Consider the following 55,397-nt stretch of genomic DNA (forward strand, 5'->3'; position numbering starts at 1 on the left):
CGGTGATGATGCCGGCCAGCCGGAGCTTACCGAGGTGCTGGCTGGCGGTGGCGATGCTGACGCCCGCGCGCTCCGCGAGCGTGCCGACGTCGTACTCGCCCTGAGCCGCCAGGGAGACCAGATGCAGCCGCACCGGGGCGGACAACATCGCGAAGGTGCCGGCGGCGGATTCCAGCTGGGCCTTCGTCGGTTCGGGGATCGGTGTCGTCATCGCGCAGTCATTGTGACCGCTGAACCGGCCAGGCGGCAGCACGCCAGGCCGGGGTGACGACGGTCTCACACTTTCGCAATTGCGAAAGTATTAAAACGATGGCAGCCTGGAGGCATGCTTCGAGCTCTCCGCCCGGTGCTGGTCCTGCTTGCGGTGGCGATCCCCGCGGTCGCCCTCCGCCTGACCGGCACCCACCCGCCGGCCCTGCTGTCGATGCTGATCTTCGGCCTCGCCGTGGTCGCCGCGTCCTTCGTGCTGGCCTGGGCGGCGGAAGCGGCGGAGGTGGACATCGCGGGCGGCCTGGCGATCGCGGTGCTGGCGGTGATCGCGGTCCTCCCGGAGTACGCGGTGGACCTGTACTTCGCGCACACGGCCGGCACCAATCCGGAGTACGTGCAGTACGCCGCCGCCAACATGACCGGGTCGAACCGGCTGCTCCTCGGCCTGGGCTGGTCCAGCGTCGTGCTGATCAGCCTGTACGTCGCCTCGCGCCGCAGCGGCCGGACGATCAAGGCGCTGGTGCTCGACTCGGGGTACCGTCGCGAACTCGGTTTCCTCGCCGTCGCCGCGGTGGTCGCGTTCGTCATCCCGGTGACCGGCCAGATCCACCTGGCGCTCGGCATCCTGCTGCTCGCGTTCTTCGCCTACTACCTCTACCGCGCGGCCGTCTCGGAGCACGACGACGAACCGGACCTGATCGGGCCCGCCGCGTCGATCGGCGCACTGCCGACGGTGCAGCGGCGGATCTCGGTGATCTCGATGTTCGTCCTGGCGGCCGGCGTGATCCTGGCATCGGCCGAGCCATTCGCGAACTCGCTGGTCGACGGCGGGCAGGCGCTCGGGATCGACCAGTTCCTGCTGGTGCAGTGGCTGGCTCCGCTGGCGTCGGAGGCACCGGAGTTCATCGTGGCGCTGCTGTTCGCCTGGCGGGGCAAGGGCGCGGCCGCACTGGGCCTGCTGATCTCGGCCAAGGTGAACCAGTGGACCCTGCTGATCGGCAGCCTGCCGGTCGCCTACCTGCTCGGCGACGGCCCGGCGGCGCTTCACCTGGACGCGCGGCAGGTCGAGGAGTTCCTGCTCACCGCCACCCAGACGCTGCTGGGTCTGGCCGTCCTGCTGAGCCTTCGGTTCCCGCGGTGGGCGGCCTGGACGTTGCTCGGCTTGTTCGCGGTCCAGTTCGCCGTACCCGGTCAGACCGGCCGGTACGTGTTGTGCGGGATCTACGCCGTGCTCGCGGTGGCCGCGATGGTCCACAACCGGCGGTATCTGGTGCCGACGATCACCTCGCCGTTCCGGCGCACGGAAAAGCTCGCCGACGCGGAGCGCGTCGACGAGCTCGTCGGAGTCTGAGTCTCAGCTGGCCTGCTGTTCCTCGACGATCGTGGCCGCCGGGCGGCGGCGCTCCTGCGGTCCCGGGCGGCCGCGCCGGCGGCCGTACAGGAACTTCTCGCCGGCCGCGGTGCCGGTGAACTTGGTCCGCCGGGCCCACTCGCGGCATTCCTCGAGCACCGGGCAGGACGTCAGGCACACGGCCTGCGCCCGGCGCTGCTCCCACTGGGTGGCGGTCTCGTCGTACGCCGGTGCCTGGCCGACACAGGCTGCCTTCGTCATCCAGCGGTCGGCGGGGTCGGCGATCACCGTCAAGGTCGGCCTCATGGGCACTCCTGCTCCTCATCGATCGGGCGGATCGAAACTTTCCTGCGGGTAGGAACAGACTGAGCCAGCCTCGTTGCCCTGGTGCGACGCCCGTGTTTCGGGCGTGAAACGGCACCCGGCACAGCAGTGCCGGTGACACCGTCAGCGGCGGACCATGCGGATCTCGGGCACGCCGAAGTAGGGTTCCTCGACCCGGGTACCGTCCTCGACGAAGCCGTGCCGCCGGTAGAACGCCCGCGCCCGCTCGTTGTCCTCCAGCACCCACAGGCTGGCCGGCTCCTTGCCGATGGCAACCTCCATCAGGCGGGTGCCGAGACCGGTGCTCCACCAGGCCTTCCGGGTGTAGATGGCGAAGAGCTCGAGCGGTGTCGGCGCGTCGTCGTCACGGGCCGGGCCGGCCGCCGAGAAGCCGATCACCCGGTCCCGGACACCGGCGTCCGGATCGGGGTTGATCGCCAGCCACCGGACCTCACCCTCGGCCAGCGCACTGATCCATCGCTCGATCCGGCGGTCGGAGTCGTCGGTCCGCTCGGCCAGTACGGCAGGTTCCACCAGGCCGTCGTACGCCTCCCGCCAGCACAGTAGGTGGCACCAGGCCGCGGCCTCGGCATCGTCGACCGTGGCGCGGCGAATCTCGGGTCGCACTCAGACAGTAAAGACGATCTTGCCGAAGACGTCGCCCTCGTTCATCTTGGCGAAGCCCTTGCGGGCGTCGGCCAGCGGCAGCACCGAGTCGATGTGCGGTGAGATGCCGGCATTCGCCATGAACCGGACGAGCTCGGCCAGCTCGGTCCGGGTGCCCATGGTGGAGCCCTGCACCCGCAACTGGAGGAAGAAGATCCGGTTCAGCTCGGCCGACTTCGGCGCCTGGCCGCTGGTCGCACCGGAGATCACCACGGTGCCGCCCGGCTTCAGCGACTTCAGCGAGTGCGACCAGGTCGCCTGGCCGACCGTCTCCATCACCGCGTCGACCCGCTCCGGCAGCCGGGCGCCGGACTCGAACACGTCGTGCGCGCCGATCTCCAGCGCCTTCGCCCGCTTTCCCTCGTCCCGGCTCGTCGCCCAGACCCGGATCCCGGCGGCCCGCGCCAGTGTGATCAACGCGGTCGCCACCCCACCGCCGGCGCCCTGCACCAGCACGGTGTCACCGGGCTTCAGACCCGACTGCGTGAACAGCATCCGGTACGCCGTCAGCCACGCGGTCGGCAGGCACGCCGCCTGCTCGAAACTCAGCCCGGCCGGTTTCGGTACGACGTTGTGCGCCGGTACGGCGACCTTCTCGGCCAGCGTGCCCTGGTAGCGCTCGCTCAGCAGCGACCGCTTCGGGTCGAGTGTCTCGTCACCCTTCCAGCCCGGGTCGGAGATCACCGCGTGCACGACGACCTCGTTGCCGTCGGCGTCGACACCGGCCGCGTCGCAGCCGAGGATCATCGGCAGGTTCTGCTCGGCCAGTCCGACGCCCTTCAGCGACCACAGGTCGTGGTGGTTGAGAGCGGTCGCCCGTACGTCGATCGTCACCCAGCCCTCGGGCACTGTCGGCTCGGGGCGCTCCCCCACCTCCAGTGCGGCGATCGGGTCGTCGGCGTCGAACTTGGCGGCATAGGCAGCAAGCATGCGTACCACCCTAGGCGGTGGTTCAGCGGCCGTCAGTTACCGAATTCACCATCGGTGTGGCCAGTACGCCGTCCAGCAGGGACCGGGACTCCTCGAGCGCCTTGATGGACGCGGTGATCCGGTCCCGTTCCTGCTGCAGTTGCTCGATCAGCACCGGGCAGGTCGGCTCCAGCTTCTCCGTCACACACGGCAGGACCTGGGCGATCGTCGACGTCGACAACCCGGCCGCCAGCAACGTCCGGATCCGCCTCACCAGGTCGACATCGCTCTCGGCGTACTCGCGATACCCACTCGGCAACCGCTCCGGCCGCAGCAGCCCCTGGTCCTCGTAGTAGCGCAGCAACCGCTCACTCACCCCGGTCCGGGCCACCATCTCCCGCATCCGCACCAAACCACCACCTCGGCGACTTGACTCTGACATCAATGTCGGAGTTTAGCCTCCGGCACATGACCACAGTTCTGCTCGCCCACGGTGCCAGCGGCGGTATCCAGGCCAACTACGCGGCGCTGATCGAGGACCTCTCCGTCGACCACACCGTCATCGGCCTGGACCTTCCCGGCACCGGCGGATCACCCCGGCGCCCCGAGCCGCTCACCCTCGACGGACTCGCCGACGAACTCGTCGCCGCCGCCGACGGCCACGACCGCTTCGCGATCGTCGGCTATTCGCTCGGTACGGCGTTGGCGATCCGGGCGGCGATCCGGCATTCCGACCGGGTCAGCGCTCTCGTCCTCACCGCACCGTTCGCCAGACCCAACCCGCGGCTCACCCTGCTCGTCAGGCTGTGGCGGGAACTCCTGGGCAGCCCGGATCAGCTGGCCGCCTTCGTCCACCTGATCGGCGTCGGTACGCCGGCCCTCGACCGCGTCGGCGAGACCGACCTGGCCGGCTCGCTCGCCGTCGCCGCACAGACGGTGCCACCCGGTACGCCGGACCACCTCGACCTCATCGAGACCGTCGACGTACGCCCGGACCTGGCGCGGATCGCCGTACCCACGCTGGTCATCTCGACCACGCAGGACAACCTCGTCACGCCGTACCACCACCGGGAGGTTGCCCAGGGCATCAAGCAGGCGCAGTACGCCGAGCTCAGCGCGGGACACCTCCCGTTCGTCGAGGCACCGCGGGAGTGGATCGGGTTGATCCGGACCTTCCTCGACGATCAGCAGCGTCTCGAGGATCAGGCGCGGGCGACGCCGTCGGCCTCGGCGGCCGCTGCGACCGCGGTGGCGACGGCGGGGGCGACGCGCGGGTCGAAGGGCGACGGGATGATGTAGTCCGGGCGCAGGTCGTCCTCGGTGATCAGGTCGGCCAGGGCCGCGGCGGCGGCCAGCTTCATGCCTTCGGTGATGCGGGACGCGTTCGCGTCGAAGGCGCCGCGGAAGATGCCGGGGAACGCGAGCACGTTGTTGATCTGGTTCGGGAAGTCGGACCGGCCGGTCGCGACCATGGCGGCGTGCCGGTGGGCGATGTCCGGGTGCACCTCCGGGTTCGGGTTCGCCAGCGCGAAGATCATCGACCCGCCGGCCATCCGGGCGATCGCCTCCTCGGGCACCGTGCCGCCGGACACCCCGAGGAACACGTCCGCGCCGTCCAGCGCGTCCACCAGCCGGCCGGACCGCCCGCCGGCGTTGGTGTCCCGGGCCAGCGACAGCTTCACCGGGTTCAGGTCGGCGCGGTCCTCGTGCAGCACACCCTTGCTGTCGACAACGGCCAGGTCGCCGACGCCTGCCTGCAAAAGGATCCGGGCACAGGCGACCCCGGCCGCACCGGCCCCGGAGATCACCACCCGGACGTCCTCGATGGACTTCCCGGTCACCCGCAGGGCGTTCCGCAGCGCGGCCAGGACGACGACCGCGGTGCCGTGCTGGTCGTCGTGGAACACCGGGATGTCCAGCCGCTCCTTCAGCCGCCGCTCGATCTCGAAGCACCGCGGCGCCGAGATGTCCTCGAGGTTGATGCCGCCGAACGTCGGAGCCAGCCGGACGACGGTCTCGACGAACTCGTCCACGTCGGTACAGTCGAGCGCGATCGGCACCGAGTCGACGCCGCCGAACTCCTTGAACAGCAGGGCTTTGCCCTCCATCACCGGCAGCGACGCGGCCGGGCCGATGTCACCCAGACCGAGGACGGCGGTCCCGTCGGTGACGACCGCGACCACGTTGGACTTCCAGGTGTAGCGCCGTACCAGGGACGGGTCCTCGGCGATCGCCGTACAGACCCGGGCCACCCCCGGCGTGTAGGCCTTGGACAGGTCGGCGGCGTCACGGACGTGGACCGAGGACGTCACCTCGATCTTGCCGCCGCGGTGCAGCTCGAAGACGGCGTCGCCGGCGTACCGATCGGACGCGGGGATGCCGGCGGAAACGGACGGATGGGGCTGGGCGACCATGCGAGGACCCTTCGGTGAAACAGCGAGCAGGCAGTCGGTTACAGTAAGTGGGCGGTTCGATCAGTGGGTGCGTCGAACCACGCGCGGCCAGGGGGTCACCCGTCGCACCGAGTAAACCACACACCGCACTGGTCTGGTCTGTGAGGGTCCCCACAGCGGCCCTGGGGCTGCGTCGGAGCCGCAACAGGGTGACGATGAGGTCTCGGCAGCAGTCAGCAGCCGATACGCGGCTGGTTGCTGTGTCAGGATGCAGCATCCGGCCCGGTAGCGTCCGGACCGGCGTACCAGTTCCAGTGTCGAGGAGTATCAGCGATGAACATCGTCTCCACCCTCCGCAAGAGTCGCGGCCAGCGCCGGACCCGGGTCACCGTCGTCGCGGCCGCAGTGCTCGCGCTCACCCTCGCAGCCTGCGGCAGCGAGGAGACGCCGGGCGCCGGCGGTGGAACCGAGGACAAGGCCGCGGCGGCCGGCATCACCCTGGTGAAGCCCGGCAACCTGATGGTCTGCACCCACCTGCCGTACAAGCCGTTCCAGTACAAGGAAGGCACCGAGGTGGTCGGTTTCGACGTTGATCTCCTCGACCTGCTCGCCAAGGACCTCGGCCTGAAGCAGGAGGTCGTCAACATCGAGTGGGCCCAGGTCACCTCCGGCGCCGCCTTCAAGGCGAAGAAGTGCGACATGGGCATGGGCGCGATGACGATCACGCCCGAGCGGCAGGCCGCGATCAGCATCACCGACCCGTACATGGACGCCACCCAGGTGCTGATGGTCAAGAAGGACTCCGGCATCAAGGGCCTGGCGGACCTGCGCGGCAAGAAGATCGGCGCCCAGGCCGACACCACCGGCAAGAAGTACGCCGACGACAACGCGAAGCAGTACGGCTACACGGTGATCCCGTTCAACGACCTGGCGATCCAGACGAACAACGTCAAGTCCGGCCGGGTGGATGCCGCGATCAACGACAACGGCGTGCTCTACGACTTCGTCAAGGCGAACCCGGACATGGCCGTGGTCGCCGAGTTCGACACCGGTGAGCAGTACGGCTTCGGCGCGCTCAAGGACGGCAGCGGACCGAAGCTGGTCGCCAAGTTCAACGAGGTGCTGACCAAGGCCAAGTCGGACGGCACCTACAACGAGATCTACAAGAAGTGGTTCGGGGTTGAGCCGAAGAAGTGAGCGCACCGACCGACACCGCCACCGTTGAGCGGAAAGGGCTGAGCCCGCGGCAGCGGGCTCAGCGCTCCCGCTGGATCCAGTACGCGATCCTCGTCGTCCTGCTCGTGGTCGCCGCGGTCAGCGCGGACTGGCGCCAGATCGGCAGCGTCTTCTTCGAGCCCGAGTTCATCCGGGCGGCGTTCCAGGACGGCCTGCTGCAGGCCTTGATCAAGACGATCGAGTACACCGCCGGCGCCTTCGTGATCGGCCTGGTCGGCGGCACCATCCTCGCGCTGATGCGGCTGAGCAGCGTAGGTCCGTACCGGTGGATCTCGACCGCGTACATCGAGTTCTTCCGCGGCCTGCCGGCGATCGTGGTGTTCATCGCGTTCAGCCTGCTGCCGCTGGCCTTCGAGGGCATGACGATCCCCTGGGACCCGTACGGCGTGGTGTGGCTGGCGCTGGGCATCGTCGCCTCGGCGTACATGGCCGAGGTGATCCGGGCCGGTATCCAGGCCGTCCCGAGGGGACAGGTCGAGGCGGCCCGTTCGCTCGGCATGCCGCCCGGCCTGGCCACCCGCAAGATCGTGCTGCCGCAGGCGTTCCGGATCGTGCTGCCGCCGCTGACGAACGACCTGATCCTGCTGGTCAAGGACTCCTCGCTGGTCTTCATCATCGGTGTCAGCGCGCAAGGGTACGAGCTGACCGGGTTCGGCCGGGACCTGGCCAACACCTACTCCAACCTGACCCCGCTGGTCACCGCGGGCTTCTGCTACCTGGTCATCACCTTGCCGCTGGGCATCCTGGTCCGCCGGCTCGAAGCGAGAGGGGCGAGGGGGCGCTGATGGCTCTGGTCGAGATCAAGAACCTGCACAAGTCCTTCGGCAGCAACCACGTCCTGCGCGGGATCGACTTCACCGTCGAACAGGGCGAAGTGGTCTGCGTGATCGGCCCGTCCGGCTCGGGCAAGTCGACGCTGCTGCGCTGCGTCAACCTGCTCGAGCGGCCGCAGCGAGGGCAGGTGATCGTCCGGGGCGAGGACATCACCGACCCGGACTGTCATCTGGACGCGGCCCGGCAGCAGATCGGGATGGTGTTCCAGCAGTTCAACCTGTTCCCGCACCTGACCGCGCTGGCCAACTGCACGATCGCCCAGCGCACCGTGCTGAAACGCAGTGCGGCCGAGGCCGAGCGGATCGCCCGGGCCAACCTGGAACGGGTCGGCCTGACCGAAAAGGTCACCGCGTATCCGGCCCAGCTGTCCGGCGGTCAGCAGCAACGTGTCGCGATCGCCCGTGCACTGTCGATGGACCCGGCGCTGATGCTCTTCGACGAACCGACCTCGGCGCTCGATCCGGAACTGGTCGGCGAGGTGCTCACGGTCATGCGCAAGCTCGCCCTGGACGGTATGACGATGCTCGTCGTCACCCACGAGATGGCCTTCGCCCGGGAGGTCGCCGACCGGGTCGTCTTCATGGACGGCGGCGTCATCGTCGAGCAGGGCGCGCCGTCCGACGTGATCGGGAACCCGACCGAGGAACGCACCCGGACTTTCCTCCGCCGGGTCCTCGACCCGACCCACGTGGAACCGGCCGGCTGAGGTTCGTGGCACGAAGGCCCGGTCTTGTCCACAGGACCGGGCCTTCGCCGTGCATTGCGGGCTTCCAGCGTGGAAGATGTACGGCGTGGTGGGCGATCACCCACCCGATACGAGGGAGGCAGTGTGGGCAGCAGGGGACGATCCGCCGAGGTCCGGCTGAGTATTCCGGCGGACAGTGCGTACATCGCCGTACCGCGGTCGGTGGTCGGTAACCTGGCGGCCCGCAACGACTTCACCGTGGACGCGATCGACGACCTGCGGATCGCCGTCGACGAGGCGTGCTCGCTGCTGCTGCCGCAGGCCTCGGACGGCGTGCTGGAGTGCGTGTTCGAGATCGACCCGCCGCAGCTGACCGTGCGGACCAGTGCCCTGGTGCCGAACGGTTGGCGGCCGGACACCTCCTCGTTCGGCTGGACCGTGCTGACCGCGCTGGTCGAGTCCGCGGCCGCGGAGACGATCGACGGCCGGCTCACCATCACCGTGACGGCAACCGCCACCGCCACGGAGAGCCTGTGAGCGAGCGTAGCGAGCGAACAATGGGTAGAGCACTGTTGCCGGTGACGCCGCAGCCGAGCGCCGGCGAGGCGAAGGCGTGACCGAGGACCGCGTCCTGGGCGAGTCCCAGGACTCCCCCGATCTGCGTACCCGGACGGCCGAGCTGTTCCGGGCGATGGCGGCCGCGGGCCAGGGCGACCCGGCGTACGTCGTTGCCCGGGACGGCCTGGTCGCGCTGCACATGCCGCTGGTGGAGCACCTGGCCCGCCGGTTCCGCAACCGTGGCGAGCCGTACGACGACCTCGTCCAGGTCGCGACCATCGGCCTGATCAAGGCGATCGACCGGTTCGACTCCGATCGCGGCGTCGAGTTCTCGACGTACGCGACCCCGACGATCCTGGGCGAGATCAAGCGGTACTTCCGGGACAAGGGCTGGGCGATCCGGGTGCCCCGGCGGCTGCAGGAGCTGCGGTTGTCGCTGACTTCGGCGACCGCCGAGCTGACCCAGGAGCTCGGTAGGGCGCCGACCGTCGCCGAGCTGTCCGAGCGGCTCGGGCTGTCGCCGGATCTGGTGATCGAGGGCCTGGAGTCCGCCAACGCCTACAACACGCTGTCCCTGGACGCGCCGGACCAGAACGAGGCGGACGCCACGACGGTCCTGGACGGCCTCGGCGGCGAGGACGAGGCGCTGGAGAGCGTGGAGTACCGGGAGTCCCTGAAACCGCTGCTGGCGCAGCTCGACACCCGGGAGAAGCGGATCCTGACGCTGCGGTTCTTCCGCGGGATGACCCAGTCCCAGATCGCGGAGGAGATCGGCATCTCCCAGATGCACGTCTCCCGCCTGCTGGCCCGCACCCTCACCGAACTGCGGGCCGGCCTGCTCAAGGAGTAGCTAAAGGACCGGGCGGTCCTTGGTCGGGTCGTCCGCGAGGGCCTCGGTGGACGCCCGCTGGAAGATGCCGATCAGTACGCCGGCGGCCGCCAGCGCGAGCGCGACCGCGACCGGCTTGGTGGAGCCACCCCAGAAGCTGTAGGCGACCAGGATCTGGATCAGCTGCGCGAACACGGCCGGCCCGCGGCTCCACGTCGACGCGCGGGACAGGCCGCGGGCGACGACCATCAGGCCCCCGCCGTACAGCAGGAAGAACACGGTGGTGGTCAGCCCGAGGACCAGCCGGGAGCCTTGGATCGTTAATGCTTCGGCAATTCCGAGAACGACGAGCACAAGGCCTTCCGCAGCCACCACGGCCGCGGCTAGCTTGAGCGGTCTCGGTACGGCGGCAACTGGGGAGTCGGTCGGCACTTCGCCAGCTTAATGCCCCATGCCGGGTGTACTTCGGGCGCACGGGAAGACGACCTGCTCTTCCTGCGAGCCCACTGGTCACGCCGAACCCCAGCCCCACAGGGATCGAGGTCGTGCGTAACCAAAAGGCGTTCCGATCGGTTACCTGCAGTGAACGGGTGATCGCGGGGACGAACCTTTGTCCGGTAAACGGACGAGGCGCTCCGCCGCGCACCGGTTCGTAGTGTTAAGGAAGTGTTGTGATCTGATCGACAACTCCAGAACCCTTGTTTCACTCCGCTGAGATTGGGAACATGGTGTCGTTCGTGAAAACGTTCACAACACCGCTCTTAGATGGGCAGCTCGCACCTCCAACCCCCGTGCGAGAAGCATCACGAGTACAGCACCGCTGATTGGGCACAGACCTACCCGACAGCGTACGACCACTACTGAGAGAGATGGGATTCGCCATGGATTGGCGCCACCGGGCCGTTTGCCTCGATGAGGACCCGGAACTGTTCTTCCCCATCGGCAACACCGGGCCCGCGATCATGCAGATCGAGGAGGCCAAGCAGGTGTGCCGTCGCTGCGACGTGCGTGAGCAGTGCCTCGCCTGGGCTCTCGAAGCCGGCCAGGATCACGGAGTCTGGGGCGGCCTGAGCGAGGACGAGCGCCGCGCCCTCAAGCGCCGCAATGCCCGCGCGCGCATCCGCACCGCCTGAGCAGTGATCCGGGCCCCGCGGATGAACCCGCGGGGCCTTTCGTTTTCCCGGGAAACACAGTGCGTCCGGAGAAGTGTGGGCCCTGAACCACAGTTCCCCGGACGCAACGTGTCAGTCCTTCACCGGGATGTCGAGGGTGACCTGCGTGCCGGGCCTGCCGTCGTGGCGGGGACCGAACTCCAGCGTTCCGTCCAGCTCACCGATGACGAGCGTGCGGACGATGGACAGGCCGAGATTGCCGGACAGTTCCGAGTCGAAGCCGGCCGGCAGACCCTGCCCGTCGTCGACGACGGTGACATGGAGCCGGCCGACCGACCGCTCGGCAGCGAGCTCGATCGTTCCGGTGGCCGCTCCCCCGTCCCGGGACCGGAAGGCGTGCTCCACCGAGTTCTGCATCAGCTCCGTCAGCACCATCGCCAGTGGCGTCGCGATCTCGGAGTCCAGGACGCCGAAACTGCCCGAGCGCTTGGTCTCGACCGCGGTGGCGACCGTGGACACGTCCGCGACCATCGCCCCGACCCGGTCCGCGACGTCGTCGAAGTCCACGTGCTCGTCGAACGACTCCGACAGGGTCTCGTGCACGATCGCGATCGAGCCGACCCGGCGGACCGCCTCGGCCAGTGCGGCCTGGGCCTCCGGCACGGTGATCCGCCGGCCCTGCATCCGCAGTAACGCCGCGACCGTCTGCAAGTTGTTCTTGACGCGATGATGGATCTCCCGGATGGTCGCCTCTTTGGTGACCAGCTCCCGCTCCCGGCTGCGCAACTCCGTGACGTCGCGCAGCAGGATCAGTGCCCCCACGTGCTGGCCCTCGGCGCGCAACGGGATCGCCCGCAGGAACAGCGTCGCCTCGGGATTCTCGATCTCGAGTTCCTTGGCCGCGCGCCCGGTCAGTACCGACGCCAGCACGTCGTCGACCTTGTGCCCGCTGTGCAGCAGTTCACCGGTGATGTCCTTCAGCCGGCTGCCGACCAGGTCGGTGACCAGCCCCATCCGCCGGTACGCCGACAACGCGTTCGGGCTCGCGAACGTCACCATCCCGTGCCGATCGACCCGGATGCAGCCGTCGCCGACGCGTGGCGTGGTGGACAGCAGGCGTTCCCCGCCGTACGGGAAGACACCGTCGGTGATCATCCGGGCCAGGTCGGTGGCGCTTTGCAGGTAGGCGATCTCCAGCCGGGACGGGGTCCGGACGCCGAGCAGGTTGGTGTTCCTCGCGATCACCGCGATCACCCGGGTGCCGCGTCGTACCGGGATCGTCTCGACCCGGACCGGGACGTCGTCGCGCCACTCCGGGTCGCCTTCGCGGCAGATCCGGCCGCCGTCGTACGCCTGGTCCAGCAGGTGCCGGCGGCCGCGCGGGATGAAGCTGCCGACGATGTCGTCCAGGTACGCCGTCGGACCGGTCGTCGGCCGCATCTGCGCCCCGGCCCAGAACCCGAGGCCGTCGGTGTCCGGCAGCCAGAGGACCAGATCGGCGAAGGACAGGTCGGCCAGCATCTGCCAGTCGGAGACGAGCAGGTGCAGGCGGTCCAGGTCGGCCTGGTCCAGAGTGGTGTGGTTACGGGCCACGTCGGTCAGAGACGGCACGTTTTGATGCTACCGACGGCCTGTACCAGAACCTGCGGTGGTCCACTCGACAGATGGGTGTAGACAGGTGTTGATTGATCAGGTTCAGATGAAAGGATGCTCGGGTGGAGTCGACGTACTGGCAGGACGTGATGGCCGCGGACTACGCGGTACCGCGCGACCGTGCGCTGACCGACCTCACCGAAGAACTCGTCCGGGGCCTCGCCAGCACCAACCCGCAGATCCGTGACGCGCTGGCGTACCCGACCCTCGCGACCTGGCTGGAGCGCGGGGTGTACGACGACCTGCTGCCGGGCTTCGGTGACGGCCTCTGCGCCGGGCTTTCCTACGGACTGGGCGAGGACGGCACCGACACCGTCTTCCGCCGGTCCTTCACCGCGCTCACGCTGGCGGAGGTGATCCACCGCGACAACGCCGAGTTCCTGGTGCACGACGAGGTGGTGATGCGCTGGGGCGACCGGCTCGCCACGTGGCTGCTGCGGGAGCGCGACCTGCGCGGGTACGTGCCGGAGTGCGGCTGGGCACATGCCGTGGCCCACGGCGCGGACGCGATCGGTGCGCTGGCCCGGTCGCGGCACTGCGACGCCGGGGTGCTCCGGGCGCTGCTCGACGTACTGGCCGACCGGATCGTGAAGGACACGCAGTACCGCTGGGTGCACGAGGAGCACGACCGGGTCGCCCACGCGGTGATGACGATCCTGCACCGGAACATGCTGACCAGTGACGAGCTGGAGCGCTGGCTGAAGCCGATCGCGGCGACCGCGGCCCAGCAGCCGCTGATGCACGAGACGCTGCCGGAGTGGCCGACCCCTCCGGTCTACAACGCGCGCGGCGTGCTGCACGTCCTGCTGAGCCAGTTGGCGATCGGCGTGAAGGGCTTCCCGATCCCCGGTGACGACGAGTTGTTCGGCCGCCCGATCGAGGCCCGGGCCGACATGCTGCTGATGCTCACCGAAGCCGTGCAGGCCTCCCAGCCCTACATCTACCGCCCGGCCTCCACGCAGTCCTAGGTTCTGCACCGGCACAACCGTCCTCGAAGGTCTGGTCGCTCGTCCGGACGGACGGTAGCGTGCTCCGTTGCGCCTGTGTCCCGAGGAGGTTTGCAGTGTCCCGATTGTCCGCGGTCAAACCCGCGTACTGGATCTCCGGCGTCCTGCTGGCGATCGCGGTCGTCGTACCGCTCCTGGTCTCCACCTATGCCAAGGACGAGCCGAGGCTGTGGGGCTTCCCGTTCTTCTACTGGTACCAGTTCCTGTGGGTCTTCCTCTCCGCAATCCTGGTCAGCATCTGCTACAAGCTGGTGATCACCGAGGAGCGCAAGCGCCGGGCCGCACAAGGGCTCGATGACCCCGACAAGGCCGGCCCCGCGAAGGAGGCCGACCGGTGAACCACACTGTCGACTGGGTGCAACTGACGATCGTCGTCCTGATCTTCGGCGCCGTCACCGCGATGGGTTTCATGGCGGCCCGCTGGCGCAGTACCGGAACGCTGGACAACCTGGACGAATGGGGCCTGGGCGGCCGCGGGTTCGGTACCTTCATCACCTGGTTCCTGCTCGGCGGCGACCTGTACACGGCGTACACGTTCATCGCCGTACCGGCCGCGATGTACGCCACCGGCGCGATCAGCGGCTTCTTCGCGGTGCCGTACACGATCGTGGTCTATCCGATCATCTTCATCTTCATGTCCCGGCTGTGGTCGGTGTCGCACCGCAACGGGTACGTGACCCCGGCGGACTTCGTCGGCGGCCGCTACGGCAGCAAGTCGCTGTCGCTGGCGATCGCGTTGACCGGCATCCTGGCCACGATGCCCTACATCGCCTTGCAGCTGGTCGGTATGCAGGCCGTGTTCGAGACGATGGGCCTCGGCGGCGACAACCTGCTGGCCAAGGACCTGCCGCTGCTGATCGCGTTCGCCGTGCTGGCGGCGTACACCTACTCCTCCGGCCTGCGCGCGCCGGCGATGATCGCGTTCGTGAAGGACGGCCTGATCTACCTGGTGATCGCCGTCGCGATCTTCTACCTGCCGAGCGTGCTGGGTGGCTGGGGCTCGATCTTCGACGCGGCCGAGGCCAAGCTCACCGCGACGAACCCGAACACCGGCAGGCCGGTCGGCGCGTTCGTCCCCGGTGAGTCGGGTTACTCGGCGTACTGGACGCTGGCGCTCGGTTCGGCGATGGCGCTGTTCATGTACCCGCACTCGGTGACCGCGGTGCTGTCGACCAAGAGCCGCAACGTGGTACGGCGCAACGCGGCGATCCTGCCCGCGTACTCGCTGCTGCTCGGTCTGCTCGCCCTGCTCGGCTTCATGGCGATCAAGGCGAACGTGAACGTGACCGGCCTGGACGGGATCCCGAACCCGCAGCTGGCCATCCCGCGGCTGTTCGACCAGGAGTTCCCGTCCTGGTTCGCCGGGATCGCGTTCGCGGCGATCGCGGTCGGCGCGCTGGTGCCGGCGGCGATCATGTCGATCGCGGCGGCGAACCTGTTCACCCGCAACATCTACCGCGACTTCCTCAAGCCTGACGCGACCCCGGCCCAGGAGGCGAAGGTCTCCAAGATCGCGTCGTTGCTGGTGAAGCTGGGTGCGCTGGTGTTCGTGCTCCTGCTGGACAAGACGCTGGCGCTGAACTTCCAGCTGCTGGGCGGGATCTGGATCCTGCAGACCTTCCCGGCGATCGTGGTCGGCCTCTACACCCGGTGGTTCCACCGCTGGGCGCTGCTGGCCGGCTGGGCGGTCGCGATGGTGTTCGGCACGCTCGAGGCGTACAACGTGATCAACCCGGCGACCGGCAAACACTTCGGCGGCTCGCTGGCGAACGTCCCGTTCACCGACACCCAGTCCTACATCGCGCTGACAGCGTTCGGCCTCAACGTGATCGTGGTGGTCGTGCTGACAGTGGTGTTCCGGGCGCTGAAGCTGCCGGACGGCGTGGACAGCACGCACGCGACGGACTACGTCGCCGATCAGGGCGACCCGGGCGTGAAGGACCTCCCGGAGCTCCTGGACGAGGGCGGGACCTCACCGGCGAAGTCCTGATGTCTCGATGGCGGTCCCTCTGACCAGGGACCGCCATCACTCTTTGCTGCTATATCGACACGCTGCGGGGTCAGCTTGCCCCGGATTCCGTGCCCGGCGCGGCAGAATCGCGAGGGTGTTGCTGGTCCTCCTCGTCATGGTGCTCGCCGCGGCCGCGGCCTGGGCGACCGGTGGACGCTTCACCCGGCTGGCCGACAACGCGCTCACCGGCGTGCACTGGCTGGCCGCGGCGGCCATCGGGCAGTTCCTCGGCTCGCTCACCGGAGGTACGGCGTACCCGGTCGGCCTGATCGGGTCGGCGGTCTGCATCGCGGTGTTCCTCCGCCGGAACCTGCGTCGTCCGGGCGTCGGCCTGCTCGCACTGGGCTTCTTCTGCAACGCCTTGGTGGTCGCGCTGAACGGCGCGATGCCGGTCGCGGCCGACGCCTTGGCCCGGGCCGGTGTCGGCCCCTTCGTCAGCGACCCACGCCACGAACTGTCCGATGCCACTACCAGGTTGCCGTGGCTCGGCGACGTCGTACCGGTGGCTCTGCCCGGACTCGGTCAGGCGGTCAGCCCGGGCGACGTACTGATCGCCGCCGGAGCCGGGCTCCTGCTGTACGCCGGGATGGGCGGGTCGCACCGGGTTCCGTCGGGAACCGCGCCGGTGTGGGACGACCTGGAGCGCTACGAGGACGGGCCCGCGCTGCTGCGGCTAAAACCGGAAGCCCCGGCCGATCACCCTTCTGAGTGACTCGACCACGACCGGGTCGTACTCCGCGCCGATCCCCAGCCCGATCGACTCCATCGCCTTGTCCGGCGACTGCCCGGTGCCCTCCCCCACCAACTGCTCATAGGCGAGCGCCACGTTCACAATCCCGCTCTCCAACGGAATATCCGCATTGTTCGCCCGCCCCTGCCGATACGGATCATTAGAATGCCGCACGATCTCCGCCACGTGCTCCAGCACCCCGGACCGTTCGATGACAGCGGCGCCGATCTCCGCCGCCCGCTGCCGCTCTTCCCTGGTCCGCAACAAACTCGCCCCACCTGGACTAGGATCCGCCAATGCCAACTGGCCCACCCCGGACAGCAGAGCGGCGTACTCCAGCGCCTCCATCCGCGCAGGCGTCAGTCCCAGATCATGGCCGATTGCCACCGCCAGAGTCGCCGTCCGCGCATTCTGCCCGGGACTGCTGAAGCCAGCGATTTCCGTACTGCGGGCCATCGACCGCACTGTCGTCCGATACGTCCGCTGAGCCGAAGCAAACCGCCTGAATGCGAACTGCGTCAGCAACACCGGGACCACCACGAGCGGCACCGCCCAGAGGCCGATCAATGAGGTTCCAGCGGCCAGCAGCATGCCGCTGATCCCCATGGCCAGGCCGATGCGGGTCATCACGCCGAACTCGTCCCGCAGGGCCGCAGGAAACGGCCGGTTGAACCTCTCGGTGTCCTGGCCCGCACCGACCAGGGCATCCACGACGCCCGCGGACAGAACACCCACCAACATCGCACCGGTCAGACCGAGTGCATGGGTCCACGACCCATTCCACGCCAGGTTGTCCGGCGTGACCAATGAAAAGGTGATCGCGGCGCAGGCGACCGAGAGAACCCGGCGGCTGGAGATCGCCAGGTCCCATGGCAGACCGGCGACTGCCCGGGGAAAGAGGCCGGCCAGCGTCGCCAGCCCGGTCACCGCGATGATCTGAGGCACCTCCGGTGGAACGCCGAGCGCGGGACCGCGGAGCATCGCGTACCCGAGCGCGGCACTCGTCGCGATCGGTGCGCGGTTGCGGCTTCGATCCACCCGGAACTGCACCATCTCGCCGACCGCGATCAACAGGCCGAAGGCGACCGCGAACGGCCACTCGGTCAGCCCGCGCCGTCCTGTCAGGATCACCGCGACGAACCCGGCCACACATCCGGCGACAGCCAGCACGATGCCGCTGCTCAGCCGGCGCGTGTCATCGAGCTCCCTGGGCTGGCTCATGGCGGGCCGGCCGCCGAACCCGACGCACCGCCGCTGCTCCCCAGACTCAGGTCGTCGTGGTCGATGACCTGCACGCTGCCGTCCGGCGCCGGCTGGTCGACTGCCGCCTCCCAGCCCTGGGTTCGGATGACGTCCACGAAAGCATCGACCAGTTCCGGGTCAAAGTGAGTGACTTTGTCCTGGACCAGGATGGCAAGCGTCTCCTCGATGCTGCGTGCCGGGCGATACGACCTGGTGGACGTCAGACAGTCGAAGGCATCAACGATCCCGATGATCCTGGCGAAGTAAGGAATGTTCTTCCCACTGAGTCCGGCTGGATATCCGGTCCCGTCGTACTTCTCGTGATGGTGCAGGACGGCGGACTTGACCTCCTCGAGGAACGGGATGTTCCCGATCAGCTCGACGCCCCGCGCCGGATGGAGCCGGATCGCGTCCATTTCCATGTCGTCGAGCTTCCCCGGCTTGCGGATGATGCTCGTCGGTACGCCGACCTTGCCGACGTCGTGCAACAGACCGGCGTGCTCGAGCGCCTGCTGACGGTTGTCGGGCAGCCGGAGGTGGCGGCCGAGCATGCCGACGCCGGCACTGACTCGCTCGGAGTGACCACGGGTGTACAGGTCCTTGGTCTCGATGACCTGGATGAAGGCGCGCATCGCCGCCGCTTGGGCGGCGCGCTCGGCCTGGTACTGCGACATCGCCCACCGGGCCACCATCAACGGCGCGATCACCAGGAGGCAGGCCACGATGCTGAGACCACCGATCCAGGTCACCGCCAGCAGCACACCGAGCGCACTGTAGCCCAGCATCGGGAAGAAGGTCGGCAGGACCACCGACCGCAGGAAGTCGACGACTCGTACCTCTCCCTCGATCCAGAGGATCAGGCTGAGCAGCAGCGCGTTCGCCAACTGGTGGCCGACCGCGCCGACGATAGCCGCCAAGACAGCGAGCGGGACGTGTTCGAGAACTTCGGATCCGACCGGGCCACCCACGGCGGTGTAGGCGAGACCACCTCCGCCTGCAGCCAGCACGCGAAAGGACGGATTGAAGATCCGCTTCACCAGCGGCGACGGCTGCCTCAGCTGGGGAAGATATCCGAACACCGAAACGGCAACCGCGTACCAGGGTCCCGCTATTACGAAGACAGCAACCAGCGCCACAGAGTCAAGGGCAGCAGGATGATTCGGAAGCACCTTGAACCGCAGGGCACCGCCGATCAGCATCAGCAAGCACAGTGCCAGCGTGGTGAAGCCAAAGGTGATCTTTGTGAGAGCTATCGCCAGCACCACCAGGGCGGAGACGGCGACCACGGCCACCGTCGCCCGTAGCAGTGAAGGTCTCACTGGGCCACCTCAAGCCTTCCACTACCCCATAGCTCACCAGTCCCAGGTGTCGCCGGTCATGATACGTCACCTCCGATCAGCGGACGCAGTCTTACGCTCCCGGGTACCGCCGGAGCGCAGGGGGCAGACAGCACATCGCTGACTCGTCTGAATCTTGCTCATCAGGCCCACGCCGAAACACTGTAAGCCCAACCGTGACCCGCCGCCGAGAGTGAACTGAGAGGCATGGTATGAGAGACTGTGACTCTTTGCAGTTGTTTCAAGGAGGCTTAGGAATGGGCAAGACCGGCCGCAAGCGCCGCGCGCGGAAGAAGAAGGGCGCTAACCACGGTAAGCGCCCGAACGCCTGACTCAGGCGGCTACAGACAGCAAGGACCCCGGCCAAAACCGGGGTCTTTGCAATTTGGTCACAGGTCGGTCCAGATCATCATTCTCACAGGTCTTGTATCCGTAGCGTCCACGAACGAATACCCAAGGCAATGTTCAAACGATCGTTTTGCCTTTCGGCGCTGTGATCCGCAGCACCGTCGAAGGCCTGCCCAAACCGGTCCAGTCCCGCTGTGGATAGCGCCAGCGCGTGATCGTCCGATCCTTCTAGAGTTAGCTCCGGTACGGCGCCGTCGGTAGCCGGGTGTGGGTCGATGCGTGAGGGAGGTGGGTGACGATGGCCGCGGAAAGCTTCGGCGAACTGCTGCGCAGGTACCGCATCCGGGCCGGTCTCACCCAGGCCGCTCTCGCCGAGAAGGCCGGCCTGAGCGAGCAGGCGATCAGCGTCCTCGAACGCGGCACCCGAAGTCGTCCGAGGGTCGACACCGTCCGCGCGCTGACCGCGGTCCTCGGTCTGAGCACGGACGAGACCACGGAGTTCATGACCGTCGCGCGCAGCAAGGGTCGCAAGCGCCAGACACCGGTCTCCGGCTCCGAGTCCCCGACCGGCTACTCCCTGCCGATGCCTTCGCAGCTACCTCCGGCCATCCCCGACTTCACCGGTCGCGCCGCGCAGATGGAGGCCATCCTGTCGGCCCTGCGCGGTCCCGGTCGCAGTGGGGCGATCGGGATCGTCGCTGTGACCGGGATGGGTGGGATCGGCAAGACCTCGCTGGCCGTTCAAGCCGCCCATCAATTGGTGGACAGCTATCCGGACGGCCATCTGTATCTCAACCTCCGCGGCTACGGGCCGGGCAGTCCGATGACCACGACCGACGCCCTGCGCCAACTGCTGCGCTCGCTTGGACTGGATCTGCAGCTCATCCCTGAAGGCGTTGAAGAAGCGTCAGCTTTACTGCGATCGCAGCTGGCAGGCCGTCGTGTGCTGGTGCTGCTCGACAACGCAACCGACGTACGGCACGTCCTGCCGTTGCTGCCAGGGAGCCCGGGGTCGGCGGTGATCATCACCAGCCGAGGGTCGATGGCTACGTTGCCCGGTGCGCGGCAGATCAGGCTCGATGCGCTGTCGGAGGTCGAGTCGGTCGAGCTCTTGTCGGGTGTTGTCGGCGCCGACCGAGTTGCGGCCGAACCGGCAGCTGCCGAGAGCCTCACGCTGCTGATCGGACGGCTGCCGTTGGCGGTCCGCTTGATCGCTGCCCGGCTGGCGGCTCGTCCCACGTGGCCGATTCAGCACCTGGTCGAGCTGCTGCAGGACGAGGGCAGACGGCTTGACGGTCTCGGGTCCGACGAGACCGGCGTACGGGCGAGCATCGCCAGCTCGGTGCAGTACCTGGAGACCAGTGATCGGAGTCTGGATCGTGAAGCAGCGCAAGCCTTGCCGATGCTGTGTGTGCCCGACGGGGCCGACCTGCTCACCGTTGTCGCCGCTCACCTGCTCGACATTCCAGTACGGCGGGCCGATGCGATCCTGGAACGCCTGGTAGATCTCAACTTGCTCGAGTCCGTGGCTCCCGAGCGCTACCGCTTCCACGACCTGATCCGGACCTACGGGCGAGAGCTCGCCGAGCAGTCCTTCACCTTCGCCGAACGCGATGCAGGCCTGGAACGACTCCTGCGCTTCTACGTCGGCTGCGGCTGGCTCTGTCATTCGCTGACCCACGACGCGAGCCCGCGATTGGCCTTCGCCTCAACTCGGATCGAGCCGTTTCCGGCTCTCGCCGACATGGACTCGGCTTTGCGCTGGTTCGACAACGAACAGCGCAATTTGATGGACCGGGTGGCCCAGGCCGCCGCATCGACCCTGGCCGGATCCGCGCTGTTCCCGGAGCTTGCCCTGGCGCTGTTCGGCTACCACGAGCCGCGCCGCCGCTGGGTCGAGATGCGAGAGCTCGGCCATGGCGCGGTCGAGATCGCGCAGCGGTGCAACCGGCCGTTGATGGCAGCCTGGCTGGAACATGACAACGCGATCCCCGAGGTCGAGAACGGCGACCTGGAGTCGGCCGCCACTCACCTGTTCACAGCGCTGGAGATGTTCCGCGAGCAATCCGATACGGCCGGGCTGGCTCGATGCTGCTCTTCGCTCACCTATGTCCTCGGCCACCTCGGCCGGGTCGAGGAGGCGCTCGAGTTCGGCAACCGATCGCTGCAGCTCAGCCAAGAGCTGGGCGATGCCACCCTCGAGGGTGTCGCCTATACAGCGGTCGGCGGACTCTACAACCGCGCCGGCGACTACGACCGTGCGAACGACGCGTTCCGGCGTGGAATCGCCCTGGCCGAGAAGGCCGGCGATACTCGCTCGGCTTACAAGCGATACATCAACGCCGGTTTCTCTCACTTGCTGGTCGGCCGGTATGGCGAGGCCGTCGACTGGACTCTGCACAGTCTCAGGCTCGCGGAGCAGGCGCACGACGACGTCGGCCTGACCGAAAGCCACCAAACTCTCACGCTCGCATTCGCCGCCCAGGGCGATTACGAAACCGCACTGCGACATGCCGAAGCGGGGCTGGTGTCAGCCCGTAGGCTCAAGAACCCGATTCGGGAAGGCCGACTGCTGCTGGAGATGGCCCGGATCCACGCTGCCGCGGGTGACAGGTCGGCCGCGGCTACCAATGCAGGGACCGCGGCGACCGTACTGGCCCCTGTTTCTTCGATCCATGAAACCTATGCCAATGAGCTGTTGGCGTTATTGCAGCGCGGGAGGCCCTACACCTATACCTTTACGACGCACTCGATCTGAGAGAGCGTTCAGTCGGTGGGGGTGATGGTGGTTTCTACCTGGATTTGGGTTAGGCGGAGGAGGATTTTTTGGCGGAGGGCGTCGGGGGCGTGATCGGAGCCGCAGGAGCGGTGGACCAGTTTCTTGACGCAGCGTTCCAGGTCGTACTCGTCCAGGCAGGGGGCGCACTCTTCCAGGTGCTGCCGGATCTCCTCGGAGCTGGCGTCCTCGAGTTCGTTGTCGATGAACACGTACACACGCTGCAGGATCTCGCTGCAGTCGACGTCGTGGTGCTCGCCGCAGCTCACGACTCCTCCTCGGTTCCGGTCTCGTCCGTCGGGATCAGGCCCCGGTCGCGCGCGTAGTCGCCCAGCAGGTCACGCAGCTGGCGCCGGCCACGGTGCAACCGCGACATCACGGTGCCGACCGGCGTACCCATGATGTCGGCGATCTCCTTGTACGCAAAGCCCTCGACGTCGGCCAGGTAGACGGCCAGGCGGAAGTCCTCCGGGATCGCCTGCAGGGCCTCTTTGACGTCGGAGTCGGGCAGGTGCTCGAGGGCGACCGCCTCGGCCGACTTCAGGCCGCCGGGAGTGTGCGACTCGGCGGCGGTCAGCTGCCAGTCCTCGATCTCCTCGGTCGGCGACTGCGTCGGCTGGCGCTGCCGCTTGCGGTATCCGTTGATGAAGGTGTTGGTCAGGATCCGGTACAGCCACGCCTTCAGGTTGGTGCCGGGCGTGAACTGGTGGAACGAGCTGTACGCCTTCGCGAAGGTGTCCTGAACCAGGTCTTCGGCGTCCGACGGATTACGGGTCATCCGCATCGCCGCGGCGTACATCTGGTCGAGGAAGGGCAGCGCCTCGCGCTCGAAGCGCGCGGTCCGCTGCTCGGGAGTCTCGGTCGTGGTGGGAGTGGGCATCGTTATCGAGAATACCGGGGACTTCCCGGTGGTCCTCGCCGGAGCCTCTCTCGTCGCCATCATGCCGGCCACAACACGCCCGGGCGCGGGGGAATTCCCGGTCGGTGCTGCCCTGTCAGCGGCTGTCCACTATCCGGACACCTCGCGGCTCACCCATTCGAACACGGCTTCGACGAGCAGGTCGTGGGCCTCCTGCTGGCTCAGTTCGGCCCGCTTCGGCACCTTGAACGAGTGATCGGCGTCCGGTACGACGGCCATCTCGGTGAGCGGAGGGAATTCCTCGGGCACCCCGAACGGGTCCCGCTCTCCCTGCACCACCAGCGTCGGCAGCCCGGCGCCCTGCAACTCGTCGACCCGCGACTTCTCCGGCTTGCCCGGCGCGTGCAAGGGAAAGGCCAGCGCCAGTACGCCGGACGCACCGAGGCTGCTCGCGGTCCGGCAGGCCACCCGGGCGCCGGCGCTGCGGCCGCCGATCACCAGCGGGGTGCGGATCCGGAGCTGGCCGATGATCGCGATCCAGGCCTCGTCGAGGACCTTCGGGCCGGGCGCCAGTTTCCGCCCCGCGTAGCGCCAGGGCTGCTCGATCAGGAACACGTTGATGTCATGCTTCGGCAGCCGGGCGGCCAGCGCGGCCAGGTCACCCGACTCGATTCCGCCCCCGGCACCATGACCGAGGGCCAGCGTCGCCACCGGCCGCCGGGCCCGATGCGCGACGATCCGGGCATCCCCGTGCGGCGTCCCCACTATCCGTTCGTCGGTCACCGCCCCATCCTGTCATCACCCACGCGCGGAACGGCGGTCCTCGCCCGGTGGGTCAGCAGACAGGTGTTTCAAAGGCTGAAGAGCACGACAAGACAGCTGGGTGCGTCGGAAGATCAGAAGAGAGTGGTCTCCTCCGGCTCGTCGGGCTTGTCGATCGGGTCGACGCCGTCGGGCGGCAGCGGCTCGATCAGGTGGGGTCCGTTGTTCTTCACCGAGCTGACCGCCTTGGAGACGGCGTACGCCTCGAGGCGGCCCGGGGCGGCCGGGACCAGCAGATCGAGCAGCGCGTCAGGGTCGGAGCTGCGCGGGTCGAGCCAGGCGTCGTACCGCTCCCGCTCGACCAGCAGCGGCATCCGGTCGTGGATGCGGCCGAGGTCGTCGGTGGCCGTGGTGGTGAGGACCGTGCAGGTCCACAGCCAGGCCTCGTCCTTCTCCGGGTCCTCGACGGAGTTGTCCCGCCAGATCTCATACAGCCCGGCCATCGCCAGGACGCCGCCGTCGGCCGGGCGGATGAAGTACGGCTGCTTGACCGGCTTGCCGTTGACCTTCTGCTCGGACTTGTACCACTCGTAATACCCGTCGGCGGGCAGGATGCAGCGCCGGGAGGCGAAGGCCTTCTTGAACGCCGGCTTCTCCGCGACCGTCTCCATCCGCGCGTTGATCAGCCGGTTCCCGATCGAGGTGTCCTTCGCCCAGGACGGAACCAGCCCCCACTTCACCGTGGTCAGCTTGCGCACCGTCTCGTCCGGAACCTCACGGTTCTTCCGCTCGACCACCGCGATCACCTGGTCGGTCGGCGCGACGTTGTAGTTCTGCGGCAACTCCTGGACGGACTCCCGGACGTTGCCCGCCTCGATCTCGAACTCGACGACGAGATCGGCCGGATCCCGGCTGGACGCGTATCGACCACACATGGAAAACAGCCTAGTCAGCCCGACCGACAATCACCGGGAACGAGCGGCGACGGATCGCCCACCCCGTGATAGGCGATCCGCCGCCGGTCTGGTGCGTCCGGGCACCCCCCTGTTGGCGCCCGGACGCAGGTCCTAAGATCTGGCCAGCTCGTCCAGCACCCGCCCGGCCATGGCGTCGGTGGTCGGCAGTCCCTCGATCCAGATCCGGGCCAGCTGGGGTACGTCGGTGTCCAGCCGCCACTGGGTGATCAGGGCTCGTACCGTCTGGACCTGCTCCGGCAGGTTCGGCTCGCGGCCGACGAGCGCCGCCGCGCGGCGTGAGCCGACGCGGCCGAGTACGTCACCGCCGCAGAAGACGATCCGCAGGCATTCCGCCACGTCGACCAGCCGGAGCTCGCGGTCGAACGGCGTCGTCCCCGGGGGATTGAGCGGCTCGACAACCACCAGTGCGTGGGACTGCGGTACGGAAGTTCCACGGAACTCCGCCTCTCGATAGAGCTCTCCGAGGCGGGACCGCAGGTGCGCCAGGCTGGACAGCCCGGTCAGCGGGTCCTCGCAGGACAGCGAGTGGAGGTAGATCAACGAGGCCTCGGCCCAGCTGGAACTGAGTGCGCGTACCGCGGCGAAAGCCGGCTCGCCCCCGGCGATCGAGCGGTACAACGCACTCAGCCCATCAAGTGCCTCGAGCAACGAGACTCCGTCGGCCGCCAACTGCCGGCCGACCTCGTCACTCGCAGGCACGACATCGGCACCGTCGCGCAGCGCCTCGGCGATCGCGAGGTAGGCGCTGTGGTCGGTGCCAGCTGTGCCGTGCGAGTCCCTCCACTCGCACGGTTGCTCATCGGGGTACGACGCCTCCGGCCGGTTCCGGGCGGGCGACCCCGCCAGGTTCAGGGACTTGTGCGGACGCAGGTCGAACCGTCGGCGGATGTCCGCGAACAGCGACATGGCCCTCCTCGAAAAGTCCCGTCAGTCTCCCGACCGGGCGGCCGGAAGCGTCGTTCCGGAGGTGAGACAGCGCCGCCGGCGGTTCATGACGCGGATCCGCCGAACTTTTTTCGCGTAACTTCGCCACCACCGTTCTCGTCAGGAAAGGAGGCACGGTTCCGGGTCGGGAAACGTGCCCAGGGTGCACACAGGCCGTCCCGCGTGGGACTCTTGTCCCTGGCAACGATGTGACGGACCGTCACGCCGTCGTACGGACAGTCGTGACTCACGGGGAGACAGATGGAGACGCCGGAAGGACCGAGCGACGCCGAATTGATCGCGCGTGTCCGCAACGGCGACCTCGAGGCGTACGGCGAACTGTTCGGCCGGCACCACCACGCCGCCGAGCGGATGGCCCGCCAGCTGGTCCCGGCCAACGACGCCGACGACCTGGCCAGTGACGCGTTCGCCAAGGTGCTGGACGCGCTGCGCTCCGGCGGCGGTCCGGACATCTCCTTCCGGGCGTACCTGCTGACGACGGTACGACGGGTGCACGTGGACCGGATCCGGTCCGGCCGGAAGGTCCAGGCCACCGACGACATCGCGGCGTACGAGCGGGAGCCGGAGACGTTCGACGACCCGACCGTGACCGGGTTCGAGAGCGGTGCGGCGGCCAAGGCGTTCGCGAGCCTGCCGGAGCGCTGGCAGGCCGTGCTCTGGCACACCGAGGTCGAGGGCGAGAAGCCCGCGGCCATCGCTCCCCTGCTCGGCCTGACTGCGAACGGCGTCTCCGCGCTGGCCTACCGCGCCCGCGAGGGCCTGCGCCAGGCCTACCTGCAGCAGCATCTGGCCGACGTCGCCGGCGACCGCTGCCGCTGGACCACCGAGCGTCTCGGCGCGTATGTCCGCGGCGGCCTGACCAAGCGGGAGAACCGCAACGTCCGCGAGCACCTGGACGACTGCGCCAAGTGCACCGCGGTCTACCTCGAGCTGGTCGAGGTCAACAGCGCGCTGCCGGCACTGCTCGCCCCGGCCCTGCTGGGCACCGCGGGTCTCGGCTACCTGGCCGCCGCGTCCGGTGCGAAGGCCGGCCTGGTCGGCTTCCTCGTCACCGGCTGGAAGAAGGCGACGGAGAACAGCACCCGTACGGCGGTCGGCGCCGGAGCGGTCGTGGTCGTCGCGGTCGCCGCCATCCTCGCGGCGTTCGCGCTTACCGGCAACGAGACTCCGCCGGCGGCGATCAACAACCCACCGGCGCAGCAGCCGACCCAGCCGCCGGCTGAGCCGCCGACCGTCCCGCCGGTGAAACCGCCGACGGCCAGGCCGCCGTCCGCGCAACCGACCACGGCTCCGACCACCGCGCCGCCGAGCACCGAGCCGACCGAGCCGGAGCCGACACAGACGCCGGCTCCGACTCCTACGCCGACGTCGCCAACGCCGACCAGTCCGACTCCGACGACGCCGACACCCACGCCACCGGTGCCGACCACGCGGATCCTGGACGAGGGGCTGCTGACGATCACCATGCCGCCGGGGGGCGGTGCTCCATCCACCCGCGCGGAGGGGTCGGACAGCGCCGCCGGGGTGAAGTTCGTCATCACGATCAAGCCGCCGGCAGCCAACACGGACCCTGTTGTCGTCGGCATCAAGTACGGCGCCGCCCTCGCATGGCCGCTGACCGGCAATCCCGCCGGCTGGACCTGCACCCCGGCCGCCGGAACGTGTACGGCGACCAACCCGGCCGCACCTCGCCCGCTCCCGGTCACCTTCGACAGCCCCACCGGCGGCACCCAGGCCGACCGCACGTTCACCGTCTCGGCCAAGACCGGCCGGCTGTACGACGACGACTCCGAGACGCTGACCGCCCCGCCGCGGACCGACGACAACCTGTTGAAGATCGCCGCCGGCAAGGCCGACCCGGACGTCCATCACCGGATCCTGACCGTTGCCCCGGGCACGGACCGACCGAGCGTGACGCTGAAGATCACCTACGGCGCCGCGCTCGAGTGGCCGATCACGGGCAACCCGGCGGGCTGGAAGTGCACGGCCAAGACCCAGACCTGTACGGCGCTCAACCCGGCCAGACCGGCTCCCCTGCCGGCCGACTTCGACGTCCCGCCGGAAGGCTCGGCCTCGGACCGAACGTTCACCGTGGCCGCGACGGCCGGGCTGGTGAGTGACACGGACTCCGAGACGCTGCCGGGGATCAAACAGGACGAGTCGCTGCTGCAGATCATCACCCCGACGCCGCACACCGACCCGAACCCGTTCGTCTACAACCGGTTCCTGAAGGTGAACGGTGTCGCCAACCGCCGGGTGACCCTGGAGATCTCGTGGGGCCGGAACCTGTCGTTCCTGTCCGCGCTGGACCACGGCTGGACCTGCTCGCGCTCGACCGACGTCCGGCGTGCGACCTGCTGGACCGACAACTACCGCAAGCCGTTCAACTCCGAATGGACCGCGTGGCTGCCCGGCAGCGGCGCGGCGAACCAGCTCACCGTGTACGCCCGGGTCGGCGGCCGCGAGGACACCGACACCGCCCAGATCCCGCCGTCCACCACCCGGCGCTGAGAAAACCGGGTTGCCGGCTGTCTTATCCTGAGAGTGTTCGCGGTGACGGAACCAAGTAGCGCCGTACCCCAGGTCCGAGAGAGTCGCCGGTTGCTGTGAGGCGATACCTGGAGCGGTGGCGAAGACACTCCTGAGCGAATGCACGGCAAGAGGCCGGATCCGCCGGATCCGGTGAAGGTGTGGTGGCACCGCGAGTTCCCCTTCGCCCACACCTCCGGGGTACGAGAGACGACCTGGAGGTGAAAACAGCGATGCGCATTCTCAGCCATGAGATCCCCTCAGCAGTGGGCCAGTCCGTCACGGTGGCCGGCTGGGTGCACCGAAGACGACGGCTCGCCGCCGTCAGTTTCCTGGTCCTGCGCGACCGGTCCGGCCTGAGCCAGATCGTGGTGAAGGCGCCGGAGACCCTGGCCCGGCTGGACGAACTCGGTGAGGAGACCGTGGTCCAGGTGACCGGGACGGTCGCCGCCAACCCGCAGGCGCCCGGTGGTGCGGAGATCGTCGACCCGGTGATCGAGCCGCTGACCGAGCCCGCACAGACGCCGCCGGTCGAGCTGTGGCGGCCCACGGTCGGCGCCGGACTGCCCGTCGTACTGGACAACGCGCCGGTCGCGTTGCGGCATCCCGCCGTACGCGCCGGGTGGGAGATGGCGGCCGCCGCGCTCCACGGGTTCCGTACGGGCCTGGACGGTCAGGGCTTCACCGAGATCCAGACGCCGAAGATCGTCGGTACGGCGACCGAGTCCGGGGCCAACGTGTTCGCGCTGGACTACTTCGGCGGACCGGCGTACCTGGCGCAGTCGCCGCAGTTCTACAAGCAGACGATGGTCGGGGTGTTCGAGCGGGTCTTCGAGGTCGGGCCGGTGTTCCGCGCCGAGCCGCACGACACGGTCCGGCACCTGGCCGAGTACGTGTCGCTGGACGCGGAGTTCGGGTTCATCCAGGACCATCGCGACGTACTCGTCGTACTCCGGTCGGCCGTCGCGGGGATGCTGTCCGCGGTGGGTGAGCGGGCCGCGCCCGCGCTCGAACGACTGGGCGTCCAGTTGCCGGAGATCCCTGCCGAGGTGCCGGTGGTGCACTTCAGCGAGGCGCTGAAGATCGCCGGGGCGGACCCGGACGAGCCGGACCTGGCGCCGGCCGACGAGCGGGCGATCGGCGAGTGGGCGCTGCGCGAGCACGGCAGCGAGTTCGTCGCGGTCGAGGGCTATCCGATGGTGAAGCGGCCGTTCTACACGCATCCGCAGCCGTCGGACCCGCGGTGGTCGAACTCGTTCGACCTGCTGTTCAAGGGGATGGAGCTCGTCACCGGCGGCCAACGGCTGCATCGCTACAGCGACTACGTCGCGGCTCTGCAGGCGCGGGGTGAGTCGCCGGACGCGCCGGCGTACAGCTCCTATCTGCAGGCGTTCAAGCACGGGATGCCGCCGCACGGCGGGTTCGCGATCGGGCTGGAGCGGTTCGTGGCGCGGCTGACGGGTGCGGAGAACATCCGCGAGGTCACGTTGTTCCCCCGCGACCTGCACCGGTTGACGCCGTAGTGGACACCACCGACGACGTGGTCGCCCAGCTGAACGTTGCCCTGGGCACCAGGTATCAGCTGGTCCGGCGACTCGCCGGTGGACTGCAGTCGGGCGCCTACGAGCTGACCGACGGCGCCGCCCGCGCCGTACTGAAGTGGAGCGCCGACCCGGCTTGGGCACCGCGGGTCCGGCGGGCGAACGACCTCGTCCGCCGGGCCCGCGCGGCCGGTTATCCGACCCCGGCCTGGCTGGCGGTCGGCACAACCGCGGCCGGATCGCCTTACCAGCTTCAGGAGTACGTCGCCGGCACCGGCCTCGAGGACGCGTCCACGATCGGACCCGCCCTCGCCCGCGAGCTGATCGCGATCTGCGACACGCAACGAGGGCTCGTGCCCGACGTCGAGCCGACCTGGTCGGCGTACGCGCGGGGCGTCGTCTTCGACGGCTGGGACGGCATCTGGGAGCGCGTCCGCCGGTACGGCGGGCAGTCGGCCGACCTGATCGAACGGTACGACGACTTGTGCCGGCCGTACCGCGATCACGCGTTGCCGGAGGACGACCTCGTCCACGGTGACCTGAACGTCGGCAATCTGATCGTGGCCGACGGGCGGATCGCCGCGATCGTCGACATCGAGGCGGCCAACGGTGGCTCGCGGGCGTACGACCTGGTCTCGCTGGCGGCCTCGGCGGCCCGGGACGGAGCGCCGGCCGGTGTCGACGAACTGTTCCTGGAGGCGGCCCTGCGGGCCGGTGGACGGGCGACCGTGGCGGTGTGTGCGGCGGCGTCGTACGCGGGGATCGCCGCGTTCGTGCGGGAGCGGAACCCAGCCTTCCTCGCCCGCGTCGACCACGGTGGGCGCCGGGTTCTCGAACTGCTCGATGCATGATGTGTCCATGCTGAGTGAGGTCGAAGGACAAGTGCTGGCGGCGATCGACGACGACCGGATCGTCGACGAACTGCGGGAACTGGTGCGGATCCCGAGTGTCGACGGGACCGCGGCCGAGGCGGACGTGCAGGCGTGGTGTGCGCGGCGGCTGACCGATCTCGGGCTGACCGTCGACCACTGGCGGATCGATCTGCCCGCGGTGACCGCGGACCCGGAGTTCCCGGGCATGGAGGTGACCCGCGACCAGGCCTGGGGATGCGTCGGCGTCCTCGGTGGTGACGGGACGCCGGGGCTGATCCTGAACGGGCACGTGGACGTGGTGCCGCCGGGTGACCTCAGTTTGTGGCCGGACGGCGACCCGTTCTCGGCGCGGGTCGAGGACGGGGTCATGTGGGGTCGTGGGACCTGCGACATGAAGGGCGGCGTCGCGGCGATCCTGGGCGCGGTCGCGGCGATCGCTGCCGCGGGCGTCCGGTTGCGCAAGCCGCTGGCCGTGCACACGGTGATCGGCGAGGAGGACGGCGGCGCCGGCGCGTTCGCGACGCTCCGGCGCGGCCACACCGGCGAGGCCTGCCTGATCGCCGAACCGACCGCGGGCTGTGTCATCCCGGCGAACTCCGGATCGCTGACCTTCCGGCTCGAGGTCCCCGGCCTGGCGACGCACGGCTCGACTCGGACGCGTGGTGTCAGCGCGATCGAGAAGTTCGTCGTGATCCAGTCCGCGTTGCAGGCGCTGGAGGCCGAGCGCAACCGCGACCCGCATCCCCTGCTCGCTCACCTCGACCTGGCGAACCCGCTGTCCGTCGGCACGATCCACGCCGGTGACTGGGCCAGCACGGTTCCCGACGTACTGATCGCCGAGGGCAGGTACGGCGTACGCCTCGGGGAACCGGTCGCCGCGGCCCGGGCAGCCCTCGAGTCGGCGGTCGCCGAAGCGTGTGCCAAGGACGACTGGCTGCGTGACCACCCGGTCAAGGTCACCTGGCCCGGTGGCGCGTTCGCCTCCGGCGTCCTCCCCGCCGACGACCCACTGCTCACCGACACCCTCGAAGCTGCCGGTGACCCGACCCCGGAGGTCAGAGGGGCGCCGTACGGCTCCGACCTGCGCCAGTACGCCGCCGCCGGCATCCCCACGCTTCAGTACGGCCCCGGCGACGTCCGCTACGCCCACGCCACCGACGAACACGTCCGCCTCGACGAAGTCCTCCACGCAGCCCGCACCTACGCCCTCTTGGCCGTACGCCGCTGCGGCTGACAGCGCGATTCAGGACGCGGCCGACGTCTCACATGAGCCGTTCCAGGGTTCGCTGCCCCGCCGGCAACCAGGTCGGCTTCCCGCCCGGCAACCCGCGCTCCCCGGCCTCGCCGACGGAGATGAGGGCGAGCGCCTTGAGCGCGGCCAAGCCGCGCGCACGGGTGATCGTGGCGTCGTCCGCGAGCCCATAGGCGTCGAAGAAGCGGTCCGCCGTACCGGCGGGCAGCAGGATCCAGGCGGCGGCAAGATCGACGGCTGGATCGCCGGCCCCCATGTCACCGAAGTCGATCACCCCGGCGAGCGTGCCGTCCTCGACGACAACGTTCGCCGGATGCAGGTCACCGTGGAACCACACCGGCGGCCCGGTCCATTCCGGGGCTGCGAGCGCCTCGGCCCAGATCTTGCGCACGGCAACGTCCTCGATGTCGGCCTCGCTGACCTCCAGACTCCGGAGCGGCACACCGCGGTCCGGGCTGAGCGGCGCGTCCTCGGGCGCCGGCACGTGCAGTTCCCGGAGGAACCTGGCGAGGGTCTCCGCAGCGTGCCCGGCGTCGATCGGCGTACGGTCGGCCGGTTCACCGGCCACCCAGGTGGTGACCAGCCACGGCTCCGGGAACCGCTCGGTCGGCTCCCCGATCCGCTGCGGCATCGGCACCGGCAACGTCAGCCTCGGCGCGAGTTCCGGCAGCCAGCGGTACTCCTTCCGCAGCAGCTCCGGTCCGCGTTCCGTCCGCGGCAACCGCACCGCCAACTCGTCCCCGAGCCGCCACATCTGGTTGTCCCACCCCCCGATCACCTTCCGCAGCGTCAATTCGGCCAAGTCCGGATGCTGCTCCCGCAACAGCCCGCGCACCAGTTGTTCGTCCATGGAGCGTCAGACGCGTCACAAGCGGAGACGGTTGGGAATAGGGCCGGAATCGGCGAGGTTGCCGCAAGCATGCGTATCGATGTGTGGTCCGACGTCGTCTGTCCGTGGTGCTACATCGGGAAGCGGCGGCTCGAACAGGCGCTGGCCGAGACCGGGGACCAGGCCCAGATCGTCTGGCACAGCTTCCAGCTGGATCCGTCGGCGACCAACGACGACCCGCGTGACCTGCCGACCCGGCTCGGCGAGAAGTACGGCCGCGGTCGTGAGTGGGGTGTGCAGGCCAACGCTCACGTGACCGAGATCGCGGCCGAGCTCGGGCTCGAGTACCACCTCGACCAGGCCAAGGCCGCCAACACCGTCGACGCCCACCGCCTGCTCCACCTCTCCCGCGAGCTGGTCGACGCCGGTGAGGTCCCCGCCGACACCCAGGACCGGCTCAAGGAGCGCCTGCTGAAGGCGTACTTCACCGACGGTCTCCCGGTCGGCGACCACACCACGCTCGCCGCCCTGGCCGACGAGGTCGGCCTCCCCTCCGACCGAGTCGGTGAGGTTCTCGCCAGTACGGCGTACGCCGAAGAGGTGGCCGCCGACCAGGCCCAGGCGCTCGCGTACGGCGCGAACGGCGTGCCGTTCTTCGTCATCGACGAGAAGTACGGCGTGAGTGGTGCACAGCCGGTCGAGGTGTTCCGCGAAGCGCTCCGCCGGGCCGACGCCGACCGCAGGCCAGTCACCCTCATCACCGGACCCGGCGGCTCCGACGACCCCACCTGCGGCCCCGACGGCTGCCCGATCTGAGGCTGAACGGTTGAGCCGTGGGTACCGGACGCCAGACGAGACGTGGTGTATGAAGGAGGCATGACTGTCGTGCGCGCACTGGCCAGGCCGCTGCTGTCGATGATCTTCGTCGTGCAGGGTGCGAACTCGATCCGGAACCCGGAGCCGCTGGTACCCAAGGCCCAGCCGGTGACCGACCGCCTGGTGCCGATGGTGAAGAAGGTGGCACCGCCGCAGATCAGTGACCGCATCCCCGAGACCACGGTCAATCTGGTCCGGCTCAACGGCGCCGTCCAGGTGCTCGGCGGCCTCGCGCTCGCCAGCGGCAAGGGACGGCGGCTGGGGGCCACGGTACTGGCCACGACGCTGGTCCCGGTGACGGTCGCCGGCCACCCGTTCTGGGAAGTGAAGGACAAGGATGCCCGGCAGGTTCAGCGGGTCCAGTTCATGAAGAACCTCAGCCTGCTCGGCGGCCTGCTGCTGGCCGCGGTGGACACCGAAGGCAAGCCGGGTGTCGCCTGGCGGGCCACGCACGGTGCCCGGGCCGCGAAGCGCGAGACCAAGCGCGGCGCGAAGGCGGCCAAGCGTGAGGCGAAGCAGTTCGCCCGCGAGGCCAGGCACGCCGCGAAGCTCGCCAAGGCGGAGCTTCACCTGGGCTGACAGGTGCCCGGGGAGCGATCCCGCTAGGCTCGGGGCAGAAATTCCGAGCTGAAGGAGTGGGATGAGGGAGCAGCAGGGCTGGCCGGCGCCGCGGGCGGAGGGTCCGGTCACCGGCCGGGTCACGGTGCCCGGATCGAAGTCGATCAGTAACCGTGCGCTCATCCTCGCCGCGATCGCGGACGGCCCGTCCCACCTGACCGGACTGCTGGCCGCCCGTGACACCTCGTTGATGCGGGCCGCCCTGGTCTCGCTCGGCGTCGGCATCACCGAGAACGGCGCGACCGTCACCGTCACCCCGGGTTCGCTCAAGGGCCCGGCCCGCGTCGACTGCGGTCTGGCCGGCACCGTGATGCGGTTCGTCCCGCCGGTGGCCGCGCTGGCCGACGGCGTCGTCGAGTTCGACGGCGACCCGTACGCGCGGGAACGCCCGATGGACGTCATCCTCGGCGCGCTGCGCACCCTCGGCGTACTGATCGACGACCACGGGACCGGCCGGATGCCGTACGCCGTCTCCGGCGCGGGCTCGGTCCGCGGCGGCAAGGTCACGCTGGACGCGTCCGGGTCGAGCCAGTTCGTCTCCGCACTCCTGCTCGCCGGAGCCCGGTACGACGAGGGCGTCGACATCCGCCACGACGGGAAGCCGGTGCCGTCGCAGCCGCACCTCGACATGTCGGTGGCGATGCTGCGCGAACGCGGCGTCCAGGTGGACGACAGCGAGCCGAACCGCTGGGTGGTTGCCCCCGGCCCCATCCGGGCATTGGACACCGCGATCGAGCCGGACCTGTCCAACGCCGCGCCGTTCCTGGCTGCCGCCGTACTGACCGGTGGCGAGGTGACCGTGACCGGCTGGCCCGCGCAGACCACCCAGCCGGGTGACCAACTGCGCGACATCTTCACCCGCTTCGGCGCCGAGGTCGCCCGGACCGACGACGGCCTGACCGTTCGCGGCACGGGCCGGGTGCAGGGGGTCGACCTGGACCTGAGCGAGGTCGGGGAGCTCTCCCCCGTCATCGCCGCGGTGGCCGCGTTCGCGGACGGGCCGTCGTACCTGCGTGGCATCGCTCACCTGCGCAACCACGAGACGGATCGGCTGGCCGCCCTCGAGCGCGAGTTCAACGCACTCGGCGGGGACGTGACCCAACTGGCCGACGGCCTGGAGATCCGGCCGAAGCCGTTGCGTGGCGGGCTTTTCGGCACGTACGACGACCACCGGATGGCCCACGCGGCCGCCGTGGTCGGCTTGCTCGTCGACGGCCTGGAAATCGAGAACATCGGGACCACGGCGAAGACGCTGCCCGAGTTCCCCCAATTGTGGTCGGAGCTCGCCGGCTGATGTCGCGGTACGACGAGGAGGCCCGGTACGACCGGCCGAAGCGCCGCACCCGGCCGCGGACCAAGGACCGCCCCTCGTACGACGACGCCGTCACCGGTTTCGTCATCACCCGCGACCGCGGCCGCTACACCTGCTGGGTGCAGGATCCGCACGCCGGCCGGCAGGTGATCGCGATGAAGGCCCGGCAACTCGGCCGGACCGGCGTGATCGTCGGGGACCGGGTCAAGCTCGCCGGCGACGCGAGCGGCGACGAGGGCACCCTGGCCCGGATCGTCGAGGTGCATCCGCGGACGACGCTGCTGCGCCGGTCGGCCGATGACGACGACCCGGTCGAACGTCCCCTGGTCGCGAACGCGGACCAACTCGTCATCGTGGTCGCCGTCGCGAACCCGGAACCGCGGACCGGCCTGATCGACCGCTTCCTGGTCGCCGCGTACGACGCCGGGATGCGCCCGCTGCTGTGTCTGACCAAGACCGACCTGGCCGACCCGGATCCGCTGCTCTCGATCTACCGGCCGCTCGGGGTCGAGTCGGTGGCGACGCACCAGAACGGTGATCTGGGTGCACTTCGCGCACAGTTGCATGACCGCACCAGCGTGCTCGTCGGTCACTCGGGCGTCGGGAAGTCGACGTTGGTGAACGCGCTGATCCCGGGCGCCGACCGCGCGATCGGTGTGGTCAACGAGGTGACCGGGCGTGGGCGTCATACCTCGACGAACACGCAGGTACTGCGTTTGCCGGACGGCGGCTGGCTGATCGACACTCCCGGTATCCGCTCGTTCGGCCTGGCCCACGTGGACTCGGACAAGCTCATCGACGCGTTCCCCGACCTGGCCGAAGTCGCCGAAGACTGCCCCCGCGGCTGCACCCACACCGAATCGGCCCCCGACTGCGCTCTCGACGAAGCCGAGCATCTCGACCCGGCCCGAGTAACCTCCTTCCGCCGCCTCCTAGCCAGCCGCGAAGGCCGCGACGCCCCCGCCGTACCGGAAGCTACCTAGCCGGGAGTTGGCCGTCCCAGACGGCTTTGGCGCCGGCGTCGCCGGTGCGGATGGTCTGCCAGATGACGAGTACGCCGATGATCACCACAGCCACACTCGTGATCAGCTCGAGCGGCTTGCTCTTGGTTGCCTTCGCCCCCCATCCACTGGCCAGCGCCGACGGCCCACCCAGCAGAAAGAACGCGACCACGGCAACCACCGCGAACACCACGCAGTACCAGAACAGCAGATCCCCCCGCCGCTCATGCTCCCGAACGGCCTGCTCCAACGTCGGCACCGCCGCGACGAACGCGTCCCCGCTCTCCTTTGCGACGTACGCGAGCACCAGCGAACCGAGCCCGAGCAGCAGCGCCGGCCAGCGCAGCAGCCACCGTGATCGCGGCCAGACGGCGAAGACGATCGCGGTGAGAGCCGCCACCGGCAGTACGACGACCGCGGCGTGGATCACCAGCACGTGCAGCGGCAGGTCCCCGAAGCGCTCGAACATTGACGCCTCCATGGCGGTCGTTGACGTGATCAGACACTAACTGCACGTTCAACGACCCGGTTCGGTTCAATCCTGGCCGCAACCGTTCCGCAACCTTTGCGGACACCCGTGCCCGCGAGCGGCCGGTCAGGCTAGCCTTCCGGCATGCCTTCGCACACGGATGACCTGCGGCTCGCCCACATCCTGGCCGACGACGCGGACTCGACCACGATGGACCGCTACAAGGCGCTCGACCTGCACGTGTCCACCAAGCCGGACCTCACCCCGGTGAGCGAGTCGGACAAGAAGGTCGAGGACGTGATGCGCAAGACGCTCGCCCGGGCCCGGCCGCGGGACGCGTTCGTCGGCGAGGAGGACGGCACGTCGGGCTGGGGTGTGCGCCGCTGGGTGGTCGACCCGATCGACGGCACGAAGAACTACATCCGCGGCGTCCCGGTCTGGGCGACGCTGATCAGCCTGATGATCGAGGACCAGGTGGTCGTCGGCGTGGTCTCCGCTCCGGCCCTCGGCAGGCGCTGGTGGGCGTCGTACGGCGACGGCGCCTGGACCGGCCGGGCCCTGCACTCGTCCCAGCCGTGCCGGGTCAGCGACGTCAGCAGGATCGAGGACGCGTCGCTGTCGTACGCCTCGCTCAAGGGCTGGGAGAAGATCGGCAAGAAGAACCAGTGGGCCGACCTGATGGACTCGTGCTGGCGGACCCGCGCGTACGGCGACTTCTGGTCGTACATGCTGGTCGCGGAGGGCGCCGTCGACATCGCCGCCGAGCCCGAGCTGAACCTGTACGACATGGCCGCGCTGGCCATCATCGTCGAGGAGGCCGGCGGGAAGTTCACCTCGGTCGACGGCACGCCGGGCCCGAACGGCCCCAACGCCGTCGCCACCAACGGCCGCCTCCACGACGAGGTCCTCAAGCGCCTCGCGTGATCCGCCGTACCAGGAACTCCGCCTCCACCTCGTTGCTGGTGAACGCCAGCGCCTCCTCATAGGCCGCCACGGCCTCCGCCCAGTCCCCGGTACGACGAAGCAGTTCGGCCCGCACGGACGCGAGATACGGGTACGTCGCCAGCGCGGGATCTGCGGCCGGCGACTGCAATGCACGGAGCGCCGCCTCCGGACCGTCGACGTAGCTGAGCGCCACGATCCGGTTGAGCGCGACCACGGGCGACGGCCAGCGAGCGAGCAACAGGTCGTACAGCCCGAGGATCTCCTGCCAGTCGGTGTCCTCCCACCGCTCCGCCTCGGCGTGCACCGCGGCGATGGCCGCCATGAGTCCGAACCGCCCCACCGGCCACCTCAACGCCGCACGCAGCAGCGCAAGACCCTCGTCGATCAGCCCGCGATCCCACAGCGAACGATCCTGATCCTCCATCAGCACCAGTCGCCCGGCACTGTCGACCCGAGCCGCCTGCCGCGCCTCCGTCAGCGACAGCAGCGCGAGCAGCGCCGTCGCCTCGCCACTGTCCGGCAGCAGCAGCCGAACCATGCGCGCCAGATCGAGCCCCCGCCGGGCCAGGTCAGGCCGCGTCAGCGCGGCACCGTCGGCAGCCGTGTGCCCAGCGGTGTAAACCAGGTGTACGACGTCCAGCACGGCGTCGATGCGGTCGGGCAGATCGGCCAGCCGCGGTACCCGGTAGGGAATCCCCGACCGCGAGATCTTGTGCTTGGCCCGCGTGATCCGGGCTTGCATCGCGGTCTCCTTGACCAGGAACGCCTTCGCGATCTCCGCGGACGACAGCCCGCACACCAGCCGCAGCGTCAGCGCGATCTGCGCCTCCTGCGCCAGCGCCGGGTGGCAGCAGGTGAACACCAGCCGCAACCGGTCGTCCGGGAACACACCGGCGGCCAGGTCCTCGTCGTCGACCGGATCGGGCATCAGCAGCGGGAGCTTCCGCTCCGCGAGGCCCGCCCGGCGCCGAAGCTCCAGCGCCCGGCGAGTGGCAACGGTCGTCAACCAGGCACCCGGGCGCCGCGGGACGCCCTGCTCCTGCCAGTGCACGAGCGCCTTCGCGTACGCGTCCTGCACACAGTCCTCGGCCAGGTTCAGGTCGGCCGCCACGCGGGCCGTGGCGGCCAGGACGAAGGCCCACTCGCTCGTGTGGGCCTCCGCCACTGCCTCGGCGACCGAGTCAGCCACCGTTGACGATCGGCCGGACCTCGACGCCACCCATCGGCGCCGGCACCTGCTTGGCGATGTCCAGGGCCTCGTCCAGGTCGGCCGCCTCGATCAGGTAGTAACCGCCCATCACTTCCTTGGTCTCGACGAACGTCCCGTCGGTCACCACGAACCCGCCGTTCCGGTCGGATCTGATCGACGTCGCGGTGTTGCTCTCACCGAGCTGGGCACCGCCGCGCAACGCCGCCCCGTTGGCCGCGGCGAACGCTTGGTGCCGCTTGTGGTTCTCCTCCGCCGCGGCCGGATCGGCGGTTGCCCACATCGCCTCGTTGTCGTAGATCATCACCAGGTACTTGCCCACTGAGGTCACCTCTTCTGTACAGGTCGGAATCCAGCATCTACCACTCCGATGCACGGCCTGCGGCGAGATCGACATCTCACCCAGGGAATTCGCGGACCACGTAGGGTGGCTGGCATGCCCTTGACCTATCCGATCGCGGAGCAGACGCTGGACAACGGCTTACGCGTCGTCGTCAGCTCGGACCGCGCCGTACCGATCGTCGCCGTGAACCTCTGGTACGACGTCGGCTCGCGGCACGAGCCGCCGGGACTGACCGGGTTCGCCCACCTGTTCGAGCACCTGATGTTCCAGGGGTCGCGCAATGTCGCGTCCGGTCAGCACTTCAGCCTGCTGGAGACGGCCGGCGCCAGCCTGAACGCGAGCACTTTCTTCGACCGGACCAACTACTTCGAGTCGCTGCCCAGCGGCGGTCTCGACCTGGCCCTGTGGCTCGAGGCGGACCGGATGGGCTACCTGCTCGACGCGGTGAACCAGGAGAACCTGGACAACCAGCGCGACGTGGTCAAGGAGGAGAAGCGGCAGAGCTACGACAACCGCCCGTACGGTGACTCCTACGAGCGGCTGGTGAAACTCGCCTTCCCCGAGGGCCACCCCTACGCGCACATGACGATCGGTTCGATGGCCGACCTCGACGCCGCCTCGCTGGAGGACGTGCACGCGTTCTTCCGGACGTACTACGGTCCGAACAACGCCGTCCTGACGATCGTCGGCGACGTCTCCGAGGAGGACGCGTTCGACGCGGCCAAGCGGTACTTCGGCCACCTGCCGGCCATCCCGACACCGCCGCCCGCCCCGGACGGCACCATCGGCCCGCTGACCGAGGTACGGCGGGACGACGTCGTCTCCGACGTACCGTCCGACCTGGTCACGATGATGTTCCGGCTGCCCGTCGACGGGACGCCGGAGCTGGACGCGGCCGGTCTCGCGCTCGACATCCTCGCCGCCGGCCAGAGCGGCCGGCTGAACCGCCGGCTGGTCCGCGACGAGCAGATCGCGCAGTCGGTCTCCGGCGGTGCGCTGCCGCTGATCGGTGGAGTCTCGTTCGGCACACTGACCGGGATCGCCTCGGACGGCGTGGACCTGCAGAAGGTCGAGGACGCGCTGCTCGAGGAGATCGAGAAGCTGGCCGAGGCCGGTATCAGCGAGGACGAATTGGCCACCGTCCAGGCACAGGCCGAGCGGGACTGGCTGGAGCAGCTGGCGACCTGCGCGGGCCGCGCCGACGAGATCTCCCACTACGCGCTGCTGTTCGGCGACCCGAACCGGATCAACACCCGGATCGACCAGGTCCGCGCGGTGACCGCCGACCAGGTGCAGGCCGCGGCCGCCCAGTGGATCCGCGCGTCCGGCCGCGCCCAGGTGACCTACCGCCGTACCGAAACGGCAGGAGAGCAGGCATGAACCAGGTTCTGACCACCCCGCCGCCCGTCGGTGCTCCGCGCCCGTGGAGGTTCCCGGAGGCCACCACGACGACGATCGGCGTGGGGACTCCGGTTCATGTCTTCGACCGCCCCGGCCAGTACGTCGCCACCGTCCGGGTGACGATCGCGATGCCGCTGATCGCCGAACCGCGTGAGCTCGAGGGCGTCGCGACGATCATGTCCCGGACCCTCGACGAGGGCACCGAACTGCGGTCGGCCAACGACTTCGCGGCCGCGCTGGAACGGCACGGAGCGGCGTACGGCGTGGACGTCAGCTCGGACGCGTTGCACGTGGAGATCTCGGTGCCGGTGTCGCACCTGGCCCCGGCGGTGCACCTGCTCGCCGAGGCGGTCACCCGGCCCGCGTTCAACCAGGCCGACGTCGGCCGGCACGTGACGATCCGGCTCGGCGAGATCAACCAGGAGCGGGCGAACGCCGGCTACCGCGCCCGCGAGGCGTTCGCGGCGCACCTGTTCGACCCGTCGTCGCGGCGATCCCGCCCGACCGCGGGGACGCCGGACACGATCCGGCCGCTGACGAACGTGCCGGTGGCCGAGTTCTACCGCGACAACATCGGCCCGGGCCGGGCGCAGATCCTGTTCGCGGGTGACGCGACCGGCGTGGACGTGACCGGGATTATCGACGAGGCGTTCGGCGGCTGGACCTCCGCGGCCGGGCCGGCGCTGGACACCCCGGAGCCGATCTACCTTCCCGGCGACCGGGTCGTCCTGGTCGACCGGCCGGGGTCCGTGCAGAGCCAGCTCCTGATCGGGTGCGCCGGTCCGGACCGGCGCGACCCCGCCTGGGGTGCGGCCGCGGTCGCGAACCACGTGGTCGGCGGCACCATCACGTCTCGCGTCGACACCGTGCTGCGCGAGGAGAAGGGCTACACCTACGGGACGCGGACCAGTTTCTCCGCGCCCCGCAAGGGCGGCACGTTCAGCCTGGGCGGCGCCGTACGCACCGAGGTGACCGGCGCCGCGATCACCGACGCGCTCCGGATCCTGCGGGAGGCCCGCGAAGGCCTGACCGAGCAGGAGGTCCAGGAGGCGAAGGACAGCCTGATCCGGACCGCTCCGCTGCGGTACGAGCAGGCCGACTCGGTCGCGCAGCAGGTCGGCAGCAACATCGCGAACGGCGTACCGATCGACTTCGCCGACACCTACCTGGCCCAGATCGCCGCGACCACCGCCGCCGACGCCACCGAGGCCTATCGCCGGTACGTCGGAACCGACGGCCTGCTGGTCGTCGTCGTAGGGGAAGCCAAGGAGGTCCGGCCCCAGCTGACCCGGATGGAGCTGGGCGACCTGATCGAACTGAGCTGAGCAGCAGCCGCTCCTCTGCTCGGCATCCCTGAGCAGAGGAGCAGCGTTGTCGTTCACGGATCGTCCCACCGATGCGACGGACCGGACCCACACCTTCTGGTCCCCGTCGTACCCGCTCCAGCCCGGCTTCCCGAACGAACCGGCGTACGGGATCCTGCGAGACCACTCGCAGGCCACGATCTCGGTGGTGCTCGGCGCGATCGCGCTGTGCACCGGCCTGCTGATCGTCTCTCCGGTCGCCTGGTGGCTCGGCAGCCAGGCCCTCGCCGAAATCGACGCGTCGCCCGGCGTCTACAACAACCGCGGCATGGCCCAGGCCGGCCAGATCTGCGGCCTCATCGGCACCGCCCTGCTCGGCCTCGGCCTGTTGTTCACGCTGGCGATGGTGCTCCTCCTCCTCGCCGTCTGATCACTTCGGCGTGACCAAGCAGGTGGTCCCCCGGTCGCCGAGGCTCCAGCCATTTTCGATCGGGTGCAGGTAGATGATGTCCGACCCCTCGTCGAGCGGCTTGCCCGTCGCCGCCCATCGGTCGACGCAGCCCTTCTCCGCGGCCTTCTGAACGGCGGCCAGCCCCGGCCACTTTCCCGCGGGCAGGTCGAACACCGCGAACACCTTCCCGCCGTTCGGCTGGTCGCAGGGCACCAGCTCGAGGTTGCGGACCTCCGCGGCCTCCTTGATCTCCTTGACGCAGTCGCCGACGCGGAGCTTGTCCGCTCGGGTGCCCTGCGTCGTGGTGACCTGACCCGAGGCGTCCCGATCCGGCTCGCCGTCACCGAAGACCGCGATCCCCACGACCAGGCCGACCAGCCAGAGACCGGAGATCGCCAGCCCGGCAATGGCCAGGCCCTTGCCCTTCTGGTTCTTCTTCGGGATCTGGGTGAGCGCGACGATGCCGAGGATGACACTGACCAGGACGCCGCCGATCAGTCCGAAGACGAGCGACAAGATCGCCGGGACGCTGGTATTCCGCGGTTCCTGGTACGCCGGCTGCCCGGGGTACTGCTGGCCGGGGTACGGCCGTTGGCCCGGGTACGGCTGTTGGCCGCTTGGGTACGGCGGCTGCCCGGGGTACTGCTGACCCGCGTACGGCGGTTGACCCGGGTACGACTGCTCGGGGGCACCGCCGGACGGCGACTGCCCGGAGGACGGCGTACCGGGGTCCCCGTCCGCGGGAGGTTTTGGTTCCATGGACGGACTGTAGACCCCGGGGGGACGACTTCGCCGTGAATCAGCGGGTGATGTAGTTCGACAGTTGCTCGCGCTCGAACTCCAGTTCACCGATCCGGGACTTGACCACGTCGCCGATGCTGACCAGACCGGCCAGGGCTCCGTCGACCACGACCGGCACGTGCCGGATCCGCTGCTCGGTCATCAATCGCATCAGGTTGTCGATGTGATCGTCCGGCGTACACGTGTGGACCTCGGACGTCATGATCGAGCTGACCCGGACGTCCCCCGCGTCCGGAGTACCGTTCCAGAGCCGGACGATGTCACGCTCGGACACGATGCCGGCCACCGACGCCCCGTCCGGGCTCACCACGACGGCGCCGATGTTGTGCTCGGCCAGCAGGGACAGCAGTTCGGTGACGGTGGCGTCTGGCGAGATGGTGACGACCTGGTTGCCCTTGCCGCGCAGTACGTCGTTGATCTTCACGGAGCCTCCTGCAGATCGAGGGACCAATACCCCACGGTAGCGAAAACCACCCCGTCACAGCTCGTGACAACGAAAGACAACCAACAACAGCGCGAGGGCGCGCCGCGCGTGACCGCAAGACGTAGGGCGCACGGTGGGGTGTCACACCGGCACCCCTGCGGGTCAGGGTTCCACTCGACGCCGTGCCAGCGCGCCCCCGCGAGCTGGATCAGCGACTGTGCTGGATGCCGCGGACCATGCGGATCTCGCGCACTCCGCCCTCGACCTGAGTCGTCCCGTCGGCGACGAACCCGTTCTTGCGGTAGAACGCCTGGGCACGAGGGTTCGGGTCGGCCACCCACAGCGCCACCGACTCCTCCGGATCGACTACCGCCTCCAGCAGCGCCTGCCCAGCACCCGTGCCGTGGTCGGCCGCATAAACGTAGAGCACATACAGTTGCCTCGCCCACGCCGCCCCGGCGTCCAAAGGCGGGCCTGACATGGCGATTCCGATCAGCTCGCCGTCTCGCTCGGCCACAGCCACGCGGTTCTCGCGATACCGCTCGTCGGTCAACGCAGCAGTCCAGAATCGCTCCCGAGCGGCCAGGAAGCCCGGGTCGTCGAGCACCGCGTCCGGCATGAGTCCCCGATAAGTCTCCTGCCAGCACCGCACATTCACCCGCGCCATCTGCGCGACATCCCCGACCCGAGCCGTTCGAACAGCCACCGAGCACCCCACCGCCGAATCCTAAGCCGCCGCCCTCCGGCACCGGCAGAGACAAGTGAACGATTGCGTGCACGGAAAACAGAGGCGGTCAAAGGAAACTGCCGTGGTGCCAGCTTCCTTTGACCGCCGGGGAGGGGTCGGGGTCAGCCCTTGATGGCGCCGCCGAGGGCGAAGGCGCCGCCGAGTTTCTTGCTGAGGAGGAGGTACAGGACGAGGACAGGGGTGGTGTAGATGAGGGAGTAGGCGGCGAGCTGGCCGTAGTTGGGTTCGCCGTACTGGCCGAAGAAGGTGAAGATGCTGACCGACGCCGGCAGGCGTTCGGGTGACAGCAGCAGCATGAAGGGGACGAAGAAGTTCCCCCACATGCCGATGAACGTGAAGATCAGCACCACCGAGATCCCGGGCCACATCAGCGGCAGGACGATGCGGCGGAGTGCCTGCATGCTGCCGGCACCGTCCACCCAGGCCGCTTCCTCGAGTGAGATCGGTACGCCGTCCATGAACGTCTTGGTCAGCCAGATCGAGAACGGCAGCGAACTGGTCGCCATGAACATGATCGTGCCGCCGATCGTGTCGACCAGGTTGAGCTGCACGAACAGGCCGTACACCGGCACCATGACCGCGGTGATCGGCAACCCGGTGCAGAACAGCACGGTGAGCAGGAACGGCCGGTTGAACTTCGACCTGAACCTCGACAGCGGGTACGCCGCCAGCACCGAGCAGATCATGGTCAGCAGGGCGGCACCACCGCACAGGATGATGCCGTTGAGCACCGGCCGGTACGTCGTGTCGGTGTTCAGCACCGCCTTGAAGTTGCCCAGCGTCGGGTTGGTCGGGAACTCGACCCGCAGCCCGGCGGTGCGGTTGACCGACGCGAACAGCACCCACAGCAACGGCAGCACGAACAGCACACCGATCCCCAGCAGGATCAGGTTGGCGCTCAGCTTGCTGATCCGGTCACGCGCGATCATGCCGCCTCCGAGTTCAGTCCACGCAGGTAGATCAGCGAGAACACGGCACCGATCAGGAGCATCACCAGGGCGATCGCCGTACCGTAGCCGATCTGGGAGAAGCTGAACGCCTGCTCGTACATGTACAGCGGCAGCGTCTGGCTCTTGGTGCCCGGGCCGCCGCGGGTCATCGCGTAGATGAGGCCGAACACGCTCAGCGTCTGCAGCGTGATCAGCATCAGGTTGGTCATGATCGCCCGGCTGATCATCGGCAGCGTGACGAACAGCAGCCGCCGGCCGCCGCGCGCGCCGTCCATCTCGGCGGACTCCTCGATCTCCTTCGGGATCTCGCTCAACGCGGCGGAGTACACCAGCATCGAGAACGCCGTACCGCGCCAGATGTTGGCCAGGGAGACCGCGATGATCGGTGCCGCGTACAACCAGTCCTGGCCGGGCAGGCCGACCGCGTGCAGCATGACGTTCAGCGTGCCGTCCTCGTTGAAGAAGGCGCTGAGCAGGTACGCCGCGACAACCTCGGGCAGGACCCAGGCGCCGATCACCGCCGTACCGACGAAGTTGCGGACCACCCTGGTGGACCTGCGCATCAGCAGGGCCAGGCCGAGCCCGAGGGTGTTCTGGCCGATGATCGCGGAGATCAGCGTGAACACCAGGGTCAGCCAGATCGCGTTGGTGAACGCGCCGCTGCCGAAGGCCTTGCGGAAGTTGTCGAGGCCGACGAACCTGACCTCGGCGGCACCCGTGCCGGTCAGCGCCATGTTGGTGAACGCGGCGTACACGCAGTAGATGATCGGGCCGGCCAGGAAGACCAGCATCAGCCCGATCGCCGGGGTCAGCGGCAACATCCTGAGCAGTTTGGCCGCCCGCGGCCGCCCTGACGGAGCAGGGGCGGCCGCGGCGGCGGGGGCGACTGTCGTCGTCACAGGGGCAGTTCCTTCGTCAGACGGACGGGGCTACTGTCCGCCGCTCTCGGTGGTCGTCTTGTCCTTGCCGACGATGCCTTCGACTGCTTCGTCGTAGTTCTTCGCGGCCTCGTCCGGTGACGACTGCCCGGTCATCACCGCCTCCATCGCGGTGATGATCTCGTTGGAGACCTTCGGGTACTCGGCGAACGCCGGCCGGTACACGGTGACCGACACCAGGTCGGTGAAGAACTGCGTGCTCTTGGCGGACGACTTGTAGCCGGCGTCGGCGGCGACGTCCTTGCGAACGGCGATCTGCGCGCCCTCGGTGGCGTACTTGGTCGCGTTCTTCTGGGTCTGCAGCGTCTTGATCAGATTCCAGGCCGCGTCCGGGTTCTTCGACTTCGCCGGGATCGCCCAGGTCCAGCCGCCGGACAGGCTGACCTTGCCCTTGCCGCCGCCGTCCTGGGTCGGCATCGCGGTCTGGCCGAGCACCTCGGTCCACTGCGGCCACGGCTTCGCGCCGGTCTTCTGCCAGTTGCCGTAGATCCAGGAGCCGTCGAGCGCGATCGCCAGTTTGCCGCCGGGCAGCAGTTCGGTGCCGACCTTGCTGCCCATGTTCGGGTCCAGCGCCTGCTTTGGCGTCGGGGCGAGGCCCTCGGTGTAGATCGTCTTGATGAAGTTCAGCGAGTCCTTGAAGCCCTGGCTGCCGACGACCCACTTCTGCTGGTCGTGGTTGTAGAGCGTGTCCTTGGTGCCGTAGAGCAGCATCTCGAAGCCCTGCATGGCCGAGGCCTCACCCATCGGCTTGCCCGAGTACACGTTCAGCGGGATGACGCCGGGGACCTTCTGCTTGATGGTGCGAGCGGCGCTGAGCAGGTCGTCCCAGGTCTTCGGCTGCCAGTCGGCCGGCAGTCCGGCCTTGGCGAAGATCTGCTTGTTGTACCAGAGCGCGCGGGTGTCGGTGCCGTCCGGGATGCCGTACGTTTTGCCGTCGAGCGCCTTCGCGGCACCCTTGGCGGTGTCCTCGAACTGGTTCCAGTCCGGCCAGTCCTTGATGTAGTCGTCGAGCGGCCGCAGGTAGCCGGCGGTGATGTCGGAGTTGATCAGGAAGGTGTCCTCGTAGACCACGTCCGGCGCGGTGTTCGGCGACCGCATCATCAACTGCAGCTTGGTGTAGTAGTCGTTCTCACTGGCCACGATGGGCAGGATCTCGACCTTCGAGCCGGGGTTGGCCGCCTCGTACTCGGCCTTGACGCCGGTGAGGAAGTTCTTCATCACCGTGCCAGGGCCCCACTGCTGGTACGCGATCTTGATGTTCGCCGGACCGACGCTCTGCGAGCCGCCTGCCTCCGGTTCCTTGGTCGTCGACCCCTGGCTGCAGGCCGAGACCGCGAGCAACAGCGCACTCACCGCGGCGGCTGCTTTGAAACGTTTCCTCGTCACCATCACGTCCACCTTCGGGCAATCGTTGTCATGCCAGTACCCCGACCCAAATCCACTGGGCTTCTTGCGACCGTAGGAGGCTGGGGGCGTCCAAGTCAATGCTTGACAGACAACGTTGTCCCCGCCCGAACGCGCTGACGCGGCGACCGGCACGTAACGATCCGGTCACCGCGTCGTCATACGCTCAGACAGTAATGGGCTTCGCTTCGTGACGGGCCGCGACGACCCGCTGGGACCTGAGCGCGCCGAGACCACAGAGCGTGAGGCCGGCGACGAGCCAGCAGGTCAGTACGACGAGGGGCCCGGTCGCCCCGGCGCCTTCGAAGAAACTCACCGAACGAAGCGCCGTACCGGCGGCTCCCGGCGGCAGCAATTGCCCCAGCGCACCCCAGCCGCTCGGCAGCATCTCCGGCGCACTCGCCAGACCCGACAGCGGGTTGCCGAGCAGCATCATCACGCCCGCCCCGAGCGCGAGTCCCGCCATACCGAGCAACCATTCCAGCCCGAGCAAGGTCAGACTCACGGCGGCGATCGACAGCGCGATCACGCCCGCGTTCCCCCAGTAGCTGCCCTCGAACGAGCCCAGCCAGAACTGCAGTACGGCGGCCAGCGCAAAACCACCGGTGATCGCGAAGCCGATGGCACCGGCCATCCGCCGGGAACCGCTCCTGACCAGCTGCGTCAGCGCTCCGGCCGCGGCGATCCCGCCGAGCACCAGCGGCAGCGCGCCCGCGGCGAGCCCGGCGCCCCGCGGATCGTCCGCCGGCAGGGGTACGACGTCGGTGACCTTCGCCGGCCTGTCGGGCGACATCCGGCTCGACATCTGGGTGAGGATCTGTGCGACCGCTGGACTACCGGCGGACGCGGTCAGCATTTCCGGCTGCTGCGGGTCGAGCACGATCGCGCCGTACACGTCCCGATCCTCGATCTTCTGCACCGCCGCGGCCCGATCCGGTACGGCGGTCAGCTCGAAGCCGCCCGGCATCGCCTGCTCGAGGCTCTTCGCGACCTGGGCGACGGCCGGCTCGGGGCCCGCGACCGCGAGGGGAAGGTCGCGCGGTTCGGATCGGGCGGCGGGCCAGGCGAACGCGATCAGCAGCACGGTGATCAGTGCGGTCAGCAGCGTGATGACGGCCGCCAGCGGAGGCTGCCGACGCCGGTCGGCGGCGTGGTCCGGGGCGTGCTCAGGTTGGTGCCCGGTGGACATGAAGGACTCCTCGTTACTCAAACCGAATGATCGTTCTTTATTGATTCGAGACTGGACCTTGAGCCGCCGACTTGTCAAGAACGGACATTCGTTTTATGTTCCGGATATGCCGAAGGTCACTGAGGAACACCGTCTGGCCCGCCGCCGGCAGATCGTCGCGGCGGCTCGCCGGTGCGTGATCGAGCAGGGCTTCCACAAGACGACGATGGCCGACGTGATCCGCGAGTCCGGCCTGTCCGCGGGGGCGGTGTACGGGTACTTCAAGAGCAAGGAGGAGATCGTCGCGGCCATCGCCGAGGAGGCTCTCAGCACGGTGGACGAGCTCTTCCAGAAGATCCTCGCGACCGAGCAGGCGGTGACTCCGCTGCTGGCGCTGGAGGCAGCGATCAACCACGTGGTCGTGATCGCGGAACGGCCCGATGGCGACGTGACCCGGGTCGGCGTCCAGGCCTGGGCCGAAGCCCTGCACAACCCCGCGATCAAGGCGATCGCGGCGGAGAAGTACAGCCAGGTCCGGGAGAACTTCGAGGCGGTCGCCCGCCGCGCCCAGGCCGACGGCACGGTCGACGCCGACGCCGACCCGCGGCACGTTGCCCAGGTTCTGTTCGGCCTGATCCCCGGCTTCGTCCTGCAGCGCCTCATCGTCGGCGATGTCACCCCTGCGTCCTACACCGAGGGTCTGCGCGCGCTGTTCCGCGTCTAGGTGGACTTTCACCTACCCTCGACGGCGGTCCAGCACCCTGGGAACCGCGACTCGCGCTCCGTAGCGTCGCGGGCATGAAGAAGAAGACGCGACGGTCGCAGGAACCACTCGACGGGACCGGGTACTCGGTCGTCCTGCACGACGTACGACGGGTGTACGGCCGTGGCGCCAACGCCGTCACCGCCCTCGACGGCATCTCGATCAACTTCGCCCCCGGCACGTTCACCGCCGTGATGGGCCCGTCCGGATCGGGCAAGAGCACGTTCCTGCACTGTGCGGCCGGCCTGGACCGGCCCACGTCCGGCAGCGTGCTCATCGACGGCCGGTCCCTCGCCGAACTCAACGAACGCAGGCTCACCGAGCTTCGCCGTGAGCGCATCGGGTTCGTCTTCCAGTCGTTCAACCTGCTGCCGGCGTTGACCGTGTGGCAGAACGTCTGCCTGCCGCAGCAACTGGACGGCCGCCGCGTCGATCGCGCCGTCGTCCGCGACGTGCTCGACCGGGTCGGCCTGGGAGACCGGCACAAGCATCGCCCGGGCGAACTCTCCGGCGGTCAGCAGCAGCGCGTCGCCATCGCCCGCGCGCTGGTCGCCCGGCCCGCGGTGATCTTCGCCGACGAACCGACCGGCGCCCTGGACACCCAGACCGCCGCCGACGTCCTCGAACTGCTCCGCGAGCCGGTCCGCAGCCAGGGCCAGACGGTCGTGATGGTCACCCACGACCCCGTCGCCGCCTCGTACGCCGACCAGGTCGTCTTTCTGGCCGACGGCGTACTGGCCGGGAGCCTGACCGCGCCCACTGCGGAGCAGGTCGCGGACCGGATGACCCACCTCGGTGCTCGTTCCAAGGCGGCAGTGGCGGTGGCCCGATGATGCGTCTGGCCGTCCACACGCTGCGCTTCCGCAAGGGCGGCTTCATCGCCACCTTCGTCGCCGTCGTCTTCGGTACGGCGATCGTGATGGCCTGTGGCGGCCTGATGGAGACCGGCATTCGCTCCAACGTGGAGCCGGAACGACTCGCCGCCGCTCCCATCGTTGTCACCGGCAAGCAGTCTCATCTTCGCCCTGGCGCCGAGGATGCGTCGCCGTTGCCGGAACGCGTCGGCATCCCGGTTTCACTGGCGGACAGGATCCGTTCTGTCGAAGGTGTCTCGGCCGTGGTCGGCGACTACACGTTTGCTGCCTTCGGCCCTGGGGTTGCCGAAGGCCACAACTGGTCCAGTGCGGCGTTGGCGCCGTACGAACTGGTCTCGGGGCGTGCTCCGGGAGCCGGTCAGGTCGTCACCGTTGATGGTCGGGTCGGCGACCGGGTGACGTTTCTGATCAAGGGCGAGCCCGTGGTGTTCACGGTGAGTGGTGTGGCCAACGGGCCGGCTGGACACAGCTTCTTCTCCGACCGTGATGCGGCGCGGTTCGTCGCCGATCCGGGTCGCTTCGCGGACGTGGGCGTACTCGTCGCTCCTGGCACCGATGTCGAGGCGGTGAAGGACCGGATCAAGGCGCTCGACGCCGGGATCAGTGTGCTCACCGGGGTTGACCGCGGACTGGCCGAGCACCCGGGTGGGGTGTCGCAACGGGAGGCGCTGATCGCGGTCGCCGGTTCGTTCGGTGGTATCGCGACGATGACGATGATGTTCGTGGTCGCGTCCACGCTGGCGCTGTCGGCCCAGCACCGCCAGCGGGAGTTCGCCCTTCTGCGCGGCATCGGTACGACGCCTGGTCAGGTACGGCGGATGATCCTCGGCGAGTCGTTGCTCGTGTCGATTCCGGCCGTCGCGCTCGGCGCCGTACCCGGTGTGTTCCTCGGCCGGCTCCTCTTCGAGCAGCTCAGCTCGCACGGTGTGGCCTCGCCGGTCATTTCGTTCCACCAAGGTTGGATCCCGTTCGTCGCCGGCGCGGGCGCCGCCGTACTCGCAGCCATCGGCGCGGCGCTGATCGCGGCCCGCAAGTCGGCGAACATCCGGCCGGTCGAGGCGTTGGCCGAGGCGTCGCTGCAGCGGAAGTGGTTCGGCTGGGTGCGTCTGGTCTTCGGGCTGCTGTTCCTCGGTGGCGGTCTGGCCTTGCTGATCGTCACCGCGACCGTGATGACCGGACCGCTCGCCGGTGCGACGGCCGGCCCGTCGATCCTCTGTTGGTCGATCGGCGTCGCGGTGCTCGGGCCGTTCTGGACCAAGATCGCGCTGATGCTGTGGCGCTGGCCTGTGCAGGCGCTGACCCGGGTCAACGGCCGGCTCGCGATCCTCAACGTCTCCGCGCGCTCGGTCGCGATGTCGGCCGCTGTGATGCCCGTGATGCTCGCCGTCGGCATCTCGACCGCCAACCTGTACATGCAGACCACGCAGGTCCACGCCGCCTCTGAAGCATTCACGCGGGACTTGCGCGCGGACGCCGTACTGGTCTCCGACTCAGGGCTCTCACCTGCGTTGCTGACCGCGGTGCGGGAGTTGCCTGGGGTGGCGAGCGCTTCGGCCTTCGTCCGCAGCACCGGCGTGATCGACGAGCCGCGCAACGCCCCCTTCGACGAGGACGGCGCTCCCCTGCTGGGCGTTGATGCCCAGGGTGCCGACGGTACGGCGCCTGTGCGGCTGACCGCTGGGTCGCTGTCCGGTCTGGTCGGGTCGACCGTGGCTCTGCCTTCGCACGTCGCGGCGACGATGGACCGCGGAGTCGGGTCGTCGGTGAGCATGACCTTGGGCGACGGCACCTCGGTGAACCTTCGGGTGGTCGCGTTGTTCGACGCCGAACGTGGCTACGAAACGGTCATCCTGCCCGCGTCGCTGGTCGCCGCTCGCACCACGGACGGGTTGACCAAGCAGGTCCTGGTCCGCTTCGCGCCTGGTGCCGACGTACGCCCGGCCCTCGCCGCGCTGGCGGCCAAGCACCCCGGCGTACAGGTCGCGGACCGCGAGACCCTGGTCGCCTCGAACTCGGAAGACCTGCAGACGCAGGCTTGGGTCAACTATCTGCTCGTCGGCCTGCTGATCGCCTATACCGCCGTCTCGGTGGTCAACACCCTTGTCTCGTCGACCCTGCGCCGACGCCGCGAGTTCGCCCTCCAACGCCTCACCGGCTCCACCCGCGCCCAGGTCATCCGGATGCTCACCACCGAAAGCACCCTGGTGTGGCTGTCCGGCATCACCCTCGGCACCGCCGTGGCCCTGGCCTGCCTGATCCCTTACTCCGCCACCGTCTCCGGCTCCGCGTTCCCCACCGGTCCCCTCTGGATCTACCTGGTCATCATCGCCGCCGCAGCCGCCCTCACCTTCACCTCAACCCTCGTCCCCGCCACCACAACCCTCCGCCACTCCCCCACCCAACCCACCCACACCGACTGAGCCCCGACACCTCCCCGGTGACCACTGGGCGCCGACTCCACGGTCCGACACAGACTCCTGCCAACCGAAACAGAGTCGACGCCAGCCCGTGACTACTGGGCGGGCGTCGGCTCTGCGACTGGTTGCAGGGCGATGGTGGTTGCCTGGACGATGCCGGCGTTGTCCCGGAGCCACCCGGACAGCACGACCTGCAGATCCTCGAGATCCGGTTCCTCCAGCACCACCCCAGGCACCGGCACACTCGCACCCAACTCCGCCAGCACCGGCCGCAGGTGCTGATCTGCCAGCAGCTTGTGGCTGGGAGCCGCCGACACCGTGACCGGCACCACGACCGCCCCCGCCAGCGCCTGCGGCCGCAACACATCCAGGAAACTCTTCAGCAACCCCGTATAACTGCCCTTGTACACCGGCGTCCCCACCACCAGCACCGACGCCGACGACACCAGATCGATCGCGTTCTCCAGCGCGGCCCGCTCCCCCTCCCCCGCCGTCTCCCCCTGGAAGATCGCCGGCGCGAACGTCACCAGATCGACCAGTTCGTCGATCCGGTACGGCGTACCGAGCTCGGACGCCAGCAGTTCGGCGACGGATGCGGCCGCCACCGCCGTCCGCGAGCCCGCCTTGGGGTTGCCCACCACGGTGACAACTGACTGCGGCCACACCGGCGGATCCGGCACGACGTGGGGTTCGAAGGGGACTGAGGGCATCTGACCCATCTCCTGAGCTCGGCAGTGATGGATCGAGCGTAGCCAAAGTCGAGCTACCTACTTGACTTTCTCAGATGCCGAACGCCTGGCCCTGACCTTGACAACGACGAACCACACCACCGCGGCCACCGCGCCCGCGATCACGAGCCACTGGAAGACGCCCACCGATGACTCCACCACATGCCACCGCTCGCCGAGCTGATAGCCGGCGACGATCAGCATCGAGTTCCAGAGCAGGCTTCCCATCGCGGTCAGCGTCAAGAACAAGGGCACCGACATCCGCTCCACGCCGGCCGGGACCGAGATCAGGCTTCGGACGACCGGAACCAGGCGCCCGATCAGCACCGCCTTCGGCCCGTGCCGGTTGAACCAGTCCTCGGCCTTGTCGACATCCTCGATCTTGACCAGCGGCATCCGCTCCGCCAGCGCCCTGATCCGATCGCGGCCCAGCCCCGCGCCCACGCCGTACAGGGCGAGCGCCCCGACGATCGAACCGATTGTGGTGAACACGATCGCGCTGAGGAGCCCGAGATCACCGCGGCTCGCCGCGAACCCGGCCAGCGGCAGAATGACCTCACTGGGCAGCGGTGGGAACAGGTTCTCCAGCGCCACTGCGAGCCCGGCGCCCGGCGCACCAAGCCTCTCCATCAGGCCGATCGCCCATCCGGCCACACCTCCGCTCGGTTCGTGCGTCGCCTGCAGCGCTGTCATCATCACCTGATTCGTCGTGAACATGCCGACGACGCTAGGCCCGCGGACAGTGTCCGCACATTGCGGCCGACCGCCGTCTTTCGCTGGGATTTTCCACAGTACAGAACTGAGGAAAACCGCAGTTTCTTCTTCCCCTATGCCCACTACTCTTGCGGGCATGCGGCAACGAGACGGCCTCCTGCGACGGAGCATCACGACCCTGGCGGGTCTCATGTCCGGTGCGCTCACGGCTGTTGTCGAGTTGCTGTTCGTCCTGCTGTCCGCGCTCGCGCTGGTCCCGGTCGTTGCGACACCGCGCGCCAGGCGCTCGGTGGAGCGGTTCATCCATCGTTGCGCTCGGCAACTTGCGGTGGTCGAGCAGCGGCGGCTCCGCACGTTTCACAACATGCGAGATCTCGGTCCATATACCGATCGTTCGGCGTACGACTACATCCTCAGACGCTGGGCGATCGGCGGACTGGGCGGACTCGTGGTCCTGCTTCTGCTGTACGGCCTGGTGGTCGCCGGCACGATGATCAGCGCCTGGGCGCTGGACGGGACCTGGGGCTTCATAGAGAGCGCCGGCCGGGTCAGCACCGCGACGCTGCTGGTGGCGGCGGTCCCTGGCGCCCTGCTGCTGTACCTGAATGTGATGGGTCTCATAGGCATCGTCGACCTGGACATCCGACTCGCCCGCCGCTACCTGACGCCGTCGGTCGAGGAGACCCTCACCCGCCGGATTTCGGAGCTGACCGTGAGCCGGGCCGAAGTGGTCGAGGTGGTGAACGACGAACGCCGGCGGATC

The 55,397-nt window shown here is 68.8% G+C and carries 58 protein-coding genes and 1 pseudogene (2 of these 59 only partly in view); 31 read left to right on the forward strand and 28 right to left on the reverse strand.

The genetic code is table 11. The annotated features are described in order from the left end of the window. Positions 1-211, reverse strand: the 5' portion of a protein-coding gene (locus tag ACYVOK_RS26335) for an ArsR/SmtB family transcription factor (protein ID WP_460665226.1). The gene continues 146 nt to the left of window position 1, outside the view; only the first 211 of its 357 coding nucleotides appear in the window; the start codon lies at positions 209-211; its stop codon lies off the left edge, out of view. Positions 212-325: 114 nt separating this feature from the next. Between ACYVOK_RS26335 and ACYVOK_RS26340 the strand changes: the two genes are divergently transcribed. Beyond that, positions 326-1,561: a sodium:proton exchanger gene (locus tag ACYVOK_RS26340; protein ID WP_460665227.1), complete on the forward strand. Its 1,236-nt coding sequence runs from the start codon at positions 326-328 to the stop codon at positions 1,559-1,561. Between the two features lie 3 nt (positions 1,562-1,564). Here the strand turns inward: ACYVOK_RS26340 and ACYVOK_RS26345 are convergent, their stop codons facing one another. From ACYVOK_RS26345 to ACYVOK_RS26360, 4 genes are all read right to left on the reverse strand, one after another. Beyond that, entirely contained in the window at positions 1,565-1,867 is a 303-nt protein-coding gene (locus tag ACYVOK_RS26345; protein WP_460665228.1) for a WhiB family transcriptional regulator, read from the reverse strand. A gap of 141 nt (positions 1,868-2,008) precedes the next feature. Then, on the reverse strand, positions 2,009-2,512 hold the full coding sequence (locus ACYVOK_RS26350; RefSeq protein WP_460665229.1) for a GNAT family N-acetyltransferase: 504 nt from the start codon (positions 2,510-2,512) through the stop codon (positions 2,009-2,011). Further along, complete coding sequence (locus tag ACYVOK_RS26355; protein ID WP_460665230.1) at positions 2,513-3,481, reverse strand: zinc-binding dehydrogenase; 969 nt, start codon at positions 3,479-3,481, stop codon at positions 2,513-2,515. Positions 3,482-3,503: 22 nt separating this feature from the next. Further along, the gene (locus ACYVOK_RS26360; RefSeq protein WP_460665231.1) at positions 3,504-3,902 is read right to left on the reverse strand and encodes a MerR family transcriptional regulator; all 399 of its coding nucleotides are present in this window, start codon (positions 3,900-3,902) and stop codon (positions 3,504-3,506) included. A 26-nt stretch (positions 3,903-3,928) separates the two neighbouring features. Between ACYVOK_RS26360 and ACYVOK_RS26365 the strand changes: the two genes are divergently transcribed. Then, on the forward strand, positions 3,929-4,759 hold the full coding sequence (locus ACYVOK_RS26365) for an alpha/beta fold hydrolase (protein WP_460665232.1): 831 nt from the start codon (positions 3,929-3,931) through the stop codon (positions 4,757-4,759). On the opposite strand, the gene ACYVOK_RS26370 is transcribed toward ACYVOK_RS26365, so the two are convergent. After that, a complete protein-coding gene (locus tag ACYVOK_RS26370) occupies positions 4,663-5,874 on the reverse strand; it encodes an NAD(P)-dependent malic enzyme (RefSeq protein ID WP_460665233.1) in 1,212 nt (403 codons plus the stop codon). The two genes, ACYVOK_RS26365 and ACYVOK_RS26370, sit on opposite strands and share 97 nt — an antisense overlap. Positions 5,875-6,186: 312 nt before the next feature. Here ACYVOK_RS26370 and ACYVOK_RS26375 point away from each other — a divergent pair, with 312 nt between their 5' ends. The 5 genes from ACYVOK_RS26375 to ACYVOK_RS26395 all read left to right on the forward strand — a co-directional run bounded on the left by ACYVOK_RS26375 (position 6,187) and on the right by ACYVOK_RS26395 (position 10,016). Further along, positions 6,187-7,050 carry an ABC transporter substrate-binding protein gene (locus ACYVOK_RS26375; protein WP_460665234.1) on the forward strand — a complete coding sequence of 288 codons (864 nt, stop codon included), beginning with the start codon at positions 6,187-6,189 and terminating at the stop codon, positions 7,048-7,050. Continuing rightward, positions 7,047-7,874 (forward strand): amino acid ABC transporter permease, encoded by an 828-nt coding sequence (locus ACYVOK_RS26380; RefSeq protein WP_460665235.1) that lies wholly within the window; start codon positions 7,047-7,049, stop codon positions 7,872-7,874. Before ACYVOK_RS26375 ends, ACYVOK_RS26380 begins: the two co-directional genes overlap by 4 nt. Continuing rightward, positions 7,874-8,629, forward strand: coding sequence for an amino acid ABC transporter ATP-binding protein (locus tag ACYVOK_RS26385; protein ID WP_460665236.1), 756 nt, complete (start codon positions 7,874-7,876; stop codon positions 8,627-8,629). The genes ACYVOK_RS26380 and ACYVOK_RS26385 overlap by 1 nt, the downstream gene beginning before the upstream one ends. Positions 8,630-8,752: 123 nt before the next feature. Then, the gene (locus ACYVOK_RS26390) at positions 8,753-9,145 is read left to right on the forward strand and encodes an ATP-binding protein (protein ID WP_460665237.1); all 393 of its coding nucleotides are present in this window, start codon (positions 8,753-8,755) and stop codon (positions 9,143-9,145) included. 76 nt (positions 9,146-9,221) lie between these two features. Next, entirely contained in the window at positions 9,222-10,016 is a 795-nt protein-coding gene (locus ACYVOK_RS26395; RefSeq protein ID WP_460665238.1) for an RNA polymerase sigma factor SigF, read from the forward strand. Here the strand turns inward: ACYVOK_RS26395 and ACYVOK_RS26400 are convergent, their stop codons facing one another. Continuing rightward, positions 10,017-10,427 (reverse strand): hypothetical protein, encoded by a 411-nt coding sequence (locus tag ACYVOK_RS26400; protein WP_460665239.1) that lies wholly within the window; start codon positions 10,425-10,427, stop codon positions 10,017-10,019. A gap of 449 nt (positions 10,428-10,876) precedes the next feature. On the opposite strand from ACYVOK_RS26400, the gene ACYVOK_RS26405 reads away from it, so the two are divergent. Continuing rightward, positions 10,877-11,128, forward strand: coding sequence for a WhiB family transcriptional regulator (locus tag ACYVOK_RS26405; RefSeq protein WP_012922773.1), 252 nt, complete (start codon positions 10,877-10,879; stop codon positions 11,126-11,128). A gap of 111 nt (positions 11,129-11,239) precedes the next feature. On the opposite strand, the gene ACYVOK_RS26410 is transcribed toward ACYVOK_RS26405, so the two are convergent. Continuing rightward, positions 11,240-12,718: a sensor histidine kinase gene (locus ACYVOK_RS26410; RefSeq protein ID WP_460665240.1), complete on the reverse strand. Its 1,479-nt coding sequence runs from the start codon at positions 12,716-12,718 to the stop codon at positions 11,240-11,242. A gap of 104 nt (positions 12,719-12,822) precedes the next feature. On the opposite strand from ACYVOK_RS26410, the gene ACYVOK_RS26415 reads away from it, so the two are divergent. The 4 genes from ACYVOK_RS26415 (at position 12,823) to ACYVOK_RS26430 (ending at position 16,490) form a co-directional block, all read left to right on the forward strand. Continuing rightward, complete coding sequence (locus tag ACYVOK_RS26415; RefSeq protein ID WP_460665241.1) at positions 12,823-13,728, forward strand: DUF2785 domain-containing protein; 906 nt, start codon at positions 12,823-12,825, stop codon at positions 13,726-13,728. A 95-nt stretch (positions 13,729-13,823) separates the two neighbouring features. Continuing rightward, a complete protein-coding gene (locus tag ACYVOK_RS26420; RefSeq protein ID WP_460665242.1) occupies positions 13,824-14,105 on the forward strand; it encodes a DUF3311 domain-containing protein in 282 nt (93 codons plus the stop codon). Continuing rightward, the gene (gene mctP / locus ACYVOK_RS26425) at positions 14,102-15,757 is read left to right on the forward strand and encodes a monocarboxylate uptake permease MctP (RefSeq protein ID WP_460665243.1); all 1,656 of its coding nucleotides are present in this window, start codon (positions 14,102-14,104) and stop codon (positions 15,755-15,757) included. Before ACYVOK_RS26420 ends, mctP begins: the two co-directional genes overlap by 4 nt. Positions 15,758-15,872: 115 nt before the next feature. Then, complete coding sequence (locus ACYVOK_RS26430; protein WP_460665244.1) at positions 15,873-16,490, forward strand: DUF5317 domain-containing protein; 618 nt, start codon at positions 15,873-15,875, stop codon at positions 16,488-16,490. On the opposite strand, the gene ACYVOK_RS26435 is transcribed toward ACYVOK_RS26430, so the two are convergent. Further along, on the reverse strand, positions 16,452-17,729 hold the full coding sequence (locus ACYVOK_RS26435; protein ID WP_460665245.1) for an HD-GYP domain-containing protein: 1,278 nt from the start codon (positions 17,727-17,729) through the stop codon (positions 16,452-16,454). The two genes, ACYVOK_RS26430 and ACYVOK_RS26435, sit on opposite strands and share 39 nt — an antisense overlap. Continuing rightward, a complete protein-coding gene (locus ACYVOK_RS26440; protein WP_460665246.1) occupies positions 17,726-19,069 on the reverse strand; it encodes an HD-GYP domain-containing protein in 1,344 nt (447 codons plus the stop codon). Before ACYVOK_RS26440 ends, ACYVOK_RS26435 begins: the two co-directional genes overlap by 4 nt. 275 nt (positions 19,070-19,344) lie before the next feature. On the opposite strand from ACYVOK_RS26440, the gene ACYVOK_RS26445 reads away from it, so the two are divergent. From ACYVOK_RS26445 to ACYVOK_RS26455, 3 genes and pseudogenes are all read left to right on the forward strand, one after another. After that, complete coding sequence (locus ACYVOK_RS26445) at positions 19,345-19,419, forward strand: 50S ribosomal protein bL37 (protein WP_369759046.1); 75 nt, start codon at positions 19,345-19,347, stop codon at positions 19,417-19,419. A gap of 314 nt (positions 19,420-19,733) precedes the next feature. Continuing rightward, positions 19,734-19,922 (forward strand): annotated as a pseudogene (locus ACYVOK_RS26450) (helix-turn-helix transcriptional regulator); the annotation flags it as partial. Between the two features lie 15 nt (positions 19,923-19,937). After that, positions 19,938-22,193 (forward strand): ATP-binding protein, encoded by a 2,256-nt coding sequence (locus ACYVOK_RS26455; protein WP_460665741.1) that lies wholly within the window; start codon positions 19,938-19,940, stop codon positions 22,191-22,193. A gap of 8 nt (positions 22,194-22,201) precedes the next feature. Here the strand turns inward: ACYVOK_RS26455 and rsrA are convergent, their stop codons facing one another. From rsrA to ACYVOK_RS26480, 5 genes are all read right to left on the reverse strand, one after another. After that, positions 22,202-22,480 carry a mycothiol system anti-sigma-R factor gene (gene rsrA / locus ACYVOK_RS26460; RefSeq protein ID WP_460665247.1) on the reverse strand — a complete coding sequence of 93 codons (279 nt, stop codon included), beginning with the start codon at positions 22,478-22,480 and terminating at the stop codon, positions 22,202-22,204. After that, positions 22,477-23,091: a sigma-70 family RNA polymerase sigma factor gene (locus ACYVOK_RS26465; protein ID WP_460665248.1), complete on the reverse strand. Its 615-nt coding sequence runs from the start codon at positions 23,089-23,091 to the stop codon at positions 22,477-22,479. The genes rsrA and ACYVOK_RS26465 overlap by 4 nt, the downstream gene beginning before the upstream one ends. A gap of 129 nt (positions 23,092-23,220) precedes the next feature. Then, positions 23,221-23,853 (reverse strand): alpha/beta hydrolase family protein, encoded by a 633-nt coding sequence (locus tag ACYVOK_RS26470; RefSeq protein WP_460665249.1) that lies wholly within the window; start codon positions 23,851-23,853, stop codon positions 23,221-23,223. A gap of 113 nt (positions 23,854-23,966) precedes the next feature. After that, the gene (locus ACYVOK_RS26475; protein WP_460665250.1) at positions 23,967-24,767 is read right to left on the reverse strand and encodes an SOS response-associated peptidase; all 801 of its coding nucleotides are present in this window, start codon (positions 24,765-24,767) and stop codon (positions 23,967-23,969) included. 132 nt (positions 24,768-24,899) lie between these two features. Next, the gene (locus ACYVOK_RS26480) at positions 24,900-25,715 is read right to left on the reverse strand and encodes a hypothetical protein (protein ID WP_460665251.1); all 816 of its coding nucleotides are present in this window, start codon (positions 25,713-25,715) and stop codon (positions 24,900-24,902) included. A 279-nt stretch (positions 25,716-25,994) separates the two neighbouring features. On the opposite strand from ACYVOK_RS26480, the gene ACYVOK_RS26485 reads away from it, so the two are divergent. The 4 genes from ACYVOK_RS26485 (at position 25,995) to ACYVOK_RS26500 (ending at position 31,930) form a co-directional block, all read left to right on the forward strand. Then, complete coding sequence (locus ACYVOK_RS26485) at positions 25,995-28,265, forward strand: sigma-70 family RNA polymerase sigma factor (protein WP_460665252.1); 2,271 nt, start codon at positions 25,995-25,997, stop codon at positions 28,263-28,265. Positions 28,266-28,516: 251 nt separating this feature from the next. After that, the gene (aspS, locus tag ACYVOK_RS26490) at positions 28,517-29,806 is read left to right on the forward strand and encodes an aspartate--tRNA(Asn) ligase (RefSeq protein WP_460665253.1); all 1,290 of its coding nucleotides are present in this window, start codon (positions 28,517-28,519) and stop codon (positions 29,804-29,806) included. Next, positions 29,806-30,675, forward strand: coding sequence for a phosphotransferase family protein (locus ACYVOK_RS26495; protein WP_460665254.1), 870 nt, complete (start codon positions 29,806-29,808; stop codon positions 30,673-30,675). Before aspS ends, ACYVOK_RS26495 begins: the two co-directional genes overlap by 1 nt. 7 nt (positions 30,676-30,682) lie before the next feature. Next, complete coding sequence (locus tag ACYVOK_RS26500) at positions 30,683-31,930, forward strand: ArgE/DapE family deacylase (RefSeq protein ID WP_460665255.1); 1,248 nt, start codon at positions 30,683-30,685, stop codon at positions 31,928-31,930. Positions 31,931-31,958: 28 nt separating this feature from the next. Here ACYVOK_RS26500 and ACYVOK_RS26505 read toward each other — a convergent pair whose 3' ends face one another. Beyond that, a complete protein-coding gene (locus tag ACYVOK_RS26505; protein ID WP_460665256.1) occupies positions 31,959-32,798 on the reverse strand; it encodes an aminoglycoside phosphotransferase family protein in 840 nt (279 codons plus the stop codon). Between the two features lie 69 nt (positions 32,799-32,867). Between ACYVOK_RS26505 and ACYVOK_RS26510 the strand changes: the two genes are divergently transcribed. The 4 genes from ACYVOK_RS26510 to rsgA all read left to right on the forward strand — a co-directional run bounded on the left by ACYVOK_RS26510 (position 32,868) and on the right by rsgA (position 36,566). After that, a complete protein-coding gene (locus ACYVOK_RS26510) occupies positions 32,868-33,593 on the forward strand; it encodes a DsbA family oxidoreductase (protein WP_460665257.1) in 726 nt (241 codons plus the stop codon). Positions 33,594-33,653: 60 nt separating this feature from the next. Continuing rightward, the gene (locus tag ACYVOK_RS26515; protein WP_460665258.1) at positions 33,654-34,232 is read left to right on the forward strand and encodes a DoxX family protein; all 579 of its coding nucleotides are present in this window, start codon (positions 33,654-33,656) and stop codon (positions 34,230-34,232) included. 61 nt (positions 34,233-34,293) lie between these two features. Further along, positions 34,294-35,565: a 3-phosphoshikimate 1-carboxyvinyltransferase gene (gene aroA / locus ACYVOK_RS26520; protein WP_460665259.1), complete on the forward strand. Its 1,272-nt coding sequence runs from the start codon at positions 34,294-34,296 to the stop codon at positions 35,563-35,565. Continuing rightward, on the forward strand, positions 35,565-36,566 hold the full coding sequence (gene rsgA / locus ACYVOK_RS26525; RefSeq protein WP_460665260.1) for a ribosome small subunit-dependent GTPase A: 1,002 nt from the start codon (positions 35,565-35,567) through the stop codon (positions 36,564-36,566). The genes aroA and rsgA overlap by 1 nt, the downstream gene beginning before the upstream one ends. Here the strand turns inward: rsgA and ACYVOK_RS26530 are convergent. After that, positions 36,559-37,053 (reverse strand): DUF2231 domain-containing protein, encoded by a 495-nt coding sequence (locus ACYVOK_RS26530; RefSeq protein WP_460665261.1) that lies wholly within the window; start codon positions 37,051-37,053, stop codon positions 36,559-36,561. The genes rsgA and ACYVOK_RS26530 overlap by 8 nt on opposite strands. Positions 37,054-37,197: 144 nt before the next feature. On the opposite strand from ACYVOK_RS26530, the gene hisN reads away from it, so the two are divergent. After that, positions 37,198-37,977, forward strand: a complete 780-nt coding sequence (hisN, locus tag ACYVOK_RS26535) for a histidinol-phosphatase (RefSeq protein WP_460665262.1) — start codon at positions 37,198-37,200, stop codon at positions 37,975-37,977. Here hisN and ACYVOK_RS26540 read toward each other — a convergent pair. Beyond that, positions 37,961-39,187 carry an RNA polymerase sigma factor gene (locus ACYVOK_RS26540; protein ID WP_460665263.1) on the reverse strand — a complete coding sequence of 409 codons (1,227 nt, stop codon included), beginning with the start codon at positions 39,185-39,187 and terminating at the stop codon, positions 37,961-37,963. The two genes, hisN and ACYVOK_RS26540, sit on opposite strands and share 17 nt — an antisense overlap. Further along, positions 39,180-39,527, reverse strand: a complete 348-nt coding sequence (locus ACYVOK_RS26545; RefSeq protein ID WP_460665264.1) for a YciI family protein — start codon at positions 39,525-39,527, stop codon at positions 39,180-39,182. The genes ACYVOK_RS26540 and ACYVOK_RS26545 overlap by 8 nt, the downstream gene beginning before the upstream one ends. 114 nt (positions 39,528-39,641) lie before the next feature. Here ACYVOK_RS26545 and ACYVOK_RS26550 point away from each other — a divergent pair, with 114 nt between their 5' ends. Genes ACYVOK_RS26550 through ACYVOK_RS26560 form a run of 3 tightly spaced genes read left to right on the forward strand, consistent with a single transcriptional unit; the run spans position 39,642 to position 42,683 of the window. Then, complete coding sequence (locus ACYVOK_RS26550; RefSeq protein ID WP_460665265.1) at positions 39,642-40,928, forward strand: M16 family metallopeptidase; 1,287 nt, start codon at positions 39,642-39,644, stop codon at positions 40,926-40,928. Then, the gene (locus tag ACYVOK_RS26555) at positions 40,925-42,274 is read left to right on the forward strand and encodes a M16 family metallopeptidase (protein ID WP_460665266.1); all 1,350 of its coding nucleotides are present in this window, start codon (positions 40,925-40,927) and stop codon (positions 42,272-42,274) included. Before ACYVOK_RS26550 ends, ACYVOK_RS26555 begins: the two co-directional genes overlap by 4 nt. 46 nt (positions 42,275-42,320) lie before the next feature. After that, positions 42,321-42,683, forward strand: a complete 363-nt coding sequence (locus ACYVOK_RS26560) for a DUF4190 domain-containing protein (protein WP_460665267.1) — start codon at positions 42,321-42,323, stop codon at positions 42,681-42,683. Here the strand turns inward: ACYVOK_RS26560 and ACYVOK_RS26565 are convergent, their stop codons facing one another. The 7 genes from ACYVOK_RS26565 to ACYVOK_RS26595 all read right to left on the reverse strand — a co-directional run bounded on the left by ACYVOK_RS26565 (position 42,684) and on the right by ACYVOK_RS26595 (position 49,158). Further along, positions 42,684-43,463 carry a DUF4190 domain-containing protein gene (locus ACYVOK_RS26565; RefSeq protein ID WP_460665268.1) on the reverse strand — a complete coding sequence of 260 codons (780 nt, stop codon included), beginning with the start codon at positions 43,461-43,463 and terminating at the stop codon, positions 42,684-42,686. 40 nt (positions 43,464-43,503) lie between these two features. Continuing rightward, complete coding sequence (locus ACYVOK_RS26570; RefSeq protein ID WP_460665269.1) at positions 43,504-43,929, reverse strand: CBS domain-containing protein; 426 nt, start codon at positions 43,927-43,929, stop codon at positions 43,504-43,506. Positions 43,930-44,137: 208 nt separating this feature from the next. After that, positions 44,138-44,635 carry a GNAT family N-acetyltransferase gene (locus ACYVOK_RS26575; protein ID WP_460665270.1) on the reverse strand — a complete coding sequence of 166 codons (498 nt, stop codon included), beginning with the start codon at positions 44,633-44,635 and terminating at the stop codon, positions 44,138-44,140. 143 nt (positions 44,636-44,778) lie between these two features. Further along, a complete protein-coding gene (locus ACYVOK_RS26580; protein ID WP_460665271.1) occupies positions 44,779-45,606 on the reverse strand; it encodes a carbohydrate ABC transporter permease in 828 nt (275 codons plus the stop codon). Continuing rightward, positions 45,603-46,526: a carbohydrate ABC transporter permease gene (locus tag ACYVOK_RS26585; protein WP_460665272.1), complete on the reverse strand. Its 924-nt coding sequence runs from the start codon at positions 46,524-46,526 to the stop codon at positions 45,603-45,605. Before ACYVOK_RS26585 ends, ACYVOK_RS26580 begins: the two co-directional genes overlap by 4 nt. Before the next feature lie 30 nt (positions 46,527-46,556). After that, on the reverse strand, positions 46,557-47,951 hold the full coding sequence (locus ACYVOK_RS26590) for an extracellular solute-binding protein (protein WP_460665273.1): 1,395 nt from the start codon (positions 47,949-47,951) through the stop codon (positions 46,557-46,559). Positions 47,952-48,135: 184 nt separating this feature from the next. Beyond that, positions 48,136-49,158: a hypothetical protein gene (locus tag ACYVOK_RS26595; protein ID WP_460665274.1), complete on the reverse strand. Its 1,023-nt coding sequence runs from the start codon at positions 49,156-49,158 to the stop codon at positions 48,136-48,138. 106 nt (positions 49,159-49,264) lie between these two features. Between ACYVOK_RS26595 and ACYVOK_RS26600 the strand changes: the two genes are divergently transcribed. The 3 genes from ACYVOK_RS26600 to ACYVOK_RS26610 all read left to right on the forward strand — a co-directional run bounded on the left by ACYVOK_RS26600 (position 49,265) and on the right by ACYVOK_RS26610 (position 53,195). Next, positions 49,265-49,861 carry a TetR/AcrR family transcriptional regulator gene (locus tag ACYVOK_RS26600; protein WP_460665275.1) on the forward strand — a complete coding sequence of 199 codons (597 nt, stop codon included), beginning with the start codon at positions 49,265-49,267 and terminating at the stop codon, positions 49,859-49,861. A gap of 74 nt (positions 49,862-49,935) precedes the next feature. Then, positions 49,936-50,733 carry an ABC transporter ATP-binding protein gene (locus tag ACYVOK_RS26605; RefSeq protein WP_460665276.1) on the forward strand — a complete coding sequence of 266 codons (798 nt, stop codon included), beginning with the start codon at positions 49,936-49,938 and terminating at the stop codon, positions 50,731-50,733. Beyond that, positions 50,730-53,195, forward strand: a complete 2,466-nt coding sequence (locus tag ACYVOK_RS26610; RefSeq protein WP_460665277.1) for an ABC transporter permease — start codon at positions 50,730-50,732, stop codon at positions 53,193-53,195. Before ACYVOK_RS26605 ends, ACYVOK_RS26610 begins: the two co-directional genes overlap by 4 nt. 92 nt (positions 53,196-53,287) lie before the next feature. On the opposite strand, the gene ACYVOK_RS26615 is transcribed toward ACYVOK_RS26610, so the two are convergent. Both ACYVOK_RS26615 and ACYVOK_RS26620 read right to left on the reverse strand, forming a co-directional pair. Next, positions 53,288-53,902, reverse strand: coding sequence for an NADPH-dependent FMN reductase (locus ACYVOK_RS26615; protein ID WP_460665278.1), 615 nt, complete (start codon positions 53,900-53,902; stop codon positions 53,288-53,290). 57 nt (positions 53,903-53,959) lie between these two features. Then, a complete protein-coding gene (locus ACYVOK_RS26620; protein ID WP_460665279.1) occupies positions 53,960-54,772 on the reverse strand; it encodes a DedA family protein in 813 nt (270 codons plus the stop codon). Between ACYVOK_RS26620 and ACYVOK_RS26625 the strand changes: the two genes are divergently transcribed. Further along, positions 54,771-55,397, forward strand: the 5' portion of a protein-coding gene (locus ACYVOK_RS26625) for a sensor histidine kinase (RefSeq protein WP_460665280.1). 597 nt of this gene lie beyond the right edge of the window; only the first 627 of its 1,224 coding nucleotides appear in the window; it begins with the start codon at positions 54,771-54,773; the stop codon falls past the right edge of the window. The two genes, ACYVOK_RS26620 and ACYVOK_RS26625, sit on opposite strands and share 2 nt — an antisense overlap.

The sequence above is a fragment of the Kribbella swartbergensis genome, from assembly GCF_054784135.1.

What these genes read in the sequence shown, in the direction of transcription:
- ACYVOK_RS26480 (WP_460665251.1), bottom strand. Translation starts at nt 25,715, where the DNA reads ATGTCGCTGTTCGCGGACATCCGCCGACGGTTCGACCTGCGTCCGCAC.
- ACYVOK_RS26555 (WP_460665266.1), top strand. Translation starts at nt 40,925, where the DNA reads ATGAACCAGGTTCTGACCACCCCGCCGCCCGTCGGTGCTCCGCGCCCG.
- ACYVOK_RS26500 (WP_460665255.1), top strand. Translation starts at nt 30,683, where the DNA reads ATGCTGAGTGAGGTCGAAGGACAAGTGCTGGCGGCGATCGACGACGAC.
- ACYVOK_RS26455 (WP_460665741.1), top strand. Translation starts at nt 19,938, where the DNA reads ATGACCGTCGCGCGCAGCAAGGGTCGCAAGCGCCAGACACCGGTCTCC.
- ACYVOK_RS26340 (WP_460665227.1), top strand. Translation starts at nt 326, where the DNA reads ATGCTTCGAGCTCTCCGCCCGGTGCTGGTCCTGCTTGCGGTGGCGATC.
- ACYVOK_RS26370 (WP_460665233.1), bottom strand. Translation starts at nt 5,874, where the DNA reads ATGGTCGCCCAGCCCCATCCGTCCGTTTCCGCCGGCATCCCCGCGTCC.
- ACYVOK_RS26615 (WP_460665278.1), bottom strand. Translation starts at nt 53,902, where the DNA reads ATGCCCTCAGTCCCCTTCGAACCCCACGTCGTGCCGGATCCGCCGGTG.
- ACYVOK_RS26620 (WP_460665279.1), bottom strand. Translation starts at nt 54,772, where the DNA reads ATGCCCGCAAGAGTAGTGGGCATAGGGGAAGAAGAAACTGCGGTTTTC.
- ACYVOK_RS26580 (WP_460665271.1), bottom strand. Translation starts at nt 45,606, where the DNA reads ATGATCGCGCGTGACCGGATCAGCAAGCTGAGCGCCAACCTGATCCTG.
- ACYVOK_RS26345 (WP_460665228.1), bottom strand. Translation starts at nt 1,867, where the DNA reads ATGAGGCCGACCTTGACGGTGATCGCCGACCCCGCCGACCGCTGGATG.
- ACYVOK_RS26600 (WP_460665275.1), top strand. Translation starts at nt 49,265, where the DNA reads ATGCCGAAGGTCACTGAGGAACACCGTCTGGCCCGCCGCCGGCAGATC.
- ACYVOK_RS26510 (WP_460665257.1), top strand. Translation starts at nt 32,868, where the DNA reads ATGCGTATCGATGTGTGGTCCGACGTCGTCTGTCCGTGGTGCTACATC.
- ACYVOK_RS26605 (WP_460665276.1), top strand. Translation starts at nt 49,936, where the DNA reads ATGAAGAAGAAGACGCGACGGTCGCAGGAACCACTCGACGGGACCGGG.
- ACYVOK_RS26505 (WP_460665256.1), bottom strand. Translation starts at nt 32,798, where the DNA reads ATGGACGAACAACTGGTGCGCGGGCTGTTGCGGGAGCAGCATCCGGAC.
- ACYVOK_RS26565 (WP_460665268.1), bottom strand. Translation starts at nt 43,463, where the DNA reads ATGGAACCAAAACCTCCCGCGGACGGGGACCCCGGTACGCCGTCCTCC.
- ACYVOK_RS26595 (WP_460665274.1), bottom strand. Translation starts at nt 49,158, where the DNA reads ATGTCCACCGGGCACCAACCTGAGCACGCCCCGGACCACGCCGCCGAC.
- aspS (WP_460665253.1), top strand. Translation starts at nt 28,517, where the DNA reads ATGCGCATTCTCAGCCATGAGATCCCCTCAGCAGTGGGCCAGTCCGTC.
- ACYVOK_RS26365 (WP_460665232.1), top strand. Translation starts at nt 3,929, where the DNA reads ATGACCACAGTTCTGCTCGCCCACGGTGCCAGCGGCGGTATCCAGGCC.
- ACYVOK_RS26405 (WP_012922773.1), top strand. Translation starts at nt 10,877, where the DNA reads ATGGATTGGCGCCACCGGGCCGTTTGCCTCGATGAGGACCCGGAACTG.
- ACYVOK_RS26610 (WP_460665277.1), top strand. Translation starts at nt 50,730, where the DNA reads ATGATGCGTCTGGCCGTCCACACGCTGCGCTTCCGCAAGGGCGGCTTC.
- ACYVOK_RS26355 (WP_460665230.1), bottom strand. Translation starts at nt 3,481, where the DNA reads ATGCTTGCTGCCTATGCCGCCAAGTTCGACGCCGACGACCCGATCGCC.
- ACYVOK_RS26550 (WP_460665265.1), top strand. Translation starts at nt 39,642, where the DNA reads ATGCCCTTGACCTATCCGATCGCGGAGCAGACGCTGGACAACGGCTTA.
- hisN (WP_460665262.1), top strand. Translation starts at nt 37,198, where the DNA reads ATGCCTTCGCACACGGATGACCTGCGGCTCGCCCACATCCTGGCCGAC.
- ACYVOK_RS26465 (WP_460665248.1), bottom strand. Translation starts at nt 23,091, where the DNA reads ATGCCCACTCCCACCACGACCGAGACTCCCGAGCAGCGGACCGCGCGC.
- ACYVOK_RS26385 (WP_460665236.1), top strand. Translation starts at nt 7,874, where the DNA reads ATGGCTCTGGTCGAGATCAAGAACCTGCACAAGTCCTTCGGCAGCAAC.
- ACYVOK_RS26530 (WP_460665261.1), bottom strand. Translation starts at nt 37,053, where the DNA reads ATGTTCGAGCGCTTCGGGGACCTGCCGCTGCACGTGCTGGTGATCCAC.
- ACYVOK_RS26435 (WP_460665245.1), bottom strand. Translation starts at nt 17,729, where the DNA reads ATGAGCCAGCCCAGGGAGCTCGATGACACGCGCCGGCTGAGCAGCGGC.
- ACYVOK_RS26360 (WP_460665231.1), bottom strand. Translation starts at nt 3,902, where the DNA reads ATGTCAGAGTCAAGTCGCCGAGGTGGTGGTTTGGTGCGGATGCGGGAG.
- ACYVOK_RS26515 (WP_460665258.1), top strand. Translation starts at nt 33,654, where the DNA reads ATGACTGTCGTGCGCGCACTGGCCAGGCCGCTGCTGTCGATGATCTTC.
- ACYVOK_RS26485 (WP_460665252.1), top strand. Translation starts at nt 25,995, where the DNA reads ATGGAGACGCCGGAAGGACCGAGCGACGCCGAATTGATCGCGCGTGTC.
- rsgA (WP_460665260.1), top strand. Translation starts at nt 35,565, where the DNA reads ATGTCGCGGTACGACGAGGAGGCCCGGTACGACCGGCCGAAGCGCCGC.
- ACYVOK_RS26375 (WP_460665234.1), top strand. Translation starts at nt 6,187, where the DNA reads ATGAACATCGTCTCCACCCTCCGCAAGAGTCGCGGCCAGCGCCGGACC.
- aroA (WP_460665259.1), top strand. Translation starts at nt 34,294, where the DNA reads ATGAGGGAGCAGCAGGGCTGGCCGGCGCCGCGGGCGGAGGGTCCGGTC.
- ACYVOK_RS26475 (WP_460665250.1), bottom strand. Translation starts at nt 24,767, where the DNA reads ATGTGTGGTCGATACGCGTCCAGCCGGGATCCGGCCGATCTCGTCGTC.